The 57,671-nt window shown below is 65.0% G+C and carries 46 protein-coding genes, 3 rRNA genes and 2 pseudogenes (2 of these 51 cut by a window edge); 24 read left to right on the top strand and 27 right to left on the bottom strand.

Features of this window, described 5'->3' with window-relative positions; all coding sequences use genetic code 11:
• Nucleotides 1–746, bottom strand: partial view of a thiolase family protein gene (locus BTO20_RS24235; RefSeq protein ID WP_087078619.1) — the 5' portion only. It extends 400 nt beyond the left edge of the window; 746 of the gene's 1,146 nt are visible here — the first part of the coding sequence; its start codon is at nt 744–746; the stop codon falls past the left edge of the window.
• 154 nt (nt 747–900) lie between these two features.
• Here BTO20_RS24235 and BTO20_RS24230 point away from each other — a divergent pair, with 154 nt between their 5' ends.
• Nucleotides 901–2,433, top strand: coding sequence for an aldehyde dehydrogenase family protein (locus BTO20_RS24230; RefSeq protein WP_087078618.1), 1,533 nt, complete (start codon nt 901–903; stop codon nt 2,431–2,433).
• Between the two features lie 51 nt (nt 2,434–2,484).
• Here BTO20_RS24230 and BTO20_RS24225 read toward each other — a convergent pair whose 3' ends face one another.
• The gene (locus tag BTO20_RS24225; RefSeq protein WP_232490834.1) at nt 2,485–3,687 is read right to left on the bottom strand and encodes a cytochrome P450; all 1,203 of its coding nucleotides are present in this window, start codon (nt 3,685–3,687) and stop codon (nt 2,485–2,487) included.
• Nucleotides 3,688–3,793: 106 nt separating this feature from the next.
• Between BTO20_RS24225 and BTO20_RS24220 the strand changes: the two genes are divergently transcribed.
• The gene (locus BTO20_RS24220; protein WP_087078616.1) at nt 3,794–5,251 is read left to right on the top strand and encodes an aldehyde dehydrogenase family protein; all 1,458 of its coding nucleotides are present in this window, start codon (nt 3,794–3,796) and stop codon (nt 5,249–5,251) included.
• Here the strand turns inward: BTO20_RS24220 and BTO20_RS24215 are convergent.
• The 3 genes from BTO20_RS24215 to BTO20_RS24205 are packed head-to-tail and all read right to left on the bottom strand — an operon-like array spanning nt 5,235 to nt 8,539.
• A complete protein-coding gene (locus BTO20_RS24215) occupies nt 5,235–6,893 on the bottom strand; it encodes an acyl-CoA synthetase (RefSeq protein ID WP_198344044.1) in 1,659 nt (552 codons plus the stop codon). The two genes, BTO20_RS24220 and BTO20_RS24215, sit on opposite strands and share 17 nt — an antisense overlap.
• Before the next feature lie 3 nt (nt 6,894–6,896).
• Nucleotides 6,897–7,514 (bottom strand): cysteine hydrolase, encoded by a 618-nt coding sequence (locus BTO20_RS24210; RefSeq protein ID WP_087078615.1) that lies wholly within the window; start codon nt 7,512–7,514, stop codon nt 6,897–6,899.
• The gene (locus tag BTO20_RS24205) at nt 7,511–8,539 is read right to left on the bottom strand and encodes a Rieske 2Fe-2S domain-containing protein (protein WP_087078614.1); all 1,029 of its coding nucleotides are present in this window, start codon (nt 8,537–8,539) and stop codon (nt 7,511–7,513) included. The genes BTO20_RS24210 and BTO20_RS24205 overlap by 4 nt, the downstream gene beginning before the upstream one ends.
• A gap of 220 nt (nt 8,540–8,759) precedes the next feature.
• On the opposite strand from BTO20_RS24205, the gene BTO20_RS24200 reads away from it, so the two are divergent.
• On the top strand, nt 8,760–9,200 hold the full coding sequence (locus tag BTO20_RS24200; RefSeq protein ID WP_087078613.1) for a nuclear transport factor 2 family protein: 441 nt from the start codon (nt 8,760–8,762) through the stop codon (nt 9,198–9,200).
• A gap of 45 nt (nt 9,201–9,245) precedes the next feature.
• The gene (locus BTO20_RS24195) at nt 9,246–10,307 is read left to right on the top strand and encodes a TIGR03857 family LLM class F420-dependent oxidoreductase (RefSeq protein WP_087078612.1); all 1,062 of its coding nucleotides are present in this window, start codon (nt 9,246–9,248) and stop codon (nt 10,305–10,307) included.
• On the opposite strand, the gene BTO20_RS24190 is transcribed toward BTO20_RS24195, so the two are convergent.
• On the bottom strand, nt 10,294–10,986 hold the full coding sequence (locus BTO20_RS24190; RefSeq protein WP_087078611.1) for a universal stress protein: 693 nt from the start codon (nt 10,984–10,986) through the stop codon (nt 10,294–10,296). The two genes, BTO20_RS24195 and BTO20_RS24190, sit on opposite strands and share 14 nt — an antisense overlap.
• A 257-nt stretch (nt 10,987–11,243) precedes the next feature.
• Between BTO20_RS24190 and BTO20_RS24185 the strand changes: the two genes are divergently transcribed.
• Entirely contained in the window at nt 11,244–12,686 is a 1,443-nt protein-coding gene (locus tag BTO20_RS24185) for a bifunctional aminoglycoside phosphotransferase/ATP-binding protein (RefSeq protein ID WP_087078610.1), read from the top strand.
• A 132-nt stretch (nt 12,687–12,818) separates the two neighbouring features.
• On the opposite strand, the pseudogene BTO20_RS24180 reads toward BTO20_RS24185, so the two are convergent.
• From BTO20_RS24180 to BTO20_RS24165, 4 genes and pseudogenes are all read right to left on the bottom strand, one after another.
• Nucleotides 12,819–13,226 (bottom strand): annotated as a pseudogene (locus BTO20_RS24180) (arsenate reductase ArsC); the annotation flags it as partial.
• Nucleotides 13,227–13,301: 75 nt separating this feature from the next.
• A pseudogene (gene arsB / locus BTO20_RS24175) lies at nt 13,302–14,352 on the bottom strand (ACR3 family arsenite efflux transporter); the annotation flags it as partial.
• Nucleotides 14,349–14,714 (bottom strand): ArsR/SmtB family transcription factor, encoded by a 366-nt coding sequence (locus BTO20_RS24170; RefSeq protein ID WP_087078607.1) that lies wholly within the window; start codon nt 14,712–14,714, stop codon nt 14,349–14,351. The gene BTO20_RS24170 and the pseudogene arsB, both read right to left, overlap by 4 nt.
• Before the next feature lie 51 nt (nt 14,715–14,765).
• Nucleotides 14,766–15,221 carry an ArsI/CadI family heavy metal resistance metalloenzyme gene (locus BTO20_RS24165; RefSeq protein WP_087078606.1) on the bottom strand — a complete coding sequence of 152 codons (456 nt, stop codon included), beginning with the start codon at nt 15,219–15,221 and terminating at the stop codon, nt 14,766–14,768.
• Nucleotides 15,222–15,478: 257 nt separating this feature from the next.
• Here BTO20_RS24165 and BTO20_RS24160 point away from each other — a divergent pair, with 257 nt between their 5' ends.
• A complete protein-coding gene (locus tag BTO20_RS24160) occupies nt 15,479–16,564 on the top strand; it encodes a cupin domain-containing protein (protein WP_198344043.1) in 1,086 nt (361 codons plus the stop codon).
• 13 nt (nt 16,565–16,577) lie between these two features.
• On the opposite strand, the gene BTO20_RS24155 is transcribed toward BTO20_RS24160, so the two are convergent.
• Nucleotides 16,578–18,077: an acyl-CoA carboxylase subunit beta gene (locus tag BTO20_RS24155; protein ID WP_087078605.1), complete on the bottom strand. Its 1,500-nt coding sequence runs from the start codon at nt 18,075–18,077 to the stop codon at nt 16,578–16,580.
• Nucleotides 18,078–18,171: 94 nt separating this feature from the next.
• Here BTO20_RS24155 and BTO20_RS24150 point away from each other — a divergent pair, with 94 nt between their 5' ends.
• Nucleotides 18,172–19,233 carry an LLM class F420-dependent oxidoreductase gene (locus BTO20_RS24150; protein ID WP_408632207.1) on the top strand — a complete coding sequence of 354 codons (1,062 nt, stop codon included), beginning with the start codon at nt 18,172–18,174 and terminating at the stop codon, nt 19,231–19,233.
• Nucleotides 19,230–20,465, top strand: coding sequence for a cytochrome P450 (locus tag BTO20_RS24145; RefSeq protein ID WP_087078604.1), 1,236 nt, complete (start codon nt 19,230–19,232; stop codon nt 20,463–20,465). The genes BTO20_RS24150 and BTO20_RS24145 overlap by 4 nt, the downstream gene beginning before the upstream one ends.
• A 150-nt stretch (nt 20,466–20,615) precedes the next feature.
• Here BTO20_RS24145 and BTO20_RS24140 read toward each other — a convergent pair whose 3' ends face one another.
• The 9 genes from BTO20_RS24140 to BTO20_RS24100 form a co-directional block, all read right to left on the bottom strand.
• Nucleotides 20,616–21,494, bottom strand: a complete 879-nt coding sequence (locus tag BTO20_RS24140; protein WP_087078603.1) for an intradiol ring-cleavage dioxygenase — start codon at nt 21,492–21,494, stop codon at nt 20,616–20,618.
• The gene (locus tag BTO20_RS24135) at nt 21,491–22,540 is read right to left on the bottom strand and encodes a maleylacetate reductase (RefSeq protein ID WP_087078602.1); all 1,050 of its coding nucleotides are present in this window, start codon (nt 22,538–22,540) and stop codon (nt 21,491–21,493) included. Before BTO20_RS24135 ends, BTO20_RS24140 begins: the two co-directional genes overlap by 4 nt.
• 1 nt (nt 22,541) lies before the next feature.
• The gene (locus BTO20_RS24130; RefSeq protein WP_087078601.1) at nt 22,542–24,329 is read right to left on the bottom strand and encodes an FAD-dependent oxidoreductase; all 1,788 of its coding nucleotides are present in this window, start codon (nt 24,327–24,329) and stop codon (nt 22,542–22,544) included.
• A 134-nt stretch (nt 24,330–24,463) separates the two neighbouring features.
• Entirely contained in the window at nt 24,464–25,408 is a 945-nt protein-coding gene (locus BTO20_RS24125) for a helix-turn-helix domain-containing protein (RefSeq protein ID WP_087078600.1), read from the bottom strand.
• Nucleotides 25,409–25,536: 128 nt separating this feature from the next.
• Nucleotides 25,537–25,674, bottom strand: coding sequence for a CstA-like transporter-associated (seleno)protein (locus BTO20_RS24120; protein WP_408632123.1), 138 nt, complete (start codon nt 25,672–25,674; stop codon nt 25,537–25,539).
• On the bottom strand, nt 25,674–27,974 hold the full coding sequence (locus BTO20_RS24115) for a carbon starvation CstA family protein (RefSeq protein ID WP_087078598.1): 2,301 nt from the start codon (nt 27,972–27,974) through the stop codon (nt 25,674–25,676). Before BTO20_RS24115 ends, BTO20_RS24120 begins: the two co-directional genes overlap by 1 nt.
• 46 nt (nt 27,975–28,020) lie before the next feature.
• Nucleotides 28,021–29,544 carry an ATP-dependent DNA ligase gene (locus BTO20_RS24110; RefSeq protein WP_087078597.1) on the bottom strand — a complete coding sequence of 508 codons (1,524 nt, stop codon included), beginning with the start codon at nt 29,542–29,544 and terminating at the stop codon, nt 28,021–28,023.
• A 21-nt stretch (nt 29,545–29,565) separates the two neighbouring features.
• Nucleotides 29,566–29,934 carry a glutamyl-tRNA amidotransferase gene (locus BTO20_RS24105; protein ID WP_087078596.1) on the bottom strand — a complete coding sequence of 123 codons (369 nt, stop codon included), beginning with the start codon at nt 29,932–29,934 and terminating at the stop codon, nt 29,566–29,568.
• A gap of 165 nt (nt 29,935–30,099) precedes the next feature.
• On the bottom strand, nt 30,100–31,641 hold the full coding sequence (locus BTO20_RS24100; protein ID WP_087078595.1) for a molybdopterin-dependent oxidoreductase: 1,542 nt from the start codon (nt 31,639–31,641) through the stop codon (nt 30,100–30,102).
• A 149-nt stretch (nt 31,642–31,790) separates the two neighbouring features.
• On the opposite strand from BTO20_RS24100, the gene BTO20_RS24095 reads away from it, so the two are divergent.
• Nucleotides 31,791–32,558: an SDR family NAD(P)-dependent oxidoreductase gene (locus BTO20_RS24095; RefSeq protein ID WP_087078594.1), complete on the top strand. Its 768-nt coding sequence runs from the start codon at nt 31,791–31,793 to the stop codon at nt 32,556–32,558.
• Between the two features lie 69 nt (nt 32,559–32,627).
• A complete protein-coding gene (gene poxB / locus BTO20_RS24090; protein WP_087078593.1) occupies nt 32,628–34,364 on the top strand; it encodes a ubiquinone-dependent pyruvate dehydrogenase in 1,737 nt (578 codons plus the stop codon).
• A 39-nt stretch (nt 34,365–34,403) separates the two neighbouring features.
• On the opposite strand, the gene BTO20_RS24085 is transcribed toward poxB, so the two are convergent.
• Nucleotides 34,404–35,078 (bottom strand): winged helix-turn-helix transcriptional regulator, encoded by a 675-nt coding sequence (locus BTO20_RS24085; protein WP_087078592.1) that lies wholly within the window; start codon nt 35,076–35,078, stop codon nt 34,404–34,406.
• A gap of 151 nt (nt 35,079–35,229) precedes the next feature.
• Between BTO20_RS24085 and BTO20_RS24080 the strand changes: the two genes are divergently transcribed.
• Both BTO20_RS24080 and BTO20_RS24075 read left to right on the top strand, forming a co-directional pair.
• Nucleotides 35,230–36,039, top strand: coding sequence for a class I SAM-dependent methyltransferase (locus BTO20_RS24080; protein WP_087082576.1), 810 nt, complete (start codon nt 35,230–35,232; stop codon nt 36,037–36,039).
• A gap of 23 nt (nt 36,040–36,062) precedes the next feature.
• Nucleotides 36,063–37,127 (top strand): phosphotransferase family protein, encoded by a 1,065-nt coding sequence (locus BTO20_RS24075; protein ID WP_087078591.1) that lies wholly within the window; start codon nt 36,063–36,065, stop codon nt 37,125–37,127.
• Nucleotides 37,128–37,221: 94 nt separating this feature from the next.
• On the opposite strand, the gene BTO20_RS24070 is transcribed toward BTO20_RS24075, so the two are convergent.
• Nucleotides 37,222–37,983, bottom strand: coding sequence for a sulfite exporter TauE/SafE family protein (locus BTO20_RS24070; RefSeq protein WP_087078590.1), 762 nt, complete (start codon nt 37,981–37,983; stop codon nt 37,222–37,224).
• Between the two features lie 190 nt (nt 37,984–38,173).
• On the opposite strand from BTO20_RS24070, the gene BTO20_RS24065 reads away from it, so the two are divergent.
• Entirely contained in the window at nt 38,174–38,665 is a 492-nt protein-coding gene (locus BTO20_RS24065) for a 2-isopropylmalate synthase (protein WP_087078589.1), read from the top strand.
• Between the two features lie 75 nt (nt 38,666–38,740).
• Here the strand turns inward: BTO20_RS24065 and BTO20_RS24060 are convergent, their stop codons facing one another.
• The gene (locus BTO20_RS24060) at nt 38,741–40,222 is read right to left on the bottom strand and encodes a cytochrome P450 (protein ID WP_087078588.1); all 1,482 of its coding nucleotides are present in this window, start codon (nt 40,220–40,222) and stop codon (nt 38,741–38,743) included.
• 128 nt (nt 40,223–40,350) lie between these two features.
• On the opposite strand from BTO20_RS24060, the gene BTO20_RS24055 reads away from it, so the two are divergent.
• Entirely contained in the window at nt 40,351–40,992 is a 642-nt protein-coding gene (locus tag BTO20_RS24055) for a TetR/AcrR family transcriptional regulator (protein WP_087078587.1), read from the top strand.
• Nucleotides 40,993–41,014: 22 nt separating this feature from the next.
• Nucleotides 41,015–41,869: an SDR family oxidoreductase gene (locus BTO20_RS24050; RefSeq protein WP_087082574.1), complete on the top strand. Its 855-nt coding sequence runs from the start codon at nt 41,015–41,017 to the stop codon at nt 41,867–41,869.
• Here the strand turns inward: BTO20_RS24050 and BTO20_RS24045 are convergent.
• The 3 genes from BTO20_RS24045 to BTO20_RS24035 are packed head-to-tail and all read right to left on the bottom strand — an operon-like array spanning nt 41,866 to nt 44,725.
• A complete protein-coding gene (locus BTO20_RS24045) occupies nt 41,866–43,038 on the bottom strand; it encodes an AAA family ATPase (protein WP_087078586.1) in 1,173 nt (390 codons plus the stop codon). The genes BTO20_RS24050 and BTO20_RS24045 overlap by 4 nt on opposite strands.
• A gap of 9 nt (nt 43,039–43,047) precedes the next feature.
• Nucleotides 43,048–44,112 carry a DNA polymerase IV gene (locus tag BTO20_RS24040; RefSeq protein WP_087078585.1) on the bottom strand — a complete coding sequence of 355 codons (1,065 nt, stop codon included), beginning with the start codon at nt 44,110–44,112 and terminating at the stop codon, nt 43,048–43,050.
• Between the two features lie 4 nt (nt 44,113–44,116).
• Entirely contained in the window at nt 44,117–44,725 is a 609-nt protein-coding gene (locus BTO20_RS24035; RefSeq protein ID WP_087078584.1) for a TetR/AcrR family transcriptional regulator, read from the bottom strand.
• 89 nt (nt 44,726–44,814) lie between these two features.
• On the opposite strand from BTO20_RS24035, the gene BTO20_RS24030 reads away from it, so the two are divergent.
• From BTO20_RS24030 to rrf, 8 genes are all read left to right on the top strand, one after another.
• The gene (locus BTO20_RS24030) at nt 44,815–45,357 is read left to right on the top strand and encodes an NADPH-dependent FMN reductase (protein ID WP_087082572.1); all 543 of its coding nucleotides are present in this window, start codon (nt 44,815–44,817) and stop codon (nt 45,355–45,357) included.
• Between the two features lie 606 nt (nt 45,358–45,963).
• Nucleotides 45,964–46,203 (top strand): redoxin NrdH, encoded by a 240-nt coding sequence (locus BTO20_RS24025; RefSeq protein WP_029367354.1) that lies wholly within the window; start codon nt 45,964–45,966, stop codon nt 46,201–46,203.
• 38 nt (nt 46,204–46,241) lie between these two features.
• Entirely contained in the window at nt 46,242–46,685 is a 444-nt protein-coding gene (nrdI, locus tag BTO20_RS24020; RefSeq protein WP_087078583.1) for a class Ib ribonucleoside-diphosphate reductase assembly flavoprotein NrdI, read from the top strand.
• Nucleotides 46,652–48,820, top strand: coding sequence for a class 1b ribonucleoside-diphosphate reductase subunit alpha (gene nrdE / locus BTO20_RS24015; protein WP_087078582.1), 2,169 nt, complete (start codon nt 46,652–46,654; stop codon nt 48,818–48,820). The genes nrdI and nrdE overlap by 34 nt, the downstream gene beginning before the upstream one ends.
• Before the next feature lie 140 nt (nt 48,821–48,960).
• Nucleotides 48,961–49,365, top strand: a complete 405-nt coding sequence (locus BTO20_RS24010) for a hypothetical protein (RefSeq protein ID WP_087078581.1) — start codon at nt 48,961–48,963, stop codon at nt 49,363–49,365.
• 606 nt (nt 49,366–49,971) lie between these two features.
• Nucleotides 49,972–51,490, top strand: a 16S ribosomal RNA gene (locus tag BTO20_RS24005).
• Nucleotides 51,491–51,843: 353 nt separating this feature from the next.
• Nucleotides 51,844–54,964, top strand: a 23S ribosomal RNA gene (locus tag BTO20_RS24000).
• Nucleotides 54,965–55,124: 160 nt separating this feature from the next.
• Nucleotides 55,125–55,238, top strand: a 5S ribosomal RNA gene (rrf, locus tag BTO20_RS23995).
• The 16S, 23S and 5S rRNA genes sit together here, the layout of an rRNA operon.
• Nucleotides 55,239–55,330: 92 nt before the next feature.
• Here rrf and BTO20_RS23990 read toward each other — a convergent pair.
• Nucleotides 55,331–56,341 (bottom strand): AraC family transcriptional regulator, encoded by a 1,011-nt coding sequence (locus BTO20_RS23990; RefSeq protein WP_198344042.1) that lies wholly within the window; start codon nt 56,339–56,341, stop codon nt 55,331–55,333.
• Nucleotides 56,342–56,602: 261 nt separating this feature from the next.
• On the opposite strand from BTO20_RS23990, the gene BTO20_RS23985 reads away from it, so the two are divergent.
• Nucleotides 56,603–57,671: the 5' portion of a DUF1254 domain-containing protein gene (locus BTO20_RS23985; protein ID WP_087078580.1), read on the top strand. It continues 350 nt past the right edge of the window; the window shows 1,069 of its 1,419 coding nt (coding positions 1–1,069); the start codon lies at nt 56,603–56,605; the stop codon falls past the right edge of the window.

Below are 57,671 nucleotides of genomic sequence, written 5' to 3'. Positions count from 1 at the left end.
ACCGGGGCGCAGGTGGTGTTGACCTCGTACGCGCCGTAGCGCCGCGTCCGTATCTCGACGGCCTTGAGATAGACGGGCTTGGCGGTGTACCGGTGCGCGATGTCGGCCCGGCACATCACCACCGCCGCCGCGCCTTCGTCCGGGGCGCAGAACATGTACTGCGTGAGCGGATAGTTGAGCATCGCCGAGTTCAAGATGTCATCCTCGGCGATCGGCTTGCGGCGGAACGCATTCGGGTTCAGGGCGCCGTTGCGGAAGTTCTTGGCCGCGACCCGGGCCAGGGTGCGCTGCGAGATGTTGTGTTCGTGCAGATACCGGTTGGCCTTCATTCCGAAGAACTGGGTGGTGAGGTACTGGCCGTTCTCGGCATACCAGCGTGGCATGCCGACCAGCGCCGGATCCTCGGTGAACGCGCCCCGGGGATGCTTGTCGAGGCCGACGGCGATGCCGATGTCGTAGTCGCCCAGCCGGATACCGTCTGCGCACACCTTGGCGGCGCTGGCCGCTGTGGCGCAGGCGGTGAAGACGTTGGTGAACGGGATGCCTGACAAGCCCACCATGCCGACGATGGCGTCGGGGTTGGCCACCGTCCAACTGCCGCCGGTCGCGGCCCCGATGTCCTTCCACTCGACGCCGGCGTCGGTGACGGCGGCGAAGATGGCGTCCACGCCCATCTGCATCGCGGATTTGCCTTCGAAGCGGCCGAAGGGGTGCAGGCCTACGCCGATGATGGCCACGTCGTTCATGTGACTCCCTCTTGTTCAGCCCTGGTCACGTGAAAGCATAGAGCAACTGTAACTCTTACAGTAACGTACTATCGGTGGCCCGGCGCAAGGCTGAACACACGCCTTGTCCTGGCTGACGGGAGTACCGGTAACAGGTGGAACGCGGAGGTGCGGGTTGAGCGACGTCGTGGCAGAAGCCACCAGCATCGAGATCGGCCGTCGCGCCGCGGATCGTGCCGAGACGCGCATGCTCATCGACGGCGAACTGACCGGCGCGCGCTCCGGGGCGGAGTTCGACAACGTCAGCCCCGCGACCGGTCGGGTACTCGGGACGACAGCCGCGGCCGGCGTCGAGGACATGGATGCGGCGATCGGCGCCGCGCGTCGTGCGTTCGACGAGACGGACTGGTCGACGAATCGGGCGCTGCGCCGACGTGCGCTGTACCAGCTGCAGGCCGCCATCGAGGCGGAAAAGGACCAGCTGCGTGTGGAATTGATCGCCGAGGTGGGATGCCCTGTGATGACCACGCAAAGCGCCCAGCTGGATTGGCCGCTGGTCGACGCGCTGCGCTACCCCGCGCGGCTCATCGACGAGTTCGAGTGGGAGCGACGGCTCGACGGCGGTGGACTGTTCGGCGAACGCAACGCGCGCACCGTCGTCAAGGAACCCGTCGGCGTCGTCGCGGCCATCACGCCGTCGAACTTCCCGATCGAGGTGATCCTCAACAAACTCGGACCCGCACTTGCGGCGGGGAACACCGTGGTGCTCAAACCCGATCCGAACACTCCGTGGAACGCCACCCGACTCGGGCGGCTCATCGCCGAACACACCGACATCCCCGCGGGTGCCGTCAACGTCGTGCCCACCCCGTCGAATGAGGTTGCCGGACACTTGGGCACCGACCCTCGGGTCGACATGGTCTCGTTCACCGGATCCACCGCCGTCGGTAAACACCTGATGCGCGTGGGTGCCGACACCATGAAGCGCACCTTCCTGGAGCTCGGTGGCAAATCGGCGATGGTCGTGCTCGACGACGCCAACCCGGCGCACGTCATACCCGGTGCGATCGGCGCCTGTGTGCACGCGGGTCAGGCATGCGCGGCGAACACCCGGATGCTGGTGCATCGCAGGCTGTTCGACGAGGCGGTCGCCACCGTGACGATGGCGTTCGCCGGGGTACCCGTCGGCGATCCGGTCTTGCCGACGACGTTGGTCGGACCACTCATCAGCGCCGTTCAGAAGCAACGCGTCCTCGACGCGATCGCACGGGCACGTGGCGAGGGCGCGCAGATCGCGGTGGGCGGTGGGGAGCCCGCCGAACTTGCAGATCATCTGCGCGACGGGCATTTCGTCGCACCCACGGTCGTTGTCGGCGCGGATCCGGGCTCCGCGATCGCGCAGGACGAGGTGTTCGGCCCGGTGCTCGTGATGATCCCGTTCGACGATGACGACGATGCGGTCCGCATTGCCAACGACAGCGCGTTCGGGCTGGCCGGCGCGGTGGTGTCCCGTTCGCCCGAACGCGCCATGGGCGTCGCGCGCCGAATCCGGACCGGAGCTGTCGGCGTCAACGGAGGCATGTATTACGGGGCCGACGCGCCATTCGGCGGCTACAAGCACAGCGGCATCGGGCGCCAATGCGGTATCGAGGGTTTCGCGCAGTACACCGAAACGAAGACCATCGGGTGGCGGATGCCTCGGGGCTGATTTTCCCGCCGAGCAGACACTGCGGTCCTCGACACGCCGCAGTTCGCGTACCTAGCTGTCTGCTCGCGCGTCGAAGGTGACCGGCATGGCAGTCGGGGAGCGGAACGGCTGGCCGAAGATGTGCGGATCCTCGTCGGTGACCAACGCGAGGTTGGTGGCCCGCCGCAACAGGCATTCCACTGCCACCCGGGTCTCCATGCGGGCCAGGTGCAGGCCCATACATGTGTGCTCACCCGCGGCGAAGGTGATGTGCGGCACCCGGTCTCGGAAGATGTCGAACTCGCCGGGCCGTTCCCAGCGATTCTCGTCGCGGTTGGCCGAGCCGATGCAGACATCGATCACCGCACCCGCAGGCAGCGAGACCCCGTCCAGTTCGGTGTCCTGGGTGACCGACCGCTGCACGGTGGTCAACGGGGTCTCATATCGCAACCCCTCCTCGATGGCCTGCGGGATGAGCTCGTGATCCCCTTGCAGGGCCGCGAATTGGTCGGGGTGAGTCAGCAGCAGATAGAGCAGATTGCCCGACGAGCGGTAGGTGGTCTCCAGTCCCGCCGGCAACAACAGCCGTAGGAACGAGTAGATGGCTTCATCGCTGAGCCGTTCGCCGTCGATCTCAGCGGTCACCAGGTCGCCGATGATGTCTTCGGTGGGTGTGGACCGGCGTCGGTCGATCTGGTCGAGGAAATAGTCTTTCAACGCCGCGGAAGCCTCGAAGGCGCGCTTGTACTTGACGGTGTAGCTGATCAACTCGACCGCCCGCTGACGAAACCAGGGCAGGTCTTCCTCGGGCAGGCCGAGCAGGGTGGAGATCACCCGGGTGGGGAACTCGAAGGTGAAATCGCGTACCAGATCGGCGGTCCCGGCGTCGATGAACTCATCGACCAGCGACTCACAGACGGGCCGTACGATCTCGGGCTCCCAGCGGCTCAGTGAGCGGGATTTGAAGGCCGCCGATACCAGGTTGCGGTGGTCGCGATGCGTTTTGCCCTCCATGGCGAGGATGGTCGGGCCGATGAACAGTCCGATGGTGCTGTCGTAGATCTCGGAGTTGAACAGCTTGCCGTCGCGGAACACCGTGTTGACGGCGTCGAACGAGACCGCGGCGAATTGGTGTTCGGGGAGCAGGGATTCCGGGGTCTTGGACCAGTCCATGACCGAGCCGCGGAACACGCCGCCCTGCGCGCGGTGCCGCGCGAAGATCGGGTAGGGGTCGCGCAGCAGATTGACCGATTCATCGATCGTGACGTCCGGCACTGGCCCTCCACATGTCGTAGTTACCGTAAAGATTACAGTAACTCGTCTCGCGACGATATTACCGTTAGTCTTACCGGAGGCACTTACAGTGAATGAGGGGGCCGGCATGGTGGTGACGTCAGGGCTCTCGGCCGAGCTTGCGGCCCAGCGGCGGGCGTTCCTCGATGACGGCCCACCCGGTGCTGCGCTGCGGCGCAACCGCATTGACCGGTTGATGGCGATGATTCTCGACAACGCCGAGGATTTCGTCACTGCCACCGCGACCGACTACGGGTCTCGATCCCGGTCGGCGGCGTTCTTCGCCGAGATTCTGGGCATGATAGCGGTCATCGAACACACCAGAGCGCATGTGCCGCAATGGATGAAGTCAACCACGCTGATGCGGGCGGCGCGGGTGGCTCGACTGCGCGCCGAGGTGGTTCCGTCCCCACTCGGAGTGGTCGGCATCATCGGGCCGTGGAACTTCCCGATCCAGTTGACCGTCTTGCCCGCCGCCGCTGCCTTCGCCGCGGGCAACCGCGTGATGATCAAGATGTCGGAAGTGACCCCGTGTACTGCCGCACTGATGGCCACCACCGCGCCGCGCTACTTCGACACCCGCGAACTCCACGTCGTCACCGGAGGGCCGGATGTCGCTGCGGAGTTCGCCGGGCTGCCCTTCGACCACCTGTTCTTCACCGGGTCGCCGACCGTCGGCGCGCGGGTGCAGCAGGCGGCCGCGCGAAATCTGGTCCCGGTCACATTGGAACTCGGCGGCAAAAACCCGGTCGTGGTTTCACCCGATGCCGACGTCATCCGAGCGGCGACGCGAATCGCGCAGGCGCGCATGGTCAACGGCGGCCAGGTCTGCGTCTGTCCCGACTACGTCTTGGTGCCTCATGCGCGGGTGGAGCGGTTTGTGCAGGTGGCGAGCCGGACGCTGCGTGCCCTGTTTCCCACGATCATCGACAACGCCGACTACTGCTCGGCGGTCAACCAGGCGAACTTCGAGCGGGTGGTCGCTCTGATCGACGACGCCCGTGCACACGGTGCCCGGATCGATTCGGTCCTTCCCGACGGGGAGATCCTGCCCGACGCGCGGTCGCGCAAGATCGCCCCGACCATCATCCGCGATGTCGACGACTGCATGCGCATCGCCGACGAAGAAGTGTTCGGCCCGGTGCTGGTGGTGCGCGGTTATTCGACGGTCGGCGAGACGATCGACTACATCAACCAACGGCCGTCCCCGTTGGTCGCGTACTGGTTCGGTCCGGACAACGCCGACTTCCGGTACTTCGTGAGCCGCACCCGCAGCGGCGGCGTTGCCCGCAACGACTTTGCCGCCCATATGATTCCGTCAAGCGCACCTTTTGGGGGAGTGGGTCGCAGCGGGATGGGTGCCTACCACGGGAAGGCCGGCTTCGACGCGTTCAGTCACCAACGCACCGTGGTCGGCACCGACCTGCCCTTCAGCATCACCGGCCGGGCAGCACGTCCGTTCACCGGCTCCATGCGGGTCAGCGCGGAGCTCGCGCTGCGACGCGCCCGAAACCGAACAGCGGTACGGCTCAAGAAGATTCGCTGAGCGCCTGCTCACGGGCCCAGCGATAGTCGGCTTTACCGGCCGGGCTGCGTTCGATCCTCGTCCGGAACACCACGGCCTTGGGCAACTTGTAACGCGCGATGGAAGCCTCGGCATGCCGGATGAGCGCTGCGGCGTCGACCTCGTCGGCGTCCTCGGCGAGTGCGACGATGGCGACCACCTCCTGTCCCCAACGCTCACTGGGCCGACCGGCCACCACCACGTCGCCGACGGCAGGATGCGACGCGATCGCGGATTCGACCTCTTCGGCGAAGATCTTCTCGCCGCCAGAATTGATGGTCACCGATTCTCGGCCGAGTAGTTCGACCGCCCCGCCTTCAAGATGGCGCGCCCGGTCGCCGGGCACGGCGTAGCGCACGCCGTCGATGAGCGGGAACGTCGCCGCGGTCTTGGCGGCGTCCCCTTTGTAGCCAAGTGGCACATGACCGCGCTGTGCCAGCCATCCCAGCCCGTCGTGGCCGGGCCCGAGTACCGCGGTGAAATCCTCGGTCACCACACAGGTGTCGGGACCGGCAGCGAAGGTACCCGTCGATACGGCGCCCGGCGCTGACATGTGGCTCATCTGCGCGCCCGTCTCGGACGAGCCGACGCCGTCGACCACGAGCAGATTGGGCTTCGAATCGATCAGTCGCTGTTTGACGTGGGGCGTGAGCTGGGCGCCGCCGTTGGCGACGACCGCCAGCGACTCGACATCGGCGACGCGGCTCTCGATGGCGGCCAGGAGGGGACGAGCCATCGCGTCGCCGACCACTGTCGCCACCAGAACCTGTTCGCGGGCGATGGTGCGGACCACATCGTCGGCATCGAAACGCTCGACCACACTGGGAAATACGACGGTCTGCCCGGTGGTGATGGCGGTCATCGCCGCCCATTGGGCCGCGCCGTGAATCAGCGGCGGAAGAATCATCAGCTTGGTGCCCGGATTCTCGGCGGCTCGGACAGCGATCTCCTCGATCGATGCGGCCCGGTCGCCGGTCATCATGTTTCTGCCGCCGAAGGCCGTCATGAAGATGTCGTGCTGACGCCACAGCACGCCCTTGGGCATGCCGGTGGTGCCGCCGGTATAGAGCACGTAGAGATCATCCGGGGAGGGCTCGACCGGAGGGGCCGGCACCACCTGTCCGACGATCGTTTCGTAGTCCACGGCGCCGTACAGCAGCTCGTGGCCGGAGTCGTCGGCGATCTGGATGAGCACGCCAAGCTGCGGAAGTTCAGGCAGGATCTCCGCGACGCGCGGGGCGAACGCGGAGTGGTAGACCAGCGCAGTGGCTCCCGAATCGGCAAGCAGGTACTGCAATTCGTTCTTCACGTAGCGGTAGTTGACGTTGAACGGCGCCACCCTGGCCCGGAACGCACCGAGCATCGCTTCGACGTACTCGGGCCCGTTGTAGGCGTAGATGCCGAGCAGATCCTGCCCGACCTCGTGGCCGGCCAGGGATCCGCGCTCGGTGTGTGTGCCCAGGCCGCGCGCATGCAGATAGGCGGCCAATCGGTTCGACCGGTCGATGATCTCGCGGTAGCTGTACCGACGATCACCCTGGACGATCAGCGGACGCTCGGGGATCGCGGCCGCGACGGCTTCGGCGACAGCCGGGACGGTGAACAGCACATTGTCTCCCTGCATCGGTCAGTGCTGCCAGGCCCGCAGCACATCGCCGGTGGTGGTCACGGTCGCCAACAGGGACAACGTGTTGTCGATGACGGCGTCGGCGTACTCGGTGGGGATGCCGGCGACCGCGTCGCGGGGTAGCACCACGCGGTACCCGGCGTTGACCGCGTCCATCACCAGGTTGGTGATCGCGATGTTCACCGAAACACCCACGGCGATAATGGTACTCGCGCCGAGGTTGCGCAGGACCGCGTCGAGTTCGGTGCCGCCCATCGGTCCCAGGCCGTGCCGGCGGGTCAGCACGAGATCGTCTGGGTGCGGACCGAATTCGGGCAGTAACGTGGCGCCGGGGCTGCCGGGCGCGATGCTGACAGCGCTGCGGCCGATCGCGAAGATCTTGGCGTTGTGGTTGGAGCCCACTCCGTCGGGTCGCCGTTGCACCAGGCAATGCACCACCCGGGCCGACGCCGCACGCGCGGCAGGCAGCAACCGGGAGATGTTGGGCAGGGCAACCCGACGCGCCTCGTCGGCGAGCTCTCTGAGACCGGCGCCAGGGCCGACTACGGCTCCCTGCAGTTCCTGGGTGACGACAGCGGTGTGGCGGGGCGCTACCAGGTCGGCAAGGTCGAGCTTCATGCGTTGGCGGGCACCTCATAGAACTGGGTCGCCCATTTGCGCATGGCCATATAGGGTTTGGCATCGATCTTGGCCAGGGGCGGATGCTCGATGTACTTCTGGTAACGCCAGATGTCGCAGTCCTCCCATACGGTTTTGAGGAACTGTTTCTCGACCTGGGCGCGAACGTGATCCGGTGGTATGTCGGAGGTTTCGCCGGGCAGCTTGGGCCACCAGATGGAGTAGAACATGTCCGACACCTCGTCGTCGACGGGTGTGCAGGCGAAGATCAGGCGGTGATTCGACGAGCCTTCGAAAGCGCTCATCGCAAAACCCAGACCGGAAAAGTGACTGTGGATGCGCAGGGCCATCTTGTCAGGGTCGGTGCTGCGGGCTCCCGGATTTCCCGTCGCTTCGCTCGCCTTCGACGGCCAGCCCGTGAGGAACCGCCACTCCTCGTCGACGTGCTCCCAGTGCAGGCATACCGGGGTGACCGAGGCGCCGTGGACATAGCGGAAATGCGAACTGTCCGGGCCGTTTTCGGCCACGATCTGCGGGTGCACGGGAATGGCGTCGGCGCGACTGGAGAACTCCGGATACGGCCGGTAGTAGGCGTTCGGGTCGGTCTCGAATTGCGGGAACTTGTGGAAGATGTCCGGCAGCTCCCATTGCGGTTCCTTGCCCTCGGGCTGATGCCACATGAAGATGCAACCGTACTGTTCCTGGACCGGATAGGTCCGCAAGGTCAGGCCGCGGTTGGGGCGGTCGGGTTGGTAGGGGATGTAGCGGTTGGTGCCGTCCGGTCCCCATCGCCAGCCGTGGAACGGGCACTCGACACAGTCACCGACCACCTTGCCGCCGTGACCGACGTGGGCGCCGAGATGTTTGCAGTGCGCCTCGAGCACATGCAACTGGCCGGATTGGTCACGATAGGCCGCCAGATCCTCACCGAAATAGTGCAGCGCCCTGACATCGCCGACCTCGAACTCCGCCGACCAGCCGATCATGAACCAACCGGTGACCTTCCAGGTGAACGGCACTTTCATGCCTGTGATCCTCCCGTGTTCCGGACAATACGGAAGACATTACAGTAGTGGTTTCCAGATGAGGAAGATGCCGCCAGTTTTACCGCCGAGCAGACATACGGGTACCGGAAAACCGGCGTGTCGCGTACCGCAACGTCTGTTCGGCGGATGAAGGGGCGGCGCTCTCGACTGGCTGAGGGCACTACGGTATAGATTTCGGTAGCAATCGAGGAGGCCGCGGATGACCGACGACATCGAGGCGATCAAGCAACTGAAGGCTCGCTACTGCCGGTTTCTCGACACCAAGGACATCGATGCGTGGCGTGCGCTGTTCGCCGAGGACGTCGTCGTCACCCTGGACATGGCGGTGTCGACAGGAGGGGCGGACCCGCAGACCGCGCCCCCGCTGAATGGCTTCGACGAGTTCTTTCCCGTGGTGTGGGGCGGCGTCGAACATGCGGCGACGGTCCACCACTGCCACACCCCGGAGATCGCGTTGACGTCGCAGACCACCGCGACGGGCATCTGGGCAATGGAGGACATGCTGTATTTCGCCGACGGCGGGCAGTTGCACGGTGCGGGGCACTACCACGAGACTTACGAAAAGCACGATGGCACATGGCAGATCACCAGCTTGCACCTCACCCGGACACTCTTGCGGTTCACCGGCGTCAATGGCTGACGTCGTCGAGGTCTGGTATTGCGGTTACCGGCGAGAGGTTTGGATGTGAGTGACCGAGTGCTCGATGAGCTTGGGTACTACCTGTTGGCCGGAGCCGGCGGGGAGGGCCCCGCCACGCTGATGCACGAGGCCCGCCGAGGCGAGCAGCTCGGCTTCGGTACCGCGTTCGTCTCCGAACGGTGGAACGTCAAGGAAGCGTCGTCGCTCGTCGGGGCCGCGTGCGCCGTCACCGAACGCATGCAGATCGCCACGGCCGCAACCAATCACAACACCCGCCATCCACTCATCACCGGATCGTGGGCCACCACGATGCACCGGCTCTCCCGCGGCCGGTTCACACTCGGCATCGGCCGGGGCATCGCGGCGATGTACCAGGCGTTCGGCGTGCCGGCCGTGACAACCGCCCAGATGGAGGACTTCGCCACCGTCATGCGTCGGCTCTGGCACGGCGAGGTGATCTTCAATCATGACGGCCCGATCGGCAAGTACCAGGTGTTGTTCCTCGACCCCGACTTCAACGAGGACATCCGCTTGGCTCTGGTCGCGTTCGGCCCGCAGACGCTCGCACTTGGTGGACGGGCATTCGACGACGTCATCCTGCACACCTACTTCACACCCGAGACGCTGCAACGGGCCGTGAAGACCGTCAAGGATGCCGCCGAGCAGGCCGGCCGCGATCCGGCCACCGTGCGGGTGTGGTCCTGCTTCGCGACCGTTGGTGACCACCTGCCCGAGGAACTACGGCTGAAGAAGACCGTCGCCCGGCTGGCCACTTACCTGCAGGGCTACGGGGATCTGATGGTTCGCACCAACGGTTGGGATCCCGCTGTGCTGCAACGGTTCCGGGAGGACCCGGTGGTCAGTTCGATCCCAGGCGGGATCGATCACAAGGCCAGCGCCGAGCAGATCGAACACATCGCGAACCTGATCCCCGACGAATGGCTCGAACCCTCGGCGACCGGTACCGCGCAGCAGTGCGTGGACCGGATCCGCAAGGAGTTCGACTACGGTGCCGACGCGGTCATCCTGCACGGTGCCACCCCGGACGAACTCGAACCCATCGTCACCGCGTACCGGGCCGGAGCAGCCGAGCCTAACGGCAGATGAGCACGGGGCAGGCGACGTCGCGAACCTCGTTGCCCTGCTGTGCAATGACCAGTAGCTGAATCGGATCAGTGTGGAAACCAACGACATTCAGACCGAGGTGGCGCCCAGGCAGAGAGGGATCGAGGATCGTCAGTTCCGCACCGCGTAGCTCGGCCTCATCGCTGGCGACATTCAGAACGTGTGCACTGCCGGGGGTGCCGTCGACGCCGGCAACGACGCGTCCGGCCGGAATGTACGGTCCGCGATCACTGCCGATGACCGCCACCGGGCAACGCGCCGTGGCAGACAGTGCGGTGGCGGTCGAACCGGGTCGCCGATCACCCACCTCGTGGCTGATCCCGAACGCCCCCACACACAGCATGTCGGCAGTTTCCGAGGCGTTCAGCAAGACCTCCGCCGGCTCGCCGTGCACTACCTGCCATTCGATCTTGACGGGTTGCTCGGTCGATTCCAGCGCGACCCTCGCCTGACGGATGGCGATATCGGCGCGTGCCAGATCGCGGGAGGCCTCCTGAGCATCGAATCGGTCGCCGATGCGTGGTTCTACGACGTAGACCAAACGCAAAGGGACGCCACGGCTGACAGCTTCATCCGTGGCCCACAATGCGGCGTTGAGCGCCCACCGTGAGCCGTCGATACCGACGACGACCCCCGGCGACGGTAGCGATGCCGATTCCATGTCAACCCCCAGAATGATTCGGTCTGTTCGGCTTCGACGCTAGCGCGGCGACACATCGACCGGCAGGGCCGAAAGTCCCTCGTGTGCGATTTGGTCATGTCTGATGTCTCCTAAGGACGACCTCGGTACTGTCGCGAAGTCCCGCGGGCCGGACACGGAGACGGGACTTTGGACTCTGTGACCCCGCAGGTGGATGCTGGACGGTGGGTGGTGTTCGGACGGCAGCCACGATCAGACTGGGGGAGCAGGGTCGGTAGATGAGCGTAGAGATTTGCGAAACCCACACCGGCCTTGTGGTATTGGTCGGAGATCGGGCATACAAGGTCAAGAAGCCGGTGGTGACGGATTTCCTCGACTTCAGTTCTGTCGAACGACGCGAGCAGGTCTGTGCCCGGGAAGTCCAGCTCAACAGGCGGCTGGCGCCGGACAGCTACCTTGGAGTCGGACACTTCGACAACGCCGGACAGGGTGCGGCCGAGCCCGTGATCGTCATGCGTCGTCACCCGGACTCGCTGCGACTGGCGACCATGGTCGCCGCAGGCGAGCCGGTCGAGGAACATCTCGCGAGCATCGCCGAAACACTCGCCCGTTTCCACGACCGCGCCGAGCGATCCACTGCCATCGATGCGTACGGAACTGCCGACAAAATCACGGAGCTATGGCAGGAAAACTTGACGGAGTTGCGGCGTTACGGTGGCACCGTCCTGTCTGAGGATGAGATCGCCGAGGTGACCACACTGGCGACCCGGTTCCTCTCCGGCAGCGCAGATCTGTTCGCGGAGCGCGTCGCGGAACGTCATATTGTCGACGGTCACGGTGACCTGCGTGCCGATGACATCTTCTGTCTGCCCGACGGGCCTGCCCTGCTCGACTGCCTCGAATTCGATGACCGGTTGCGCAGTCTCGACTGCGTCGACGATGCCGCGTTCCTCGTGATGGACCTGGAGTTCCTGGGCCGTGACGACTTGGCCGCGGAGTTCATGTCGCAGTACGTGCGACTGACCACCGGTGCCGCACCGAAATCGCTGTGGCACTTCTACGTCAGCTACCGCGCGGTTGTGCGCGCGAAGGTGGACTGCATCCGATTCGACCAAGGCATCACCGATGCCCGGACTGATGCGCGGCACCACCTCGGCATTGCACTGGCACACCTACGGGCGGGAGCCGTGCGATTAATTCTCGTCGGTGGCGGCCCGGGCACCGGCAAGACCACATTGGCGCGCGCTCTCTCAGAGCGCATGCATGCCGCGGTGATATCCACCGACGATGTGCGCCGGGAACTGCTCGAATCGGGCGCCATCTCGGGATCAAAGGGCGTCTTCGGAGGCGGGCTCTACCTGCCGGACAATGTCAACGCCGTCTACGACCAGGTGCTTCGCCGTGCCGCCGTCGCATTGACTCACGGACGTTCCGCCATTCTTGACGGCACTTGGCGCGACCCGGATCATCGCCGGCGGGCATATGCTGTCGCTGACGAATATTCATGTCCCGCAGTTGGACTGGTGTGCGAAGCGCCCCTACCGGAGACAATGGATCGGATCAACCGGCGCACTGCAGGCAGTTCGGACGCCACTCCCGGGATCGCTGCCGCCATGGCCGACGATGAGTATTCGTGGAGCGGTGCCCATCTGATCGACACCACCCGCAGCGTGGGCGATTGCGTCGATGAGGTCTACGAGTTCTGCCGTCAGGCAACGTGATAAGTCAAAGGCCGCGTCCCGCGTCACCCTGCCTCGATCAACGCACGATCAGCGTCGCTCTTCCTCTGTGACAGAGTGCAGGCCCGCCGTCATCGGTGTCATCCCGATCGCCAGCCTCCCATGCCTGAGTCGTTATTCGGTGGTGACCGGGACGTCCAGCTCAGCCAAGAGTTGGCGGACGCGTTGGTCGATTTGGTCGCGGATCGGGCGAACGGCGTCGACGCCTTGGCCGGCGGGGTCGGGGAGTTCCCAGTTCTCGTAACGCTTTCCGGGAAAGATCGGGCAGGTGTCTCCACAGCCCATGGTGACGACGACGTCGGCGGACCGAACCATATCGTCGGTCCAGGGTTTCGGGTATTCGCCGGTGATGTCGATGCCGACCTCCGCCATTGCGGCGATGGCGGCGGGGTTGATCTCGTCACCGGGTTCGGAGCCTCCCGACCAGGCGACGGCGTTCGCGCCGGCGTAGTGCGTGAAGTACCCGAGCGCCATCTGAGAGCGGCCGGCGTTATGGGTGCAGAGGAACAGCGCGGACGGTTTCGCGGTGTCAGTCATGGAGTCTTTCCGTTCTCACCGTCGAGTCGGTGGGCAGGTGCTGGGACGTGTGGTGGGTGTAGCGGCGCCGCAACGCGAGTGAGACGTAGACCAGGGCGACCAGGACCGGCACTTCGATGAGAGGTCCGACGACACCGGCGAGGGCTTGCCCGGAAGTGGCGCCGTACGTGGCGATCGCGACAGCGATGGCGAGTTCGAAGTTGTTGCCCGCGGCGGTGAACGCCAGAGTGGTGGTGCGTTCGTAGCCCAGACCCAATACGGCGCCCAGCAGATAACCTGCGCTCCACATGATGGCGAAGTAGGCCAACAGGGGCAGGGCGATGCGGGCGACGTCCCAGGGCCGATTGGTGATCTGATCGCCCTGTAGGGCAAAGAGAATCACGATGGTGAACAGCAGGCCGTAGAGCGCACAGGGGCCGACCGTGGGCAGGAACCGGGTCTCGTACCACTGCCGTCCCTTGGTCGCCTCGCCGATGCGGCGGGAGAGGTAGCCGGCGGCCAGGGGAATGCCGAGGAAGATGAGCACCGATTTGGCAATCTGCCACGGCGATGTGGTGATGGTGGCCTGCGGCAGGTGCAGCCAGCCGGGCAGCACTGAGAGGTAGAACCAACCCAGCACCGCGAACATGATGACCTGGAAGAGCGAGTTCAATGCGACGAGCACGGCAGCGGCTTCGCGATCTCCGCAGGCCAGGTCGTTCCAGATGATGACCATGGCGATGCAGCGGGCCAACCCGACGATGATCAGTCCGGTGCGGTACTCGGGCAGATCGGGCAGCAGCAGCCAGGCCAGGGTGAACATCAACGCCGGACCGACGAGCCAGTTCAGCAGAAGCGAGGACAGCATGAGTGCGCGGTCGCCGGTGACGGTGTCAAGGCGGTCGTAACGCACCTTGGCCAGGACCGGATACATCATGATCAACAGACCCAGCGCGATGGGCAGCGAAATCCCGTCGATCTGAACCTTTTCCAGAGCGGTGTTGACGCCGGCAACCCACCGGCCGATCAGCAACCCGGCGACCATCGCCGCACCGATCCATACCGGCAGTAACCGATCGAGGGTCGAAAGCTTGCCCCCCACGGGCGGCGCCGAAAGCGTGGCGTCGGTCATCCCGACATCTGTGCCGAAGTAGCATCCAGCAGCACTGCAAGACCGGCGAGTGCGTCGGGTACCACTGCGTAGTACACCCACGACGCCCGCCGCTCCGAGGTCAACAAGCCCGCGTCACGCAGGACTCGCAGATGATGGCTGATGGTCGGTTGCGAGACCTCGACCCCCGCCGAGACATCGCAGACACAGGCCTCGCCTCCGACGTGGCTGGCGACTGCCGAGAACAGTTGCAGCCGTGTCGGATCGGCAAGGGCCTTCAGCTTGGACGCCATGTCCGTGGCTTCTGCGGCCGATAGGGGCTCACGGAGCAGTGCCCCCGGTGGGCAGCAGGCGTCGTCGGCCGAGCGAGGTGATTTCGACATCCATCGATATTGATGTATATCGAAGTCATGGTCAAGTGAGCGGTGTGTTGGTTAGGCCAGGCGCGCGGCGGTGCCGTCGCGGCATGCGCCACCCTCGGCGGCGTCGACCCCATCGCGGGGTTCAGGGCTGGTGCCGAAGGTGTCGGAGTCGGCCAGCACCGTGTAGACCTCCCACTTCTCGCCGGCAGGCCCCGTCACCCAGGCCTTGTCCTGGGTGGCGAAACAACACGTGGCGCCGATCTCCTCGTCGGTGAACAGTCCTTCGCCGGTCAGCCGGGCGATTTCGGCGCGTACCTGCTCGCTGGAGGCGACTTCGACCCCGAGGTGGTTGATGGTGCCACCATTGCCGGGGTTTTCCAGCAAGACCAGCTTCAGCGGCGGCTCGCTCACCGCGAAGTTGGCGTAGCCCGGCTTCACTTTCGCTGGTGCTACGCCAAACAGCTTGCTGTAGAACGTGATCGCCTCATCGAGATCATCGACATTGAGTGCCAGTTGAAGACGGGACATGTGAACCTCTGCAGCGGATGAGACATGTATCGAACGAACGCGGCAATACCGAGACTGCCATATGTCTGCCACGATGCGCTGCCTGATCGCCGACGACAGCGCGGCGTTCCATGCCGCCGCCATGCGCGACGTGCTGGGGCAGTAGTGCGTCAATGCCTGCTGGCAGGGGTGCAGGTGTCCGGTTAGCGGTGAGGACACCGCATCACCAGTCGAGCAGAGTTCAACGCGGTACACCGCAGCACCGAAGGAGGCGCGAGATGACCATCTCCCTGACCCGATCAACCACCCGGAGCACGCACGCCACGTCCCTGCTCGATGGGGAGGTCGTGGAAGAAAACGACTACGGCTCGATCCGGCGGGTGACCGCCGACAACTTCCCGATCCTGCACGGCATGTCGATCATGCGGTTGGTGATCAACCCCGGAGCAATGCGTACGCCGCACTGGCACGCCAACGCCAACGAGTTGACCTACTGCGTGTCGGGCACCGCGCTGGTGTCGGTGTTGGATACCGGAAACAAGTTCGCCGCCTTCACGGTCAGCGCAGGCGAGATGTTCCATGCCGACTCCGGTTCACTGCATCACATCGAGAACATCGGTGCCGAACCGGCCGAGTTCATCATCACCTTCCGCCACGAACGGCCCGAGGACTTCGCCTTGGGTGCGGCGTTCGGCGCCATGACCGATGCGGTGCTGGGCAACACCTACGACCTGGACGCCTCGGACTTCGCTGCGCTCCGCCGTGACACCGTCGACCGCAAATTGGCCGGCCGGGTGGGGGACGCGGTGGTGCCCGACACCGCCGGCTACCCCGATCCGCACAAGTTCGCGGTGGAGGCGATGACGCCACCGGTCGCCTCGGCCGTCGGTTCGGCCCGCACAGCGCGGGCCCAGTTCTGGCCGGCCCTGAAAGACTTGTCGATGTATTCGCTGCGCGTGCGTGACGACGGTATGCGGGAACCGCACTGGCATCCTGTCACCGCGGAAATGGGTTATGTGCAAAGCGGTTCGGCCCGGATGACGGTGATGGATCCGGACGGGACGCTGGACACCTGGCTGCTGCAGCGCGGTGATGTGTACTTCGTTCCGCGGGCCTATCCGCATCACATCGAAGTTGTCGATGCGCCTGCGGACGTGAGGAGCAATTCGGGCAGTGGCCTGCACTTCCTGATCTTCTTCGACCAGCCCGCCCCGGCCGATATCGGTTACCGCACCTCGGCCAGCGCGTACTCACGCGCGGTGCTGGCGGCGGTGTTCGACGCCCACATCGAAGACCTGCCCGAATTCCCGTTCACCCCAGCAGATCCGCTGATCGTCGGGCGGCGCAACCCGCTTGACCGCTGAGAACCAGCCGGTGTCACGGCATGATGAGCGTCCGTGACACCGGCTCGGGTGCGCTCTGCCTGCTGCAGAGGCCCTGCTGCAGTGCGACGAGCAGGGCGTTGCGGGTCTCGTCGGGAGCGATGAGCTCGTCGAACCCGAGATGGCCTGCCGACCGGTAGGACGCCTCCAGCTCCATCTGCTTGAGTACCTCGGCGACGTCTTCACCGGCGTGCGACGCGCGGCTCAGCGCTGCCGCACCCATGGCGCCCATCGTCGCCCCGGGGTAGGCGAACGTCGCTCCCTGCCCGTCGAATCCCAACAGCGACATCACCATCGAGCCGAAGCCGAAGGCCTTGCGCAGGGTGACGTGGAGCTTCAGCGTCGTCGCCGCGGTCTGCGCGGCGAACATCCGCGCCCCACTGCGCAATACGCCGGCACGCTCAGAGCGGCTGCCCGGCAGCATGCCGGGGTTGTCGGCGAGAAACACGATCGGCAGGTGGAACGAATCGGCCACGCTGATGAAATGCGCCGCCTTGTCAGCGGCGTCGGCGTCGATTGAGCCCGCCAGCACCTGCGGTTGGTTGGCGACCACGGCGACCGGATGGCCGCCCAGGTGGGCCAGCGCGCAGATGATCGCCCGGCCGAAGCGGGGTTGCACCTCAAACCAGTCGGTCCGGTCGAATACCGCGTCGAGCACCGTGCGCATGTTGTAGATCCGGCGGTTGTCGCGCGAGACGATGTCGAGCAGTTCGGGGGTCGCGCGGGGTGCGGCGGAATCGTCCGGCTCGGCGGCCGGGGGATAGGACCATGCGCTCGACGGGAAATAGGACAGGTAGCGGCGAATGTCGTCGAGTACGGACTCGTCGCTGTCGCCGAAGTTGTGGATGACGCCGCTGGCGAGCGCGACGCCCGGACCTCCCAGGTCCTCTTTCGTAATGTCTTCTCCGGTGGACTCTTTGACGACCGGCGGGCCCGCGGTGAAGATCGCACCCTGCGGACTCATGATGGTGAAATCGCACACCGGGGCGACGAGCGCACCGTGTCCGGCGGATGCGCCGAGCACCGCGGAGATCGTCGGGACCTGTCCCGAACACCGCGTCTGGGCAATGAGATCCGTCGGCGTCCGGCCATAATGCTCGCCTGCGGCGGCGCGGAATCCCGCCCCCTCCAACAACATCACCAGCGGAATCTTGTTGCGCAGAGCCAATTCGGCCAGCCGGTAGCGCTTGGCGTTGCCGCCCGGACCGATGCTGCCTGCGTAGGTGGTGAAATCCTCCGCTCCGATCATCACCGGGGAGCCGTTGATCAGGCCCGAGCCGGTCACAATGCCGTCGGCGGCGATGTCGCCGCCCACCAGGGTGCCGAACTCGTGGAAGGTCCCCTGGTCAAGGAGGTGCGCCAACCGGGCGCGAGCGTCGAGCTTGCCCTTGCCGTGGTGTTTGGCCAGCCGCTCGGGGCCGCCCATGGCATAGGAGTTCTGCCTGCGGCGGTCGAGGTCCTGCAGGGACTCCTTCCACTCGTGGGCGTGGGTCATGCTGGTCTCCGCTCCTCGAACCGACGGTCGGCTTGTAGCCTAGCCCCGTTGACCATACTGAATTGCTTACTGTAGCGTCCATCGGGTGGGCGGGTTGCGGACCAACGATGTGCTCGCCGCCTCGGTCAAGATCGACCGCGGCATACCCAGCCAACTCGCACGGGTCGCAGAAACGGCCCGTGAACTGGAACGGCAGGGCTACGACGGATGCTGGACCGGGGAGATCAACCACGATCCGTTCCTGCCGCTGGCGCTTGCTGCCGAGCACACCCGCACAATCCAGATCGGTACCGGTATCGCCGTGGCGTTCGCCCGCAGTCCGATGACGGTCGCGCAGTTGGGCTGGGACCTGCAGCAGTATTCGGGCGGCCGCTTCATCCTCGGGCTGGGCACCCAAATCCGGCCGCACATCGAGAAGCGCTTCAGCATGCCCTGGAGCCACCCGGCGCGCCGGATGCGGGAGTACATCACGGCGCTGCAGGCGATTTGGTCGTGCTGGCGCGACGGCACGAAACTGCGCTTCGACGGCGAGTTCTACACCCACACGATCATGACACCGATGTTCACCCCCGAGCCGTCGACGCTTCCGCACCCGAAGGTGTTCGTGGCGGCCGTCGGTGAGCTGATGACCGAGATGTGCGGTGAGGCCGCCGACGGCCTGCTGGCCCACGCCTTCACCACGCGGCGCTATCTCGATGAGGTGACTCTTCCAGCCCTGCAACGCGGTATGCAGGGCGGCGGGCGGCGCCGCGAGGATGTCGAGGTGTGCTGCCCAGTGTTCCTCGTGACCGGCGGCGACGAACGTGAATGGGCAGAAGCCGCCGCCGCGACCCGAAAACAATTGGCGTTCTACGGTTCTACGCCCGCCTATCGCAACGTGCTCGAGCTGCACGGGTGGGGCGAGCTGCAGACCGAACTGCACCGGCTATCGCTCGAGGGGCAGTGGGACGCGATGGGTGCCCTGATCGACGACGAGGTGCTCAACGCATTCGCGGTGGTGGCACCGATACCCCAACTGGCCGCAGCCCTGTGGCAGCGGTGCAACGGTGTGATCGATCGCGTGCTACCGAGCTTCCCCGCCGGTGTCACACCGGCCACCGCTGCCGCGGTGCTGGAGGAATTCCGTGAGTGGCCGACAGTGAGGAGTAGCCCATGAGTGCCAGGACCATCGATGACGCCGCGCAGGTCTTCGCGACCCCGTCGGCCTATGCCGACGAAACGACATTCCATGCGGCACTGACACATCTGCGGGCCAACGCCCCGGTGTCCTGGGTCGAAGTGCCGAGCTATCAGCCGTTCTGGGCGATCACCCGGCACGCCGACATCATGGCCGTCGAACGTGCCAACGATGTCTTCACGAACTCGCCGCGGCCCGTGCTGGTCACCGCCGAGGACGACGAACGTCAGGCCGCGACCGGGGTGCGCACGCTCATCCACATGGACGATCCACAGCATCGCGTCATGCGGGCGGTCGGTGCCGACTGGTTCCGTCCGAAAGCCATGCGGGCGTTGAAGGTTCGGGTCGACGAACTCGCCAGGATCCACGTGGACAAGATGCTGGATGCCGGTGGCGAATGCGATTTCGTCCAGCAGGTCGCCGTCAACTATCCGCTGTACGTGATCATGTCGCTGCTCGGGGTGCCCGAGTCGGATTTCCCGCTGATGCTCAAGCTCACCCAGGAACTGTTCGGCAACGACGACGACGAGTTCAAGCGCGCCGCTGACGACGGCGACACCATGACCGCACTCCTCGAGATGTTCCAGTACTTCAGCGAACTGACCGCCTCACGGCGCGCGAACCCCACCGACGATCTGGCCTCCGCGATCGCCAACGCCCGCATCGACGGCGCACCGCTCAACGACATCGAAACCGTCTCCTACTACGCGATCGTCGCCGCGGCCGGCCACGACACCACCAGTGCCACGATCGCCGGTGGCATGCTCGCGCTCCTGCAGAACCCGGACCAGCTGCAGCGGCTGGGCGATGATCCCGGCTTGATGGCGACCGCCACCGAGGAGATGATCCGCTGGGTCACCCCGGTCAAAGCGTTCATGCGCACCGCCGCGACGGATACCGTGGTGCGCGATACGCCCGTCGCCGCAGGCGAATCGGTGCTGCTGTCCTACCCCTCGGGTAACCGCGACGAGGAGGTGTTCACCGATCCGTTCCGGTTCGACGTCGGCCGTGACCCCAACAAGCATGTGGCGTTCGGCTACGGTGTGCACTTCTGCCTGGGCGCCGCGCTGGCCCGGATGGAAATCAACAGTTTCTTCAGTGAACTGATCCCGCGGCTGGAGTCGATCGAGTTGGCCGGGGTGCCGCAGCACACCGCCACCACGTTCGTCGGCGGGCTCAAGCATCTGCCGGTCCGGTTTTCGCTCAAGTAGGGACGCGCACGGGGGAGACGGTACCGCTAGCTCGACCCCGAGTTGCCCCGTGCCGCGGCTGGCGACAATTTAGCGCGTGTGCGCCGAGACTACGGTTTGTGGTGCGAAAAAGCGGTTTTCGCACCACAAACCGTAGTCTCGGCGTGGGGATCAGTCTCCAGGCGCCAGCACGATGTCGAACCGCGCACGCGACCACGGTCCGTCGACGGCGCGGCCGTCGGGTGTGGCCGCGCCCGCAGGTTGCGGCGTGAAGTCGGTGATGAGCGACTCTTTCACGCCGAACACACTGTCGCGTTCGACGTAGCTGTCCCCGCGCACGAAGATGTGCGTGACCAGGGTGCGATGTCCGGGCGCGGTCACCATGAAATGTAGGTGTGCCGCCCGCATCGGCGATCGGCCGGTGGCGGCGAGCATCGCGCCGACCGGACCGTCGTGCGGTATGGGATACGGCGTCGGGGTGATCCCCCAGAACCGGAAGGAGCCGTCCTGTTCGGTGAACAGATGGGCCCTGCCCGCAGTACGTTCGTCGCCGTATTGCACGTCGTAGAAGCCCTTGTCGTCGGCTTCCCAAACCTCAAGTCGCGCTCCGGGTATCGGGGTTCCGGAGGTGTCTGTCACGGTGCCTTCCACATAGCACGGCTCGCCCGACGCCCCGGCCGCGATGTCGCCGCCCGCGGGGATCTGCGGTGAGTCGTCGACGAAGAACGGGCCGAAAACCGTTGCCTCCGTGGCATTCGCATACGCCTCGTTGTTCATCGCGATGGTCTGCATCGACACACCCAAGGTGTCCGACAGGAGGATGAATTCCTGCCTGCGGTCGTCGGTGATGTGCCCGACGGCCGTGAGAAATTCGATCGCGGCGGTCCATTCGGCCTCGGTGAGGCGCACCTCACGCAGGAACGCGTGCAAGTGGCGCACCACCGCCCCCATCAGTTCGCGCAACCGTGGATCGGGGGTGTGCGCGAACGACGCGACAACCTGGTCGACGAGGTTCTGTTCGCGAAGCTGCTGCTCGGCTGAGAGTGTCATCGGGGATCGTCTCCTTCCCAGGCCGCGTGTAGGAGAGCGGCGAGGTTCTCTGGGGTTACGGGTGTGGGATTGTTCGAAGGAAGCACCGGAAGGATCGCCTCGACGGCCGCGGGCAGGTCGGACTCGGTGAGGCCGTAGTCGCGCAGTGCCCGGGGCGCGTCGACGGCTGTGCGCAGCTGTGCCAGACCGGCCGACGCGGTGTCGCTGCCGAACGCGGCGGCGATGCGGTTGGCGGCATCGACCGCGTTGGGCGCGTTGAAGGCCAGGACATGCGGCAGCACCACCGAATGTGTCTGTGCATGAGGCAAATTGAACATTCCGCCCAGCACGTGACAGATCTTGTGGTGCATGCCGGAACCGGCCGAGGCGAATGCCGTTGCCGCGAGATAGGCGCCGTAGAGCGTCTCCTCGATCCCGGCGGGTCCGGCGGAGGCCACCCGGGGCAGACCCGAGGCCAGCGCCCGGATGCCTTCACTGGCCAACGCGCGATCAATCGGGTCCGCGTGTGGTGCCCACATCGCGTCGATGCAGTGGGCGAGTGCGTTCAGTCCGGACGCGACGGCCAGGTCGGCTGGTAAGGACGCGAGTAGCGTCGCGTCGTAAACCACTGATCGCGGCAGGACCGCCACGTCGACACCAGTGTTTTTGCGTCCGTTGTCGGTCAGCCCCCACACCGGCGTCGCCTCCGACCCCGCATATGTCGTGGGGACCGCGACGATCGGCAGTCCGGTGGTCAACGCTACGGCCTTGGCCAGTCCCGTCGCGGAACCCCCGCCGATGCAGACGATCGCATCGGCGTCGTGGTCGGTGGCGGCGGCGCGGGCCCGGTCGGCGGCATCGACAGGCACATGCATCACGATGTCGCTGTGCCGCACAGCGATCGGGATCATCTCACTGATGCGATCGGCCACCTGTGCCGCTGATGCGCCGGCGATGACCATCACCCGCTCCGCGTCGAGCCGGCGGAGCTCTGAGGCCACCGCGGCGGCGGCACCTCCGCCGGCGAAGGTGACGCGCTGCGGGAGGGTGTCGTGGCTGAAATCCATGTCAGCGTCCCAGCACCGTGGACAGGGCGCTCTTGAGCGCACTCGCCGGGTCGTCGGGCAGCGTCTGCGAACGCCACGCGATGTGCTTGTCGGGGCGAATCAACAGCGCGCCGGATTCATCGACTTCGCGCAGTTTTGCCCAGTCGTAGTAGAGATCGGTGACCTCGCGGCCCGGGCCGATCACGACGGTCTCGACGTCGACGCCCAAGGCGGCCGCGACGTCGGCGGCCGCGGATTCCCACGCTGCACCCGCGACACCTGTCAGCAGGGTGAAACGGTGGTACGGCGCCAGATCCATGAGCGCGAACTTCTCCCGATGGTTGCCCACCCACGCATGTGGCAGGTGGGCTCCCGGCACGGTCGATGGCAGGTAATACAGGTCGGGATCTCGGTCGCCGACGGGGGCCGGACCATCGGCGACCACGGCCGTGGATTCATAGAACTGTCCGAGCTCGACGCCGTGCGCGTTGAATTCGTAGTTCTTGAGTTCCATCGCCTCGACCAGCGCGGCGCGTTTGGCCGCTCCCGCAGGCGTATTCGCCTTGCGCTCCTCGATCGCCGCGGCCATCTCGGTGGCGTCCTTCGCGTCCGTCACCCCGAGTGCATCGAAGAAATGCCTGAACTCGCGGCTGGACTTGTTGGCGCGCTTGACGATTCGCTCCGCGACCGGAGCGCGCTCGGTGGTGTAGGTCTCCAACAGCGATACGTCTGCCTGGCCGCGCAGAACGGCGGCCAGCTTCCACGCCAGGTTGTAGGCATCCTGAACCGAGGTGTTGGAGCCCAACCCGTTGCTGGGCGGGTGACGGTGGATCGCGTCGCCCGCGCAGAACACGCGGCCCTGCTGTAGCCGCGTCGCGTACATCTCGTTGTTGCCCCACAGCGACGAGCCGGTGATCTCGACGTCGATGTCGGGCATTCCGAGCAGATCACGCACGATGGTGACGGCGGCGGCATCGTCGAGTTGCGGCGCGGGCTGGTCGATGTCGTAGCCCCAGACGATGAGCCACTCGTTCCACGGGCGAACCATGCGGACCAGTCCCGCCCCGATGCCGCCGACGTTCGCGCCGGGCTGGACCACCCAGTACAGCACCGACGGCCGGTGTCCGACGTACTGAGCGATGTCGGCCTTGAAAGTGATGTTCATCGATCCTGCGATGTCCATGCGGCCTTCGAACGGCAGCCCGATGTCGGCGGCGATCTTCGACCGCGCCCCGTCGGCGCCGATGAGATAGCGGGCTCGGATCGTGTACTCGCGGCCGGTCAGCCGATCGCGCACGGCGACATCGACACCGTCGTCGTCCTGTCGATGCGACAGGTACTCGGTGGAGAACCGCGTCTGCGTGCCACGGACCGTGGCGTTGCGCAGCAGGATCGGCTCAAGGTAGGTCTGCGGGATGTCGACGGTCAGGCACGGCGACGCGAGCTGATAGTCGGCTTCACGGGCAGCACCGGTACCCCAGGTGCGGATCCGGCCGATCTCCTCGCCGGCGATCGACGTGCAGAACACCGTGTCACCGACCAGAGAATGATCGGTCGCGTCGGCGAGCACCTGGTCGGCGATGCCCAGATCGCGGAAGATCTCCATCGACCGCTGGTTGGTGATGTGCGCCCGCGGCGTGTTGGCCGTCCATCGGAACTTGGTGATCATGATGTTGGCGATTCCCAGCGTCGACAGCGCCAACGCCGCCGACGACCCTGCGGGTCCGGAACCGACGATGAGTACGTCGGTGGTCACGACGTCGCCCTGAGGCAGTCGGGTCTGCGATTGTCCGTCGGAGAACTCGGGCATGGCTGACGCTCCTTTTGCGCTGCTGCACTGACCCGTCGAGTGTGTTGCGTCACAACGGCACACCGGAAGAATCCGGCGGCGATACGGCCGAAACCGGTACCGATGGCCGATCCGCGAAAGCGGGGGACCCGACGTCAGCGGCGTCGCCGGATCTCGCTCGGTGCGGCGCCGAACCGTTCAGCGAAGGCTGTCGAGAAGTGCGCGGCCGAGCCGAACCCGCATTGCGCGGCGATGTCCGCGACCGGCAAGTGTTGGCGAGCTGTGTCGATCAGCAGGGCGTGGGCCCGGTCGAGCCGGCGCTCCCGAATGTAGTGCGGCACGCTGACACCGGAATCGGCGAACACCCGGGACAGCTGCCGGGCACTGAGCCCCACACCGGCCGCGACCATCGCCGCGCCCAGGCGGGGATCGGTCAGATGGGCCGCGATGAACGCCTTCGCCGCGGCAAGATGCGTCGACGCACCCGCCCGCCGCCCCCCGGTCGCGATGAAAGCGACCAGATCGAGCAGGGTGTCCTCATCCGCGGGAGCGGTCGCATCGGCACTGAGCGCGCGTGCGACCAGGTGGGCCAGGGCGTCGGCCTGCGGATCGCCGTTGAACGCGGCGACGACCGGCCTGTCGAGATCGGCGAGGCCGGTGTGGTCGGCAAAGGCTGCGCGCGGGACGCGGACGACGAGTTCGTCCAGCCCGCCGGAGAACCCGCGGACGAAGGGCGTATCGGCGTCCATCGCCAGCACTTGGCCGGGACGCAGCGTGCGCACACCGTCGTCGCGGTAGAAGAACGCCTCGCCGGAAAGGGTGAAGTACAAGGCGATCGAATCGACGGGCGAGGCGGTGATGTGTGCGGTACTGCGCTCGACGATGTGTGGACCCGCGATCACCCGGGCGAGCCCCAGCGCCCCGAGTTCGACATTGATCTCGCGCGCGTCGAGAGCGCCGGAGCCGATTGTGCGGCACTGCAACCCGATCAGCGCCGTCGAGTTGTGCCGTTCCCAGCGCTCGATCCGCTCGCCGGCCGGCAAGCCGGCCGTCGAGAACTCACGTGGCGCGCGTGCGACGTCGGAGGGCGTCGCACTCACCCCGCGCGGTGTGTGGTCGGCGTCATAGGCACCAGCCTACGACCGACATACCCACTGCGCCGAGACTACGGTTTGTGGCGCGAAAACCGCTTTTTCGCGCCACAAACCGTAGTCTCGGCGCAATCGAGTCAGCAGCAGCGCGCGTTCGGGTTGGCCTCCGTGTTGCGGTGGCGCATCTTCCAGTAGTCGCGCTCGGTGAGCACCGGCTCGCCGGGGTGGCTGCGGGCCTGGTGCTCGACGTAACGTCGATAGTGGTTGTCGCCCATCAATGTGGCGACGTACCAACCGATTTGGTGTGCGGCCCGGCGTGTGCGCCCGGCAAGGCGTCCCATTGTTTCTGCACCTCCTTCTCGACCTGGGTTGGGATCAGGCCCGACGGCGCGAAAATCCGCGACGGCACCGGGTCGTCCTCGGTGAGCGGGCGGCCGGTGCCACGCAGCGCCCGCAGCGCCATCACCACACCCGCGAGGAACACGATGAGCACGAGCACCGCGAAGATCACCGAGAGGGTGCCCTGGATGAACGTGTTGCGGATGACCGCATCGATCTGGTCCGGGTTCTTGGCAGCACCGAATGTCGACTTGCCGGCCTCCTTGGCCGCGACGTACTGCGAATGCTGCTTCCAGTAGCCCACCTTGGGGTCGCCGGAGAAGATCTTCTGCCACGACGCCGTCATGGTGACCACCAGATCCCACATCAGCGGAACACCCGGAATCCAGGCCCATTTCACCAGTCCGCGCTTGATCACCACCACGGTCGCGACGGTCAGCGCGATGGCGGCCAACAGCTGGTTGGCGATGCCGAACAGCGGGAACAGGGTGTTGATGCCGCCCAGCGGGTCGGTGACGCCCATCAACAGGATGGACCCCCACGCCGCCACCACGATGATGCTGCAGGCCCACGCTCCGACCCGCCAGCTCGGGTTGCGGAACTTCTTCATCGGGCCGCCGAGGTTGCTCAGACCGTCGGAGAGCATGAACCGCGCCACCCGGGTGCCCGCGTCGACGGTGGTGAGGATGAACAGTGCCTCGAACATGATCGCGAAGTGGTACCAGAATGCTTTGAGGCCCGCCCCGCCGAAAACCTGGTGCAGCACTTCGGACATGCCGAACGCCAGGGTCGGTGCGCCACCGGTGCGCGAGACAACTGTCTCCTCTCCGACCCCCGCAGCGGCCGCGGTGATCTCGCCGGGCGTGATCGGGGAACCGGACAAACCCAGGCCGTTGACATAGGTGGCCGCGGTCTGCGCGGTGGTCCCGGTCTGCGCCGACGGCGCGTTGATCGCGAAGTACAGATGCTGGTTGATGATCGCCGCGGTGATCAGCGCCATGATCGCGACGAACGACTCGGTGAGCATGCCGCCGTACCCGATGAGCCGCATCTGGCTTTCCTTCTCCAGCAGCTTCGGGGTGGTGCCCGAGGAGATCAGGGAGTGGAAGCCCGACAGGGCACCGCAGGCGATGGTGATGAACAGGAACGGGAACAGCGACCCGGCGAACACCGGGCCGGTGCCGCTGGTGGCGAACTGCGAGATGGCGGGCGCCTCCATGACCGGCCGGGCGATGAGGATGCCCAATGCCAGCAGCGCGATGGTGCCGACCTTCATGAACGTCGACAGGTAGTCCCGCGGCGCCAGCAGCAGCCACACCGGCAACACCGAGGCGGCCAGGCCGTAGACGATGATGCACCACGACAGTGTCACCTTCGACAGGGTGAACCAGTCAGCGCCCCAATCGGTTTCGGCGACCCAACCACCCGAGACCACCGCGAGCAGCAGCAGCACGACACCGATCAGCGACACTTCCGACACCCGGCCGGGCCGCAGGAACCGCAGGTAGAGACCCATGAAGATGGCGATCGGAATGGTCATCGCGATGGAGAACACGCCCCACGGGCTTTCGGCCAACGCGTTGACCACCACCAGCGCCAGAACCGCCAGCAGGATCACCATGATGACCAGCACGCCGACGATGGCGGAGACACCGCCGATGGCACCGAGTTCGTCACGGGCCATCTGGCCCAGCGACCGGCCACGGCGGCGCACCGAGATGGCCAGCACCAGATAGTCCTGGACGCAGCCGGCCACCACGGCACCCACGATGATCCAGATGGTGCCGGGCAGGTAGCCCATCTGCATGGCCAGCACCGGGCCGACCAGCGGGCCGGCACCCGCGATGGCGGCGAAGTGATGACCGAACAGCACCCGCCGGTCGGTGGGTACATAGTCGGTGGCGTTCTCGAAAAGTTCTGCCGGCGTGGCATTGTCGTCGCGTGGTTTGACGATCTTCATCTCGATCAGCCGGGCGTAGAACCGGAACCCGATGACGTAGGTGCAGATCGCGGCGATCACGAACCAGACCGCGTTGACGGTCTCCCCGCGGAAGAACGCGATCATCGCCCAGGCGACGGCGCCGACGAGCGCGATGATCGCGAAGATGATTTTGTGCCGCGTGGTGATCCCGCGGCGATCAATTATTGCGACCGGCGGCAGATCCTTGTCGGTGCGGATGTAGGTGACGTCGCCGTCGGTCTCCTCGATCCGGTCGGACGCGGTGGGTGTGGCCATGGGCCGATCTTTTCATCGCCGCCGCACTCGCGTGGCGGAACCCTCCTCAGCGTTCGTACAGGGCCCGGACAGTCTCGACGGTGTCGGCCTCTTCAGGCGATTTGTCGTCGCGGTAACGCAGCACGCGGGCAAACCGCAACGCCATTCCGCCGGGATACCGGGACGAGCCCTGCACGCCGTCGAAAGCGATCTCGACGACCTGCTCGGGCCGCAGTTTCACCACGTACCCGTCGATGGGACCGTCGGCCAGCTCGGTGAAGCGTTCGGTCTGCCAGGCAAGCATCGCGTCGGTCATCCCTTTGAACGTCTTGCCCAGCATCACGAACCCGCCTGTTTCCGGATCGCGTGCGCCCAGATGAATATTGGAGAGCTTTCCGGTGCGCCGCCCCGAGCCCCATTCCACGGCGAGCACCACCAGATCCAGCGTGTGCACCGGCTTGACCTTGAGCCAGCCCGCCCCGCGCCGCCCCGCCTCGTACGGCGCTCCCGGGGCTTTCGCCATCACCCCTTCGTGCCCGGCGGCCAGGGTCGTGGCCACGAATTCGCGGGCCTGTTCGGGGTCGGCGGTCACGATGTGATCGACGCGCCGGGAGGCCGGGACGATCGCATCGAGGGCGGCGCGACGTTCGAGGGTCGGCAGGTCGAGGAGATCGCGCCCGTCGACGTGCAGCAGGTCGAAGAAGAACACCGACAGCGGCACCTCGTCGGTCGGATTCCGGCGGCCGAAGCGCGAGGCGGTGACCTGGAACCGATGCGGCCGGCCGTCGGGACGCAGCGCGATGGCCTCGGCATCGGCGATGAGGTCGGTGACCGGGAGCGCCAGCGTCGCCGCGACCACCTCCGGTAGCCGCGAGGTGACGTCGTCGAGGCTGCGGGTGTAGATGGACACGTCGGACCCGACGCGGTGAATCTGCACCCGTGCGCCATCCAGCTTTGTCTCCAGAACGGCTGTGCCGCCGAGCTTTTCGAGGGCATCGTCGATGTCGCTTGCGGTCTGCGCCAGCATCGGCCCCACCGGGCGGCCGACCTGCAGGCCAAAGGCCTGTACCGCGGTGACGCCGCCGGTGGCTGCCGCGGCCGCGACGGCAGGCAGGTCGCCGGCGAGCATGGCGGCGCGGCGCACCTCGGTCGCCGGAATGCCCGACGAGCGTGCGACGGCGTCGGCCATGACGCCGACCAGCGCTCCCTGACGCAACTCACCGCCGAGCAGGCGGCGCAGGAAGGTCTGTTCACCGGCGGTGGCGGCGCCGAACAGCTCGCGGACCAGGCGGGCCCGGTGGGCCTGCGAGCCTTTACCGGTGACCGCGCCGATCGCGCTGAGCCGGCTGTCCACATCGGTGACGGTCAGCGTAGGGGTGGCCGCGGGTGTCGGCAGGTCCCGTAGGCCCGCCCAGCCCACGCCGATCTGACGTTGCGGCAGCTCCCCGGAGAGCCAGGCGACCACGACCGCGACGGGTTCGCCGGCGGCAATGATCGCGCTCAGCAGCGTGGCGATGCGCTCGGTTTTGGCCAGCCGTCCCGAGCTCGCCGCCACGTCGGCGGATGCGGCGACGACCTCGGCAAGCAGCATGCCTTCAGCGTGCCACGATGGTCAGACATTCCTCAGCATCTGCACCAGCACCGCGGCCTGGGACCGCAGTTCAGCCGCTCGCACGTGGTAGCCCGCTGCTACGAATTCGTCTGCCGCCGAAAGACGTTCGTCGACCTCGGATTCGATGAGGCGGCGAATCTCGGTATCGGAGAGCTCGAGCCGCGCGACCTCGGTGGCACCCAGGCCCGGCACCGACGCGGCGAAGGGGCCTGGGGCATATGCCGCGACGGCGGCGACCTGAGGAGCTTCCGCGTTGTCGATCGCGCTGAGCGCCCACCGCAACGCAACCACGCGCGGGGTGTCGCGGGCCTTGCGTGCCGACATCAGCCCGCGGCGCAGCGTGTCGCGCCAAAGTTGTGCCGGTGTCATGTCATGACAACCTATTCGGCTGCGGCGGATACGTCGAAGCATTTTTTTTGCGCGGTCGTCTGCGCTGAGCGTGCGCGAAATGCCGGCTGGACATGGGGTGTCGGGCAACAGACACGCACGCTCGCGGTGCTGGGGGGGGTGGTGCTGGGGGGCGGGGCACGGGGGTCAGGTCACCTCGAAGACGACCCGGTGCCAGCCGGTGGCGCCGTCGGGCACCGGGTCGGCCTGCTCGGGCGTCTGGACCGTGCCGGTGTTGTCGGTGGCCCGCACGGTGATGGTGTAACGGCCGGGGCCGGTGGCCGTCCAGTCGGCGCTCCACAACCGCCAGGTGTCGTCGGAGTACGCGGCGCCCAGTTGAGCCGGCTGCCAATCGCCTTGGCGCTCAGGCCCGTCGATGCGAACCTCCACCGCGCGTACGCCGCGCTGCTGGGCCCACGCCACCCCGCCGAATCGCACCGAGCCACGGCCGACCTGTTGACCGTCGCGTGGCACGTCGATGCGTGACTCGGTCTTGATCGGGCCGTGCGCCGACCAGCCGAGCCTGGTCCAGTACGCCTCGGCGCGGTCGAACCGGGTCAGTTCCAGATCGGTCACCCACTTGGTGGCCGACACATATCCGTAGAGTCCGGGTACCACCAGCCGCGCTGGATAGCCGTGCTCGGTGGGCAGAGGCTCGCCGTTCATTCCGATCGCCAGCAGCGCGTCGCGTCCGTCGGTGAGCGCATCGACCGGCGTGCCCGCGGTGAAACCGTCCACCGACGTCGACAACACCATGTCGGCGTCGGGGTGAACACCGGCCGCCGCCAACAGATCCCGCACCCGGTAACCCGTCCAGGTGGCGTTGGAGATCAGGTTGCCGCCCACCGGATTGGACACGCACGTCAGCGTCACAACCTTCTCGATGACCTCGAAGCGCTCCAGATCGGCCCAGCGCAGGGTGATCTCGCGGTCGGTCATCCCGTGGATCCGCATCCGCCAGTCGTCGCGGCTGAGCTGTGGCACGGTCAGCGCGGTGTCGATGCGGTAGAACTGTGCCGACGGTGTGATGAACGACGGCACCGCAACACCCTCGGGCTGGACCGCGGGCGGCACCGGCACCGCCGGATGGAGTGGCCGCGGCACTGTGAAGGCGTTGCGGTCGTCGGTGACCGAGGAGGCCAACCGGGACAACACCGCCCCGGCCACGCCGCTGACCACGCCGGCGCCCAGCAGGCCCAGCGTCACCAATGAGCGGCGCCGGCCGGGATCCACACCGTCGTCGGTAACGGGTTTGTCGCGCAACCCTTCTGAGACCAGCAGGCGCAACGTTGCGATCCCGCACAGTGTGCCGATGATCGTCGGAACCACTGCCGACCAACTTGCCCCGGCCCGCGTCAACACCGCCGCGCAGCCGCCGAGCCCGCCGAGCCCGATGGCGATGCTGCCCACCGGCACCCGGCCCGTCTCCCAGGTGGCGGCCACCGCGGCGATCGTGGCGATGACGACGAGCACCGCAACGGTCAGCATCGGCTTGTCGGCGGTGCCGAACGTCGCGATGGCCCACTCCCGGACCGGCCCCGGGGTCAGATCGATGACCGCGGACCCGACCGCCGTGCGGGCATCCGACGCCGGGCCGAAGAGCGCCGCAAGCAATCCGGTGACGCCAAGGGCCACCGCTGCCGCCGCGACGCCCGCCAGTGCCGGTGCGGGAGCTGTGCGATCGGCCATATTCACAAGCTACCTGCGGATGGTCCCGGCAGGGCTGACGAAACCGTGACGGCAGGGCCGCCGCGCAAACCGCACCCGAAAGGCTTACCGAAAGGGATCCATCGGCTAGGTTGCTTTACGGATTCGGTCATTTTTGGAAAGGGAGCTAGATGGAGATCGAAGGCAAGAAGGCCATCGTCGTCGGTGGTGCGTCAGGCTTCGGCAAGGCGACGGCGGAGGCATTGGCCAAGCGTGGCGCCGCCGTCGCGGTGCTGGACCGACCGCAGTCCAAGGGCAAGGAAGTCGCCGACCAGATCGGCGGCTCGTTCTTCGAGGTCGACGTCACCGACTTCGCGGGCACCGAGGAGGCCCTGGAGCGGGCCGTAGCCGGTCTCGGCGGCCTGCACATCACCGTCACCACCGCCGGCGGCGGTATCGGTGAGCGCACCATCAGCAAGAACGGCCCGCACAGCCTGGAGTCGTTCCGCGCGAGCGTGGACCTCAACCTGATCGGGACGTTCAACGTCAGCCGGCTCGCTGCATGGCAGATGAGCAAGAACGAGCCCGTCGACGCGGAGGCCGAGGAACGCGGCGTCATCATCAACACCGCATCGATCGCGGCCTTCGAGGGGCAGATCGGCCAGGTCGCCTACACAGCCTCAAAGGCGGCTATCGCGGGCATGTCCCTGACCATGGCGCGCGACTTGGGCAGCATGGGGATCCGGGTGCTCGCCATCGCTCCCAGCCTCTTCGCGACCGGGTTGACGCAGGGCATTCCTGACGAGTTCGCCACGCAACTGACCAAGGATGCCGCGTTCCCGAAGCGGCTCGGCCGCCCGGAGGAGTACGCCAAGCTTGCCGTCGCGATCATCGAGAACCCGATGCTCAACGGCCAGTGCATCCGTTTGGACGCCGGCCAGCGCTTCGCCCCCAAGTAGAGTGATGCGGCGTGGCCGGTCCCGCTCGGTGCACACCGGTCACGCCGACACCACATCCCGGGAGGCGTCATGGCAACCGTTGCAGACCAGGTGATCTCCGCGTTGAGTGCCAGTGGGGTCCGGCGCGTGTACGGCCTGCCCGGTGACAGCCTCAACGGGTTCACCGATGCCATCCGGCGCTCTGAGGCCATCACGTGGCAACACGTCCGACATGAGGAGACGGCGGGGTTCGCCGCGGCGGCAGATGCGGCGCTGACCGGCCAATTGGCCGTGTGCGCGGGTAGCTGCGGGCCGGGCAATCTGCACCTCATCAACGGCCTGTTCGACGCGCAACGCAGCCGGGTTCCCGTGCTGGCCATCGCCGCGCACATCCCGCGCACCGAAATCGGTTCGGGATACTTTCAGGAAACCCACCCGCAGCAGCTGTTCGGCGAGTGCAGCGTCTACTGCGAATTGGTCAGCACCCCGGAGATGGCGCCGCGCATTCTCGAGATGGCGATGCGCGCCGCAGTCGAAGAGAGCGGGGTCGCGGTGGTCGTCGTGCCGGGGGAGATATTCCTCGCGCGCACTGCAGGTTCCGCATGGACGTCGCGCCCGGTGTTGCCGACGCATTCGATCATGCGCCCCGACGACGAATCGGTGCGCCGCGCCGCAGACCTGCTCAATGCCGCCGAGCGGGTCACCATCCTCGGCGGCGCCGGAGTGGCAGGCGCGCACGACGAGCTGATCGAACTGGCCGCGACATTGCAGGCGCCGGTGGTACATGCGTTGCGCGGCAAGGAGTTCATCGAATACGACAACCCGTTCGACGTCGGGATGACCGGGCTGCTCGGGTTCGCGTCGGGATACAAGGCCATCAAAGAGGCCGACACCCTGTTGATGCTCGGCACCGATTTCCCGTATCAGCAGTTCTATCCCGACGGCGCGACGATCATCCAGGTCGACACCCGCGGCCGAAACCTGGGCCGTCGCACGCCGATCGACCTCGGTCTGCGCGGCACCGTCAAGGACACCATGGCCGCACTGCGACCCCTGCTGCGTGCCAAAACCGACCGCGAACACCTGAACCGGGCACTGCGGCACTACGCGAAAACCCGCGCATCCCTGGACTCTTTGGCCGTCAATGACCGGGACAAGACCCCGATCAGGCCCGAATATGTTGCCGCGCTTGCCAACCGGATCGCCAGCGATGACGCTGTGTTCACTTGCGACGTCGGGTCACCGGTGGTGTGGGCGGCGCGCTACCTCACGATGAACGGCAGGCGTCGCCTGATCGGGTCGTTCAACCACGGCACCATGGCCAACGCCCTGCCCCACGCCATCGGCGCCCAGACCGCCTACCCTGGCAGGCAGGTGATCGCGCTCGCCGGTGACGGTGGGCTGACCATGCTCTTCGGTGAACTGGTGACGCTGATCCAGAACCGGCTACCGGTCAAGGTGATCGTCTTCAACAACTCGTCGCTGAACTTCGTCGAGCTGGAGATGAAAGCTGCGGGCATCGTCACGTTCGGTACCGACCTGGTCAATCCCGACTTCGCCGCCGTCGCCCAGTCGATGGGGGTGTTCGGGCGGCGCGTGACCGAGCCGGCCGCCCTGGAACGGGCCCTGGCTGACGCCTTCGCCCACGACGGGCCGGCCGTGGTGGACGTCGTCACCGCCCGTCAAGAACTGTCGATACCACCGGCCATCACCGTCGAACAGGCCAAGGGCTTCTCGCTGTACGCGATCCGGACCATCCTGGCCGGCCGCGCTGACGAGCTGCTCGACCTGGTGTCCACCAACGTCGCACGCCGCATTCTGGACTGACACCCGACACCGCTGGAAGCGGTTATATCGCAATGTGATTCAGGCCGGCCGGGGTACTGCCGCCGCCGCGCTCTGCCCGAGCCATTTGGGGATGGCGCGCCGCACGTCCCCGGGACCGGACAATGCGACGCTGCCGTCGAGCACGGCGTGCGTCCAACCCTGATCGCCACGCCAGATCCGGGTCAGCGTGCGCAGGCTGGTTTCGACGGTGCCCGTCACGTCGTAGCCCGGGTCGACATCGCAGACGTCGGCTTGACCGTCGGACACCACCAGCCACCATCGTGATGCCTTGACCGCGACGCCGTCGAGAATGAACGCGACCGTGGTGCGCGACCGGGGCCAGTTCTCGATCGGGATGGTGCGGCGCATGTCCCAGAACAGCAGGTGTGGATCGAGGTCGGCCTCACCGAGCTCACCGATCCAACGAACTCCCCATGCCCCAAGAGCGGTGACGATGCCGGCCAGCTCCTGACCGCAGTCGGTGAGGGAATAGGTTGTGCGACCATCGATTTCAGCGCGCTCGACGACCCCGGCGCGGGTCAGGGTCTTGAGTCGTTTGGACAGCAGCGCCGGGGACATCTTGGGCACCCCACGGCGCAGATCGTTGAAATGGGTGCTGCCGAGCAGTAGCTCTCGGACGACCAGCATCGTCCAGCGTTCGTCGAGCAATTCCATGGCCTTGGCCATCGGGCAGAACTGGCCGTATCCCGACATATCCGCACCTTTCGTGGATCGCCGCCGAATCTATGGTCTCGCAGCAGGCATGCCCAGTACAGATTCAGTATCGGGCCCGGTACAGAAGTGGAACTAGATGCGCGCGGGGGTCGGCCGGAGCATGGATTCACCCCTGCGAGAGGAGTCACCGATGAGCGCTGTAGTGGACGATTTGTTAGCCAAGCACCGTGCGCTGTGGGCGTTGGGCGATTACGCCGCCATCGCCGCCGAGGTGGTGGCGCCGCTCGGTCCTGAACTCGTGGCCGCCTGCGGCGTCGGAACCCGCGACCGGGTGCTCGATGTCGCGGCGGGCACCGGCGATGCGGCGATCCCCGCCGCGGTGACGGGTGCGCGGGTCGTTGCCAGCGATCTGTGCCCGGAGTTGGTGCAGCGGGGCCGGCAGCATGCCACGGACCGCGGTGTCGAACTGCAGTGGCGCGAGGCCAACGCGGAAGCGCTGCCGTTCGGGGACGACGAGTTCGATGTGGTGATGTCGTGCATCGGAGTGATGTTCGCGCCGCATCATCAGCAGGCGGCCGACGAGCTGATCCGGGTGTGCCGCCCGGGCGGCCGTATCGGCGTGATCAGTTGGACCCCTGAAGGTTTCATCGGACAGCTGTTCGCGACCATGAAGCCGTACGTGCCCGCGCCACCGGCCGGGGTGTCCGCCCCGCCGCTGTGGGGCAGTGAGGACTATGTGCGCGCATTGTTCGGCGACGCAGTCGTCGACATCAGCGCGCAACGGCGAGACCTGTCGGTGGGCACATTCGCCGACGGGGCCGCATTTCGTGACTATTTCAAGGCCAACTACGGGCCGACCATCGCGGCGTACCGCGGTATCGCCGACGATCCGGCGCGGGTGGCCGAACTCGACGCCGACATCGCTGCCCTGGGGGACCGCAGCATCAGTGACGGCTCGATGGCCTGGCAGTACCTCTTGGTGACCGCGCGTAAGCGTTGAATGCGGGCTGGCACGATGGCTGCATGCCGGACGACGTGCAGCCGCTGCCGACGCTCAGTGACGCCGACCTGGCGGCGTTGACGCCCTGGCTGCGCAGCCAGGGCGTCGGTTCGACCATCACCGATGTGGTGCCGCTGACCGGCGGAACCCAGAACATCGTGGTGGGTCTGCGGGTCGACGGCAGGCCGATGGTGCTGCGCCGACCACCGCTACACCCGCGTCCGACCAGCGACAAGACGATGCTGCGTGAGATCGCCGTGCTGCGGACCCTGGCCGGGTCCGCGGTACCCCATCCGGGATTCATCGCCGGCTGCACCGATCTCGACGTGCTCGGTGTCGTGTTCTATCTGATGGAGCAGGTGGACGGATTCAACCCGGGCACCGAGGTCGCCGACGCGTACCGGGCCGATGCGGACATGCGCTATCGCGTCGGGCTGTCGTACGCCGCGAGCCTGGCCGAGCTCGGTAACGCCGCCTGGGTCGACAGCCCCCTGGCAGAGATCCGGCCGCCGGGTTCCTTTCTGGCTCGCCAAGTTCCGCAGTTCCTGCGGCTCTTGGAAAGCTACCGGCACGAGCACTACGCGCCGGAATCACTGCCCGCGGTGGGGGAGTTGGCGCAGTGGCTGGAATCGAACCGGCCGGCCGACGCCGAGCCCGGCATCATGCACGGTGACGCCCACCTGAACAACGTGCTGTTGGAGCGCGAGAGCCCGCAGTTGGCCGCGTTCATCGACTGGGAGATGTGCACCATCGGCGACCCGCTACTGGACCTCGGCTGGATGCTGGTGTGCTGGCCGCACCATCCCAACCCCATCAACGCGGGCTCGGCGTTGGCCGCTCTCGGTGGGCTCGCCGGCCGGGGCGACCTGCTCGACGCCTACCGCGATGCCGGCGGCCGAAAGATCTCTGTACTCGACTGGTATGTGGCGCTGGCCTGCTTCAAGCTCGGGATCGTGATCGAGGGCACCTGGTCGCGGTACCTGGCCGGGCGGGCCAGCCGGGAAGCCGGTGAACAACTGCATGCGTCGGCGGCCAACCTGATCGATCTGGGGACCCGGGTCGCCAAGGGGGACAACCCGTTCCTTTGACCGGCGAGCAGTCCCCCGCAAGTTGGTGGTGCCCCCAGCTGCGGCGCACGACACGCCGCAGTTGGCGAACTTTCGCGTCTTTTCGCGGTGAAGGTCAGTAGGCGTCGAAGGCGAGCTTGATGGCCAGCGCGAAGCCCGCCAGGCCGATCAGCACCCGCAGTGGCGTGGCCGGAGCGTGCCGCACCACGATCGGCCCCAGCCGTGAGCCGATGAGGCAACCCAACCCGAGCGGCAGCACCGCAGGCCAGTACACGGGCGCCAAGAACACGAAGGCAAGGGCCGCCACAGAATTGGCGACGCCGAGGATGACGTTCTTGCCCGCGTTGGCGTGGGCGAGCGTGGCACCTCCGGCCCGCAGCAACAGGGCCAACAACAGCACACCGGCAGCGGCACCGAAGTAGCCGCCGTAGATCGTGATCAGAAAGATCGTCACGGCTTCCACGGTCACGCGCACGATGTGATCGCGGTGATCGCCCAGCCGCGCTTCTCGATGCTCCTTGGGCGGCAACAGGATCGCCAACGACGCGACGCCGATGAGGAGCGGCACGGCCTTCTCGAAACCTTCGGCCGGGGTGCACAGCAGCAGTGCCGCGCCCGCGGCGCCGCCGACCACGGCGACCGGCAGGATCCGCTTGATCCACGCACCCTGCCCGGCCAGCTCAGGTCGTGAACCCCACACCGAGCCGATGCCGTTGAACACGATGGCGACGGTGTTGGTCACGTTCGCCGTCACGGGCGGCAGTCCGATCAGCAGTAGTGCCGGGTAAGTGGCGACCGACGCGAGGCCGGCGATGCTGCCGGACAAGCCGCCGATGATGCCTGCGGCGATGAGCAGTGCGACGTCCCAGAAACTCATGAGGCGTCCACGGCGCCGACGTTACCCAGTGAAAGTGATTGCGCGACTGCCGGGGCAGCGTCTAGCATCGCCAACGTGCCAAGGCGACTTGTAGTAGCAACCCGCAGCGGGGTCTGATCCAGACCGACCCCTCGCTGTGGGTCATTGCTACGTCGTCGGTCGATTCCTCTGGACCAGAGAAGGCCGGCACATGTATCCCTCGGCAACACCGATCACGCACCACCGTCCCGCGTTCGCGGCCAGCTTCGCCGCGCCGCTGCCCCGTGGCGTGCGGGCCGCCGCGGAGTCGGTGTCCTGGGACGACTTCCTGGCCGAATACGCGCCCAGCGGCGGGCCGCTGCGCTTGGGCCAGTGGAGCTGCACCGACGCCGCGCGCCAGGGACGACGGTTGGGACCGCAGAGCCGCGGCTACCAGGCCACCCTCGCCGTCGGCGACACCGTCAGCACGTCACGGGCCGCAGCCAGTGGCCCGATCGCCGCGCTGACCGCGATGCTGCACGACCGCGGTATCGCCCTGGAGACCACCTCGTTTCACCAGCTGCCGACCGGCGGACGCACCGCCACCTTCCTGCAGGGCAACGACGGAAGCCGCAGCATGTGGGCGATGGGCCTGGACACCGACCCGGAGTTGTCGGCGTTGCGGGCTGTCATCGCGTGCGTGAACCGGTTGATGAGCACCTGAAACCACCGGAACTGCATTCCCGGTCGCTTATCTCGAGAGATAGCGACCGGGAATGCAGTTCCGGCGGGGCTGCTGTCAGCGGACGGGGCGCAGCACGATCGGCATCCCGTCGATCGGCACCGGCATGCCGCCGTAGTCATACCTCGGCGTGTAGCCCGGATGCGCCAGCTCCAGCCGGTACCGGCGCAGGAGCCGGTGCATGACGGTCTTGATCTCCAGCTGCCCGAACACCATCCCGATGCATTTATGTGCGCCACCGCCGAACGGTGCGAATGCGTAGCGGTGCTTCTTGTGCTCGTTGCGGGGCTCGGCGAAGCGGGCGGGATCGAAGCGCTTGGGGTCGGTCCACAGCTCGGGCATGAGGTGGTTGATCGACGGCCACGTCACCACATTGGTTCCGGCCGGGATGAAATAACCCAGCAGATCGGTGTCCCGCACGGCCTGGCGGAAGTTGAACGGCAGCGGCGTCATCATCCGCAGCGACTCGTTGATCACCAGGTCGTAGGTCTCCAGCTTCTCCAGCGCCTCGATATCCAACGGACCGTCCCCGATGCGGTCGGACTCCGCGCGCAACTCGTCCTGCCACTGCGGGTTGGCGGCCAGGTGGTAGGCCATCGTCGTCATGGTCGAGGTCGAAGTGTCGTGCGCGGCCATCATCAGGAAGATCATGTGGCTGACGATCTGATCGTCGGTGAAGCTCTGGCCGTCCTCGTCCTGCGCGTGACAGAGCACGCTGAACATGTCGGTGCTCTCCGACCGCCGCTTCTCGCCGATCGAGCTGGAGAAATAGTCCTCCAGGGTTTTGCGCGCCTGGATGCCGCGCCACCAGGCCAACGGCGGAACCGGGGTGCGCACGACGGCGTTACCGGCCCGGGTGGTGGTCGTGAAGGCCTGGTTGATGGTGGTGACGAGCTTGCGATCGGTGCCGGCGGGATGGCCCATGAAGACCTCCGAGGCGATGTCGAGGGTCAGCTCCTTGACCGCGGGGTGGAACAGGAATCGCGCATCGTCGGCCACCCAGTCGTTGGCCAGCACCTGCGTTGCCACCGAGTCGATGTGCGAGACGTAGCCGGTCAATCTGGTGCGCGTGAAGGCTTCCTGCATGATCCTGCGGTGGAACATGTGCTCGTCGAAATCGAGCAACATCAGCCCGCCCTCGAAGAAGGGGCCGATCACCGGATCCCAGGCGCGTTGGGAGAAGTCCTTGTTGCGGTTGGAGAACACCGCCTGGGTGGCGTCGGGCCCCAGGGCCATCACCGCGGACAGGGCCGGTGAATCGGCGAAGTAGAGCGGCCCGTGCTTGCGGTACATGTCGAGGATGAACTCGGGGCCGCCGCGGAAGATCTCGATCATGTGGCCGATGATCGGCAGCCCGGAGTCGCCCATGATCGCCTTGAGGCCACTGCCCGCCGGCGGCTCGGAGAAGACGAACTGATCCCAGTCCTTCTCCTTCAGGCGCTTCTCCACGGCGGCCATGCCCGGCAGCGTGTTCGGTGTCGGGGTGAAGCGTCGCTTTGCCTGATCAAGGAGATAGTGCGGAGTGCTGATCGTTGCCATGAACCGCTCCTGAGGCCGCTGAAACTGACAATGTGTGGTCGATGTCACCACCTGAGGCCATCCTGGCTGTCAGACTTGACGCATGTCAAGTTTTGTTCTGGCCTGTCGCAATGCGAAGGTCTAGTGCCATGACCGCCGAACAGATCCCGGAGGACAGCAACGAAGGCCCGGTGCGGCGCAGCCGCGGTGACCGGCAGCGCGACGCCATCGTCAAGGCTGTTCGGGAGCTGCTCGAGGAGCAATCGTTCGCCGACCTGTCCGTCAGCGCGATCAGCGAACGCGCCGGCGTGGCCCGCTCGGGCTTCTACTTCTACTTCGACACCAAGTACGCGGTCCTCGCGGTGATCGTGGCCGAAGCCATGGAGCAGCTCGACCAACTCACGCACAACTACGCGCCGCGCGAGCCCGACGAGGAACCCGCGGCGTTCGCCAAGCGGATGGTCGGCAATGCCGCCCTGGTATTCGCCACCAACGACCCCATCATGTCGGCCTGCACCATCGCGCAGAACACCGATGCGCAGATCCGTGAGCTGATGAACGACTTCGAGGACGGGGTGATCGCCAAGATCGTCGGCCTGATCGAGCAGGACAGCGGGGCCCGCCCAATCTCGGACGACATTTCCGGGCTGGTACGCATGCTGGTGGCGACCACCGCGATGACGCTGTCCCACGACCCGGCGTTCATCGGCCGCGGCGAGGACCCGCAGCGCGCGGTCGACGTGCTGGAACGACTGTGGCTCAATGCCCTGTGGGGTGGCCGGTCCGGCTAGCCGTCCCGGTATGGTCACCGCTATGGCGCAGGGGAGCGACTTTCGGGGGAAACGCTGCTTCATCACGGGGGCGGCAAGCGGTATCGGGCGGGCCACTGCGCTTGCCCTGGCGGCGCAGGGTGCCGAACTGTATCTCACCGACCGCGATGTCGACGGTCTGGCACAGACGGTGGCCGACGCGCAGGCGCTCGGTGCGCAGGTGCCCGCGCACCGCGCACTCGACATCTCGGACTACGACCAGGTAGCCGCGTTCGCGGCCGACATCCACGCCGCGCACCCCGCGATGGACGTGGTGATGAACATCGCCGGCATCTCGGCGTGGGGCACAGTCGATCAGCTCACCCATCAGCATTGGCGCTCGATGATCGACGTCAATCTCATGGGCCCCATCCATGTCATCGAGACGTTTGTGCCGCCGATGGTCGCCGCCCGCAAGGGTGGTCAGCTGGTGAACGTCTCGTCGGCCGCCGGCATCGTGGCCCTGCCCTGGCACAGCGCCTACAGCGCCAGCAAGTACGGGCTGCGTGGGCTCAGCGAGGTGCTGCGGTTCGACCTGGCCCGGCACCGTATCGGGGTGTCGGTGGTGGTCCCCGGGGCGGTGAAAACCGGTCTGGTGCAGACGGTTCAGATCGCCGGCGTCGACCGCGACGATCCTGACGTGCAGAAGTGGGTGGACCGGTTCGCCGGACACGCCGTGTCCCCGGAGAAGGCGGCCGCCAAGATCCTGGCCGGCGTGCGGCGTAACCGGTTCCTGATCTACACCTCACCCGACATCCGTGCGCTGTATGCGTTCAAACGCGTCGCGTGGTGGCCTTACAGCGTGGCCATGCGTCAGGTGAACGTGCTGTTCACCCGTGCACTGCGGCCCCGCCGCTAACGGTTTCCCCAGTGCCAGGCGGGCGTGGTCAACAGGCCCAAACCGGCGACTTTCGTTTCACCCCACTGCTTGTAGAGCTCCACTTCGATGGCGCGGCCGCGCTTCTCGTCGGCGACCGGCGTGGTGTCGAGGAATTCCAGCAGAGCCCGGGAGTGCGTGACCACCACCACCTGAGTCTGGGTGGCGGCAGTGGCGATCAAGGTTGCCAAGGGCCGCACCAGGTCCGGGTGCAGCGACGTCTCCGGTTCGTTGAGCACCATGAGCGAAGGCGGTCGTGGGCTCAACAAGGCTGCCGCCCACAGCAGGAAACGCAGTGTGCCGTCGGATAATTCAGCGGCGCGCAGGGGCCGCAACATACCGCGTTGGTGCAGTTGCAGATCAAAGAGCCCGTCGTTGACGGCGACCGAGACGGAGGCGCCGTCGAAAGCATCGGCGACCGCGCGGGCCAGGTCGTCCAACCCGGCCTCGATGATGGTCTGGGTGGCCGCGGCGAGGTCGGCTCCGTCGTCGGAGAGCACCGGGGTGCGGGTGCCCACCTGCGGCCGGCGCGCCGGAGCACCTGCGTCGACCCGGAAGCCGTCGTAGAAGCGCCAGTCGCGCAACCGTTCGGAGACCGCCGACAACTCGGGCAGGGCGTGGGGGTGGGCGTATTCGGCGCGCACGCTGCGGTAGGAGGGCAGCGACCGGCTCAGTTCGTCGAAGCCCCGGCCGGATTCGGCTGCTGCCTCGGCATATTCGCGGGTGCGACGCACCAGCGCCGAGCTGGGCCGCAACACCGGGCCGGCGAAGACCATCTCGCGTTTGATCTCGGGATCCAGCGCGAACGCGGTCGGCCCGGTGCCGGCCATCTGTGGCAGACCGAGGTCGACCAAGTAGCCGAAATCGTCTGAGGCAAAGCCGAGTTCGAGCGAAATCGGGCGGGTACGGGTGGTGCCCTGCGCCTCCTCGGCCGGCTGCTCCGGCCCGGCCCACAGCACGGACTGCAATCCGCCCTCCCGCGCCAGCGACCCGATCACCTGGCCGCGTCCGCAATCGGCGAGTAGTCGCAGCGCCCGGTAGAGCGACGACTTGCCGGTGCCGTTGGCGCCGGTGACGACAGTGAGGTCGGTCAGCGGCAGCGTCACGTCGCGCAGTGACCGGTAGCCCCGGATGGCGATGGTCTGCAGCATGCGAACAGGTTATTGACCGGGTCCGACACCGGCGTCGGTGCCGGGTGGCATGGCCAGCTCGAGCCGCACACCGAGCAACCGGATCGGCCGGTCGAGTTCGAAGAGGTCCAGCACGGCCAGGGCGGTATCGGTGATCACCGCGGCGTCGGTGCCCGGTTGCGGCAGTTTCCGGATCTTGGTGCGCGTGTAGAAGGTGTTGGTGCGCACGATCACGGCGACCCGCGTCACGACGCGGTCCTGTTCGACCACCTCGGTCAGGGTGCGCAAGCTCAGGTCACGTACCGCCGCGTCGATCTCGGTGCGGTCGGTGAGATCGTGCGCGAAGGTGATGACGTGGCTGCGTGACCGCGGCACCCATGGTTCTGCGCTGACCTCGGTGTCACCACCGCCCTTGGCCAGCAACAGGATCCACAGCCCGGTCGTCGGCCCGAAAGTCGACGTGAGCAGCTCGGCGTCAGTGGCGGCCAGCTGGGCGACCGTCGTGATACCAAGGGTGGCAAGCTTTTTGGTGGTTTTCGGTCCGATGCCCCAAAGTGCGTCGGGCGGGCGGGCGCCCATCACGTCCATCCAGCTGTCGGCCGTGAGCCGGTACACCCCCGCGGGCTTGGCGAGCCCGGTGGCGATCTTGGCCCGCTGCTTGTTGTCGCTGATACCCACAGAGCACGACAACCCGGTTTCGGCGGCAACCACTGTGCGGATGCGTTCGGCCAGCTCGACGGGGTCGACCGTATCGTCGGTGCCCAGGTACGCCTCGTCCCAGCCCCAGACCTCCAGCGGGTGGCCGAGATCGCGCAGCAGCCCCATCACCTGTTCGGACGCCTCGTCGTACGCGGCGGGGTCTGACGGCAAGAAGGTGGCGTCGGGACACTTGCGGGCCGCGGTTCGCAGTGGCATGCCGGCGTGCACGCCGAACTCCCGGGCCTGATACGACGCGCAGGTGACGACCTTGCGGGGTTCTGTGGGATCGCCATTGCCGCCGACGATGACCGGTTGACCGACCAGCTCGGGGTGGCGGCGCAACTCCACCGACGCCAGGAACTGGTCGAGGTCGACGTGAAGAATCCAGCCGCTCATCGCGTCAACAGCCGCACAGTTTGCGAGCCGTCGCCTCCCATGCCGCGCCGAGCTCGTCGAGGGTCCGGCCACGGTCGTTGAGCTGGTGTGCCACGTAGTCGGCGTCCAGCAGAGCGACCAGCGCATCGGCCTGGGCATCGAGATCGCCTGTGGTGTTTGCGGTTTCGAGCAGCATCCGGACGTGTGCGCGGTGCAACATCGCCGGGCCTGCGAAGCGGGTCTGCGGATCGCGGGCCGCGTCGGACAACAGTGCGTGGTGGCAGTGCACGAACCGCAGCCGGTCGCGGCCGTAGGCGAGCAGCCGTTCCAGCGGAGGTGCGCCGGGGCCGAGCGGGGGAGGTCCGAACATGAACGCTTCCTGTTCGACCTTCTCGTCCTCGTCGAGCAAGACCATCATCAGACCGGCGCGGCTGCCGAACCGGCGGAACAGTGTTCCCTTGCCCACGCCGGCGGCGACCGCGATATCGTCGGTACTCACGGCGTCGGGGCCGCGTTCCGCGATGAGGCGGCGTGCGGCGTCGAGCAGGAGTTCGCGGTTGCGGGCGGCATCGCCCCGTTCGGCCGGCGTCGCGTCGGTGACCGCGAGCCTGGCACGCCGGTCAGAAGCAGTCACCCTTGAACTTTAACTCAGGCGGAATTAATCGGACCACAGTCCGGTTACTCTGGGCGAAGATCGGGTCAGACGACATAGGGAGAATGAACATGGCCGATATCAAGGTTCTGGTACTGGTGGGCAGCCTGCGTGCGGCGTCGACCAACCGGCAACTCGCCGAGCTCGCCGTCGAGGCTGCGCCGGACGGCGTGGACCTGCGGATCTTCGATCAGCTGGGGGAGCTGCCGTTCTACAACGAGGACATCGACGGTGACGGTGTGGCCGAGTCGGTGAAAGCGCTGCGGACCGCGGCCGCCGGCGCCGACGCCGCACTCGTCGTTACGCCGGAATACAACGGAAGCATCCCGGGTGTGCTGAAGAACGCCATCGACTGGCTGTCGCGGCCCTACGGCAACGGTGCGCTCAAGGACAAGCCGCTGGCTGTGGTCGGCACGGCGCTGGGCCAGTACGGCGGGGTGTGGGCGCACGACGAGACCCGCAAGTCGTTCGGCATCGCCGGGCCTCGGGTCGTCGAAGACCTGAAGCTGTCACTGCCGGCGAAGGCTCTGGATGGGCGCCACCCGCGAGAGAACGACGAGGTCGCCGCGACCGTGCGCGACATCGTGGGCAAGCTCGCCGCCGAGGTGAACTGATCCGACGAATCTGAGTCGGCTCCGCTGAGCCGGCGCGTTCACACCAAAGCTGGGGTCGACGATGTCGGCCCCAGCTTTGTCGTCTCGGGATCTTCGCCAGATCTGCGTGTCCGCGACACCGCATCGGGCCACCGGTCTCGATCGCCTCGCCAGACGGCCGGGTACGGCCGCAGATCGCCTGCAGCGGGTTTGCTACCGGCGATCTTGATGTGCTAGGCGAGACGTACTTGTCGGTGGCTGGTGGTACACCCATAGATATAGCGCGACACGCGGCCTGCAGTCGTTTGCGACACGCCGGGCGCGGGGCTTGCGGTGAGCTTACGACCTGGGAATTTCAAAAATGTTATTCAGAACATGTTGTATGGCTTCGGATGGTCGGCCACTAGGTGTAGTGTCTGTGAGACCGACAGGCCACCACGGTTCGGGAGCCCGCCGGAGCACAGCGAATCCGGCCGAATCGGTTCCAGGACCGACCGGAGAGCGGCTTCTGGCGCCAGGAATTTTGGAGGGCTGGAGGTCGCTGAAGTTTAGCGAACGCAGTGTTCCGACCAAGTTGCCAGTCCGGGTTTAGATCTTTCACTTACCGCAAGAGGAGCCGTACCGCAGATGACCGTCACCGTGTACACCAAGCCCGCATGCGTGCAGTGCAACGCCACCTACAAGGCGCTGGACAAGCAGGGCATCGCCTACGAGAAGGTGGACATCACGCTCGACAGCGAGGCTCGCGACTTCGTGATGGCGCTTGGTTACCTGCAGGCTCCGGTTGTCGTGGCCGGCAACGAGCACTGGTCGGGCTTCCGTCCGGACCGGATCAAGGCGCTCAGCGGCGCAGCGGTCAGCGCGTAGCGGAGGCAGTAACCACGGGGGGAAGGATCGGGGCCAGGATGACCAATCTCGTCTACTTCTCCAGCGTCTCGGAAAACACTCACCGGTTCGTCGAGAAGCTGGGCATCCCCGCGACCCGGATTCCGCTGCACGGCCGTATCGAGGTGGACGAACCGTTCGTCCTGATCTTGCCGACCTACGGCGGAGGCCGAGCCACGCCGGACATCAACAACGGCGGCTACGTGCCCAAGCAGGTCATCGCGTTCCTCAACAATGAACACAACCGGTCGTTGATCCGCGGCGTCATCGCTGCGGGCAACAACAACTTCGGTGCGGAGTTCGCCTACGCGGGCAATGTGGTCTCGCGCAAGTGTGGCGTGCCGTACTTGTATCGCTTCGAACTCATGGGTACCCCTGACGACGTGGAGGCCGTCCGCGCCGGCCTCGTCGACTTCTGGAAGGAACAGACGTGCCACCGACCGTCACAGCTGCAGAGCCTGTAACCGACAGCACGCACACGCTTCCGGGGGAGACGGATTACCACGCCCTCAACGCGATGCTGAATCTGTACGACAAAGACGGCAAGATTCAGTTCGACAAGGACCGGCAGGCGGCGCGCGAGTACTTCCTGCAGCACGTCAACCAGAACACGGTCTTCTTCCACAGCCAGGACGAGAAGCTCGACTACCTGATCGAGAAGAACTACTACGAGCGCGAGGTGCTCGACCAGTACAGCCGCAACTTCGTGAAGTCGCTGCTGGACCGTGCCTACGCCAAGAAATTCCGGTTCCCGACCTTCCTTGGCGCGTTCAAGTACTACACCAGCTACACGCTGAAGACCTTTGACGGCAAGCGGTACCTGGAGCGATTCGAGGACCGTGTCGTCATGGTCGCGCTGACGCTGGCGGCTGGTGACACCGACCTGGCCGAGAAGTTGGTCGACGAGATCATCGACGGCCGGTTCCAGCCGGCCACTCCGACGTTCCTCAACTCGGGCAAGAAGCAACGCGGCGAGCCGGTGAGCTGCTTCCTGCTGCGCATCGAGGACAACATGGAGTCCATCGGGCGCTCCATCAACTCCGCACTGCAGCTGTCCAAGCGCGGTGGCGGAGTTGCGTTGCTGCTCTCCAACATTCGTGAGCACGGCGCCCCGATCAAGAACATCGAAAACCAGTCCTCGGGTGTCATCCCGATCATGAAGCTGCTGGAGGATTCGTTCTCCTACGCCAATCAGCTCGGGGCCCGCCAAGGCGCGGGTGCGGTGTATCTGCACGCCCACCACCCGGACATCTACCGCTTCCTCGACACCAAGCGCGAGAACGCCGACGAGAAAATCCGGATCAAGACACTGAGCCTCGGCGTGGTGATCCCGGACATCACCTTCGAGCTGGCCAAGAAGAACGAGGACATGTACCTGTTCTCGCCGTACGACGTCGAGCGCGTGTACGGTCTGCCGTTCGCTGACATCAACGTCACCGAGAAGTACTACGAGATGGTCGACAACGCGCAGATCCGCAAGACCAAGATCAAGGCGCGCGAGTTCTTCCAGACGCTGGCCGAGTTGCAGTTCGAATCCGGCTACCCGTACATCATGTTCGAGGACACGGTGAACCGGGCCAACCCGATCGACGGCAAGATCACCCACAGCAACCTGTGCTCGGAGATCCTGCAGGTGTCGACGCCGTCGGTGTTCAACGACGATCTGTCCTACGCGCAGGTGGGCAAGGACATCTCGTGCAACCTCGGCTCGCTCAACATCGCCAAGACCATGGATTCACCGGACTTCGCGCAGACCATCGAGGTGGCCATCCGCGCGCTGACCGCGGTGAGCGACCAGACCCACATCTGGTCGGTGCCGTCGATCGAGCAGGGCAACAACAGCTCCCACGCAATCGGCCTGGGGCAGATGAACTTGCATGGTTATCTGGCCCGCGAGCGAATCTTCTACGGGTCCGAAGAGGGCATCGACTTCACGAACATCTACTTCTACACAGTGCTGTTCCATGCGCTGCGGGCCTCGAATCTCATCGCGATCGAACGCGGTACGCACTTCGGTGGATTCGAGAAGTCGAAGTATGCCTCGGGGGAGTTCTTCGACAAGTACACCGAGCAGGTGTGGGAACCGACGACTGACAAGGTGCGGCAGATCTTCGCGGACGCCGGCATCCATGTTCCGACGCAGGACGACTGGCGCTCGCTCAAGGAATCCGTGCAGGCGCACGGTATCTACAACCAGAACCTGCAGGCCGTTCCGCCGACCGGGTCGATCTCCTACATCAACCACTCGACGTCGTCGATCCACCCCGTGGCCAGCAAGATCGAGATCCGTAAGGAAGGCAAGATCGGTCGGGTCTACTACCCGGCGCCGTTCCTCACCAACGACAACCTGGAGTACTACCAGGACGCGTATGAGATCGGCTACGAGAAGATCATCGACACCTACGCCGCGGCCACTCAGCATGTGGATCAAGGTCTGAGCCTGACGCTCTTCTTCAAGGACACCGCCAATACGCGTGACGTGAACAAGGCGCAGATCTACGCCTGGCGGAAGGGCATCAAGACGCTCTACTACATCCGACTGCGTCAGATGGCTTTGGAGGGCACCGAAGTCGAAGGTTGCGTCAGCTGCATGCTCTAGGAGTGTTCTAGCTACGTCGCAGGCCAGGGGAGACATTCCCTGGCCTGCGTCTTTGTTGGCCAAGATGTCCACGCACGACGTGCGATCCTGAAACGAAGCCGGCCGCTGTGCAACCTTGTGATCGGTGGTTCAATGCGCGCATGACCGGTAGTCCGCCGTGGTGGATCTCGATCTCACCTGAGGAATTGGCGGCGACGATCCTGCCGCTGTTCTCCTATCCTCAGCTCTCACCGCATGTGTATGAAGGCTTCGCCATCTACAACATTGCCGTGTGGTGCAGGACAGGTCGGTGGGCAGAACCCAAGTTCATCTACCGGCAAGGGAACCCGTACACCGATCCCGATCTGCGCCCGATCGCGGAAGCCATCCAAGTCTTGGAGCAGCACCGCTTGCTCATGCGGTTCGTCGCAGGGGACTCCGCAACCGTTTCTGTTCCCGTACTCGGACTGAGCCGCCGGGGCATGCACGCGCTGGAGGCCAACGCCGTGCGGCAGCACATCGGACTCCGTGATCTGGGTACCGAGAACTCCAATCCACCGGTTTGACCGGCGACCAACCGAGTGCGCGGTTCGCAGCGCTTCGTACCGTCGACGAATCGCGCCCGGACGCGCGCCGGCGAAACGCTCACAATTTTTTTGACATACGGCGGGCGTTACGGGGGCACTGCAAGCATTGTGAGGACCTCAGCAATTCGACGTCTGTTGCTGGGCCGGTGTAAGCGGCGACGAATGGCGTTATCAACAGCGCCAGCAGGCTGGTCGTCGGGTCGGTGACCTGGGTGTCGTGGCCGGTGACCTGGCGATTTGACTCGCTGTTAGTGCTCACGTAACTTATTGCAGGTCAGAGCGACACGGCCTAGCCGGGAAGTGATGACGAGTCCGAGAGAGTCTCCCACTTTGGTGGGGGTTTTCTTACTGTCCGTGCTAAGGTTGAGCGGCTTTTGGCCGCGGGACTGTTGCGCGGTTGGTTCGGGTGTGTTGTTTGAGAACTCAATAGTGTGTTTGGTGGTTTTTGTTTGTTGTTTTTGGTTGCATTCTTTTTCCCGTTTAGGGTGTGACCTTTTGTTTTTTTGGATGCCGGTTTTTGGTGTCTGTTGTTTGTGATCGGATTTTTCTGAATGTGAATTCTTTCGGGTTTTGTCCCGGGGTTTTTGTTTGGAGAGTTTGATCCTGGCTCAGGACGAACGCTGGCGGCGTGCTTAACACATGCAAGTCGAACGGAAAGGCCCTTCGGGGTGCTCGAGTGGCGAACGGGTGAGTAACACGTGGGTGATCTGCCCTGCACTTTGGGATAAGCCTGGGAAACTGGGTCTAATACCGGATAGGACCATGGCCTTCATGGGTTGTGGTGGAAAGCTTTTGCGGTGTGGGATGGGCCCGCGGCCTATCAGCTTGTTGGTGGGGTAATGGCCTACCAAGGCGACGACGGGTAGCCGGCCTGAGAGGGTGACCGGCCACACTGGGACTGAGATACGGCCCAGACTCCTACGGGAGGCAGCAGTGGGGAATATTGCACAATGGGCGCAAGCCTGATGCAGCGACGCCGCGTGGGGGATGACGGCCTTCGGGTTGTAAACCTCTTTCAGCACAGACGAAGCGTGAGTGACGGTATGTGCAGAAGAAGCACCGGCCAACTACGTGCCAGCAGCCGCGGTAATACGTAGGGTGCGAGCGTTGTCCGGAATTACTGGGCGTAAAGAGCTCGTAGGTGGTTTGTCGCGTTGTTCGTGAAAACTCACAGCTTAACTGTGGGCGTGCGGGCGATACGGGCAGACTGGAGTACTGCAGGGGAGACTGGAATTCCTGGTGTAGCGGTGGAATGCGCAGATATCAGGAGGAACACCGGTGGCGAAGGCGGGTCTCTGGGCAGTAACTGACGCTGAGGAGCGAAAGCGTGGGGAGCGAACAGGATTAGATACCCTGGTAGTCCACGCCGTAAACGGTGGGTACTAGGTGTGGGTTTCCTTCCTTGGGATCCGTGCCGTAGCTAACGCATTAAGTACCCCGCCTGGGGAGTACGGCCGCAAGGCTAAAACTCAAAGGAATTGACGGGGGCCCGCACAAGCGGCGGAGCATGTGGATTAATTCGATGCAACGCGAAGAACCTTACCTGGGTTTGACATGCACAGGACGCTGGTAGAGATATCAGTTCCCTTGTGGCCTGTGTGCAGGTGGTGCATGGCTGTCGTCAGCTCGTGTCGTGAGATGTTGGGTTAAGTCCCGCAACGAGCGCAACCCTTGTCCTATGTTGCCAGCGGGTTATGCCGGGGACTCGTAGGAGACTGCCGGGGTCAACTCGGAGGAAGGTGGGGATGACGTCAAGTCATCATGCCCCTTATGTCCAGGGCTTCACACATGCTACAATGGCCGGTACAAAGGGCTGCGATACCGTGAGGTGGAGCGAATCCTTTCAAAGCCGGTCTCAGTTCGGATCGGGGTCTGCAACTCGACCCGTGAAGTCGGAGTCGCTAGTAATCGCAGATCAGCAACGCTGCGGTGAATACGTTCCCGGGCCTTGTACACACCGCCCGTCACGTCATGAAAGTCGGTAACACCCGAAGCCGGTGGCCTAACCCCTTGTGGGAGGGAGCCGTCGAAGGTGGGATCGGCGATTGGGACGAAGTCGTAACAAGGTAGCCGTACCGGAAGGTGCGGCTGGATCACCTCCTTTCTAAGGAGCACCACGAGAGGCATCCTCTATTGGGGAGGGTGTGAGCCGTGAGGAACCTGTCTGGTTGTAGTGACCGGGGTTTGGTGCAACAACAAACTTGGCGTGGGATGCGGGAAAGCATCTGCGGAAAATCATCGGACACACTATTGGGCTTTGAGACAACAGGCCCGCGGTCCTGTCCCGTTGGGGCAGGGGTGTGTTGTTGCCCTGCTTTGGTGGTGGGTGTGGTGTTTGATTTGTGGATAGTGGTTGCGAGCATCTAGCGCGCAAGAATGTGGCATCTGCCTTTGGGTGGGTGTTGTTGTTGTGTGTTGATGTGCAATTTCTTTTGAAACTCATTTTTGGTTTTTGTGTTGTAAGTGTTTAAGGGCGCATGGTGGATGCCTTGGCACTGGGAGCCGATGAAGGACGTGGGAGGCTGCGATATGCCTCGGGGAGCTGTCAACCGAGCGTGGATCCGAGGATGTCCGAATGGGGAAACCCGGCACGAGTGATGTCGTGTCACCCAACGCTGAATACATAGGCGTTGGGGGGGAACGCGGGGAAGTGAAACATCTCAGTACCCGTAGGAAGAGAAAACAATGGTGATTCCGTGAGTAGTGGCGAGCGAAAGCGGAGGATGGCTAAACCGTATGCATGTGATACCGGGTAGGGGTTGTGTGTGCGGGGTTGTGGGACCCATCTTTCTGGGCTACCTCCTCAGAGGGCAGTGAGAAAATGTTGTGGTTAGCGGAAGTGGCTTGGGATGGCCTGCCGTAGACGGTGAGAGCCCGGTACGTGAAAACCCGACGTCTGTCTTGATGGTGTTCCCGAGTAGCAGCGGGCCCGTGAAATCTGCTGTGAATCTGCCGGACCACCCGGTAAGCCTGAATACTTCCCAGTGACCGATAGCGGATGAGTACCGTGAGGGAATGGTGAAAAGTACCCCGGGAGGGGAGTGAAATAGTACCTGAAACCGTGCGCTTACAATCCGTCAGAGCCTTCGACTGTGTCGTGGGGTGATGGCGTGCCTTTTGAAGAATGAGCCTGCGAGTCAGGGACATGTCGCGAGGTTAACCCGGGTGGGGTAGCCGCAGCGAAAGCGAGTCTGAATAGGGCGTATCCATCCCGTTGGGGTTGGTGTAGTGGTGTGTTCTGGACCCGAAGCGGAGTGATCTACCCATGGCCAGGGTGAAGCGCGGGTAAGACCGTGTGGAGGCCCGAACCCACTTAGGTTGAAGACTGAGGGATGAGCTGTGGGTAGGGGTGAAAGGCCAATCAAACTCCGTGATAGCTGGTTCTCCCCGAAATGCATTTAGGTGCAGCGTCACATGTTTCTTGTTGGAGGTAGAGCTACTGGATGGCCGATGGGCCCTACTAGGTTACTGACGTCAGCCAAACTCCGAATGCCGACAAGTCCAAGAGTGTGGCAGTGAGACGGCGGGGGATAAGCTCCGTGCGTCGAGAGGGAAACAGCCCAGATCGCCGGCTAAGGCCCCTAAGCGTGTGCTAAGTGGAAAAGGATGTGCAGTCGCGAAGACAACCAGGAGGTTGGCTTAGAAGCAGCCACCCTTGAAAGAGTGCGTAATAGCTCACTGGTCAAGTGATTGTGCGCCGATAATGTAGCGGGGCTCAAGCACACCGCCGAAGCCGCGGCAACGACCTTGTGTCGTTGGGTAGGGGAGCGTCCTGCGTCCGGTGAAGCCGCCGAGTGATCGAGTGGTGGAGGGTGTGGGAGTGAGAATGCAGGCATGAGTAGCGAATAGGCAAGTGAGAACCTTGCCCGCCGAAAGACCAAGGGTTCCTGGGCCAGGCCAGTCCGCCCAGGGTGAGTCGGGACCTAAGGCGAGGCCGACAGGCGTAGTCGATGGACAACGGGTTGATATTCCCGTACCCGTGTGTGTGCGTCCCTGATGAATCAGAGGTACTAACCACCCAAAAGGTGGTCCATCAATCCCTTCGGGGTGCGAGGATCGCTGGCTGCGTGGGACCTTCTTTGGTAGTAGTCAAGCGATGGGGTGACGCAGGAAGGTAGCCGTACCGGTCAGTGGTAATACCGGGGTAAGCCTGTAGGGAGGAACGTAGGTAAATCCGCGTTTCGTTGATCCTGAGAGGTGATGCATAGCCGAGTGAGGCGAATTCGGTGATCCTATGCTGCCAAGAAAAGCCTCTAGCGAGGACATACACGGCCCGTACCCCAAACCAACACAGGTGGTCAGGTAGAGAATACTAAGGCGTACGAGTGAACTATGGTTAAGGAACTCGGCAAAATGCCCCCGTAACTTCGGGAGAAGGGGGACCCCCATATCGTGAACACCCTTGCGGTGGGTAGCGGGAGGGGGTGGCACAAACCAGTGAGAAGCGACTGTTTACTAAAAACACAGGTCCGTGCGAAGTCGCAAGACGATGTATACGGACTGACGCCTGCCCGGTGCTGGAAGGTTAAGAGGACCCGTTAACTCTTCGGGGTGAAGCGGAGAATTTAAGCCCCAGTAAACGGCGGTGGTAACTATAACCATCCTAAGGTAGCGAAATTCCTTGTCGGGTAAGTTCCGACCTGCACGAATGGCGTAACGACTTCTCAACTGTCTCAACCATAGACTCGGCGAAATTGCACTACGAGTAAAGATGCTCGTTACGCGCGGCAGGACGAAAAGACCCCGGGACCTTCACTACAACTTGGTATTGGTGCTCGATACGGTTTGTGTAGGATAGGTGGGAGACTGTGAAACGCAGACGCCAGTTTGTGTGGAGTCGTTGTTGAAATACCACTCTGATCGTATTGGGCCTCTAACCTCGGACCGTATATCCGGTTCAGGGACAGTGCCTGGTGGGTAGTTTAACTGGGGCGGTTGCCTCCTAAAATGTAACGGAGGCGCCCAAAGGTTCCCTCAACCTGGACGGCAATCAGGTGTTGAGTGTAAGTGCACAAGGGAGCTTGACTGCGAGACATACATGTCGAGCAGGGACGAAAGTCGGGACTAGTGATCCGGCACCTCTGAGTGGAAGGGGTGTCGCTCAACGGATAAAAGGTACCCCGGGATAACAGGCTGATCTTCCCCAAGAGTCCATATCGACGGGATGGTTTGGCACCTCGATGTCGGCTCGTCGCATCCTGGGGCTGGAGCAGGTCCCAAGGGTTGGGCTGTTCGCCCATTAAAGCGGCACGCGAGCTGGGTTTAGAACGTCGTGAGACAGTTCGGTCTCTATCCGCCGCGCGCGTCAGAAGCTTGAGGAAATCTGTCCCTAGTACGAGAGGACCGGGACGGACGAACCTCTGGTCTACCAGTTGTCCCACCAGGGGCATGGCTGGATAGCCACGTTCGGACAGGATAACCGCTGAAAGCATCTAAGCGGGAAACCCCCTCCAAGACCAGGCTTCTCACCCATTAAGTGGGATAAGGCCCCCCGCAGACCACGGGATCGATAGACCAGACCTAGACACCTAGCAATAGGCGCAGGGAACTGGCACTAACCGGCCGAAAACTTACAACAACCCAACAAACACCATGTTTGATGAGTCTCAGTAAGAACACGCACATCCTGTTTCGCAACCACACCACAACCACACACGCGACCACTGTGTCGTGGGTGCACACCGCACCCCACCACCAAAACACACAAGGTTTCACACCCAGAAACGGGTGAATAGAGTTACGGCGGTCCATAGCGGCAGGGAAACGCCCGGTCCCATCCCGAACCCGGAAGCTAAGCCTGCCAGCGCCGATGATACTACCCACACGGGTGGAAAAGTAGGACACCGCCGAACACACATTAAGTCCCGGGCCCCCAATCACTGATTGGGGGCCCGGGCATTTTCAATGCGACACCCGCTCAATCAAAAAGCGACGATTATGAAAGTCACTGTGTCGCAGTATCTCCCATTCCGCGATATGCAGTGGGCGTCATATTGAACCAGCGCTTGCAGGCGCGGACGAAGACGCTGTGTTCGGCGTAACCGAGTTGACGGGACACCTGGCCGACGGGCAGATCGGTGCCGACGAGCAGACGGTGGGCCAGTTCGCGGCGAGTCCGGTCGACCACGTCGGCGAAGTTGGTCCCTTCCGCGACAAGGCGCCGCTGCAAGGTTTTCGGGTGGATGCCGAACTGGCGGGCGACCACCTCGGCGGTGACGTCACCGGAGGGCAGCAGCTGGCGCACCATGCTGCGCACGGTGCCGGCGATGTTGTGGGTGCGCTGACCGTGGGTGTCTGACAGGTAACTCATGGCGAGTTGGTGAGCCAGGGGGTCGTGGTTGAGCGGGCGCTGTAAGTCCTTGATACGCAAGGTGAATCCGGCGATCGGTTCGTTGAAGTGGGGCGAGCAGCCAAAGTACCGGCGGTAGTCGGACTTGATGCCCAGTGCCGGGTGCGGCACGTGCACTGCCACAGGCCGATAGGTGGTGCCCAAGAACAGGTGCAGCACACGGAGGGTGACGCCAAGGGACAGTTCGATGGCCTGGGCTTGTGGCGGCGCGGGGTGCAGGAGGAAATCGTATTCGAACCGGCACTGTGTCTCGTCGGCTCCGGGTCTGATGCGCGCGGTGATTCCTGCGCTGTAGGTGCCCATGTGGGTGTCGAGGATCGTGAAGGCCTCTGCGACCGTGGTGGCTGTGCGGGCAGCGACGCCGACCGGGCCGAGGATGTCGATGTTCTGCCTCGCCGCGAGTTGGCGGCCGAAATCATCGACGCCCAACACGGCGGCTGCGTCTTCCACCGCGGCGATCGCGCTGCGCAGGGAGATGTACCGGTCACGCTGGCCGGCGTCGGCGGGATCGATGCCTGCCAACGCCAGCAGTGCGTTCGCGTCGCCTCCGTGGGCCGCGGTGAGGGCATCGAACCCGGTCAGGCATGATCCACGGATCAGATGCATGTCCACAATAGTCAAGAAGCTGTCCTGCAAAGTCAAGACTAGTGCAGACCGGATGATGCACATTAGAGGCCCTGTCGAGGGAAGCGAGATTACGTTGAGTCCGCCCGCGTAGTGATCGGCTGCTACAGAGGTGGTTTCGCCAACATCGTCGCCACCGGTGCGGCGGTCACGGCCAGCGCGTGCTGTAGGTACCGAGATAAGCAGACAACTGGAAAGCTCCGTTAGCGGCGATGCACCGCGACGGCCCGTAGGAGGGAACACATGAAGGTTTGGGTTTCGGGACTTGTCGCGTTACTGATGGCTGCGACTGCAGGGTGCAGCGCCAAATCCGGTGAACCACCGGCTGGTTCGAGCGCGACGCCGACGCCGCAGCAGGTGCGTGAGATCGCCAAGGAGGCGTACACATACGGCTTCCCGATGGTCGACAACTACCGCATCCAGCATTCCTACTTCGTCGACAAGAGCAACCCGCAGTACAAGGGCGACTGGAACCAGACGCACAGCATCGCACGGGTATTCACGCCCGAGGACACCACCATCCAGACGCCCAACTCCGATACGCCGTACACGATGCTGGGTGCTGATCTGCGGGCCGAGCCTCTTGTGCTGACCGTGCCGCCGATCGAAGCAGGCCGCTACTACTCGTTGCAGTTCGTCGACGGCTACACCTACGACTACGCCTACGTGGGCAGCCGCACCACAGGCAACGGCGGCGGCAAGTACCTGCTGGCAGGCCCGAACTGGAAGGGCGACAAGCCGGCCGGCATCAACGAGGTGATCCGGTCGGACACCGACTTCTCTCTCGTCATCTACCGCACCCAGCTGTTCGATCCCAATGACATCGACAACGTCAAGAAGATCCAGGCCGGCTACACCGTCGAACCGCTGTCGGCCTTCGAGCACAAGCCCGCAGCCACCGCCCCGCCGATGGACTTCGTCGCCCCGCTGACCCCGGATGAACAGAAAGCCTCGCCGAAGTTCTTTCAGGTTCTCAACTTCGTCCTGAAGTCTGCGCCCGTACTGCCGGACGAGAAGGAGCTGCGGGACCGGTTCGCCACCATCGGCGTCGGCCCCGACGGCGACTTCAACCCCGACACCATGAGCAAGGACACCTTGCAGGCCGTGCAGGACGGCATGGCCGACGCCTGGGCCGAGCTGACGACGTTTCAGAAGGACAAGCTCAACACCGGACAGGTCACCTCCGGGCAGCTGTTCGGCACCCACGCGGAACTGAAGAACAACTACCTCTACCGCATGGCCGGTTCGGTGCTCGGCATCTACGGCAACGTCGCGCAGGAAGCCATGTACCCGGTGATCGCCACCGACTCCA

It is taken from the genome of Mycobacterium dioxanotrophicus, assembly GCF_002157835.1.
Taxonomy (GTDB): domain Bacteria; phylum Actinomycetota; class Actinomycetes; order Mycobacteriales; family Mycobacteriaceae; genus Mycobacterium; species Mycobacterium dioxanotrophicus.
The sequence above is the reverse complement of the archived record's forward strand: the minus strand, read 5'-3'. Positions and strand labels throughout refer to the sequence as shown.

Coding starts and splice junctions, on each gene's coding strand:
- BTO20_RS24220 (WP_087078616.1), top strand. CDS start 3,794: ATGGTGGTGACGTCAGGGCTCTCGGCCGAGCTTGCGGCCCAGCGGCGG.
- BTO20_RS24215 (WP_198344044.1), bottom strand. CDS start 6,893: ATGCAGGGAGACAATGTGCTGTTCACCGTCCCGGCTGTCGCCGAAGCC.
- BTO20_RS24210 (WP_087078615.1), bottom strand. CDS start 7,514: ATGAAGCTCGACCTTGCCGACCTGGTAGCGCCCCGCCACACCGCTGTC.
- BTO20_RS24205 (WP_087078614.1), bottom strand. CDS start 8,539: ATGAAAGTGCCGTTCACCTGGAAGGTCACCGGTTGGTTCATGATCGGC.
- BTO20_RS24200 (WP_087078613.1), top strand. CDS start 8,760: ATGACCGACGACATCGAGGCGATCAAGCAACTGAAGGCTCGCTACTGC.
- BTO20_RS24190 (WP_087078611.1), bottom strand. CDS start 10,986: ATGGAATCGGCATCGCTACCGTCGCCGGGGGTCGTCGTCGGTATCGAC.
- BTO20_RS24185 (WP_087078610.1), top strand. CDS start 11,244: ATGAGCGTAGAGATTTGCGAAACCCACACCGGCCTTGTGGTATTGGTC.
- BTO20_RS24170 (WP_087078607.1), bottom strand. CDS start 14,714: ATGTCGAAATCACCTCGCTCGGCCGACGACGCCTGCTGCCCACCGGGG.
- BTO20_RS24165 (WP_087078606.1), bottom strand. CDS start 15,221: ATGTCCCGTCTTCAACTGGCACTCAATGTCGATGATCTCGATGAGGCG.
- BTO20_RS24160 (WP_198344043.1), top strand. CDS start 15,479: ATGACCATCTCCCTGACCCGATCAACCACCCGGAGCACGCACGCCACG.
- BTO20_RS24155 (WP_087078605.1), bottom strand. CDS start 18,077: ATGACCCACGCCCACGAGTGGAAGGAGTCCCTGCAGGACCTCGACCGC.
- BTO20_RS24145 (WP_087078604.1), top strand. CDS start 19,230: ATGAGTGCCAGGACCATCGATGACGCCGCGCAGGTCTTCGCGACCCCG.
- BTO20_RS24140 (WP_087078603.1), bottom strand. CDS start 21,494: ATGACACTCTCAGCCGAGCAGCAGCTTCGCGAACAGAACCTCGTCGAC.
- BTO20_RS24135 (WP_087078602.1), bottom strand. CDS start 22,540: ATGGATTTCAGCCACGACACCCTCCCGCAGCGCGTCACCTTCGCCGGC.
- BTO20_RS24130 (WP_087078601.1), bottom strand. CDS start 24,329: ATGCCCGAGTTCTCCGACGGACAATCGCAGACCCGACTGCCTCAGGGC.
- BTO20_RS24120 (WP_408632123.1), bottom strand. CDS start 25,674: ATGGGCGACAACCACTATCGACGTTACGTCGAGCACCAGGCCCGCAGC.
- BTO20_RS24115 (WP_087078598.1), bottom strand. CDS start 27,974: ATGGCCACACCCACCGCGTCCGACCGGATCGAGGAGACCGACGGCGAC.
- BTO20_RS24110 (WP_087078597.1), bottom strand. CDS start 29,544: ATGCTGCTTGCCGAGGTCGTCGCCGCATCCGCCGACGTGGCGGCGAGC.
- BTO20_RS24105 (WP_087078596.1), bottom strand. CDS start 29,934: ATGACACCGGCACAACTTTGGCGCGACACGCTGCGCCGCGGGCTGATG.
- BTO20_RS24100 (WP_087078595.1), bottom strand. CDS start 31,641: ATGGCCGATCGCACAGCTCCCGCACCGGCACTGGCGGGCGTCGCGGCG.
- BTO20_RS24095 (WP_087078594.1), top strand. CDS start 31,791: ATGGAGATCGAAGGCAAGAAGGCCATCGTCGTCGGTGGTGCGTCAGGC.
- poxB (WP_087078593.1), top strand. CDS start 32,628: ATGGCAACCGTTGCAGACCAGGTGATCTCCGCGTTGAGTGCCAGTGGG.
- BTO20_RS24085 (WP_087078592.1), bottom strand. CDS start 35,078: ATGTCGGGATACGGCCAGTTCTGCCCGATGGCCAAGGCCATGGAATTG.
- BTO20_RS24080 (WP_087082576.1), top strand. CDS start 35,230: ATGAGCGCTGTAGTGGACGATTTGTTAGCCAAGCACCGTGCGCTGTGG.
- BTO20_RS24075 (WP_087078591.1), top strand. CDS start 36,063: ATGCCGGACGACGTGCAGCCGCTGCCGACGCTCAGTGACGCCGACCTG.
- BTO20_RS24070 (WP_087078590.1), bottom strand. CDS start 37,983: ATGAGTTTCTGGGACGTCGCACTGCTCATCGCCGCAGGCATCATCGGC.
- BTO20_RS24065 (WP_087078589.1), top strand. CDS start 38,174: ATGTATCCCTCGGCAACACCGATCACGCACCACCGTCCCGCGTTCGCG.
- BTO20_RS24060 (WP_087078588.1), bottom strand. CDS start 40,222: ATGGCAACGATCAGCACTCCGCACTATCTCCTTGATCAGGCAAAGCGA.
- BTO20_RS24055 (WP_087078587.1), top strand. CDS start 40,351: ATGACCGCCGAACAGATCCCGGAGGACAGCAACGAAGGCCCGGTGCGG.
- BTO20_RS24050 (WP_087082574.1), top strand. CDS start 41,015: ATGGCGCAGGGGAGCGACTTTCGGGGGAAACGCTGCTTCATCACGGGG.
- BTO20_RS24045 (WP_087078586.1), bottom strand. CDS start 43,038: ATGCTGCAGACCATCGCCATCCGGGGCTACCGGTCACTGCGCGACGTG.
- BTO20_RS24040 (WP_087078585.1), bottom strand. CDS start 44,112: ATGAGCGGCTGGATTCTTCACGTCGACCTCGACCAGTTCCTGGCGTCG.
- BTO20_RS24030 (WP_087082572.1), top strand. CDS start 44,815: ATGGCCGATATCAAGGTTCTGGTACTGGTGGGCAGCCTGCGTGCGGCG.
- BTO20_RS24025 (WP_029367354.1), top strand. CDS start 45,964: ATGACCGTCACCGTGTACACCAAGCCCGCATGCGTGCAGTGCAACGCC.
- nrdI (WP_087078583.1), top strand. CDS start 46,242: ATGACCAATCTCGTCTACTTCTCCAGCGTCTCGGAAAACACTCACCGG.
- BTO20_RS24010 (WP_087078581.1), top strand. CDS start 48,961: ATGACCGGTAGTCCGCCGTGGTGGATCTCGATCTCACCTGAGGAATTG.
- BTO20_RS23990 (WP_198344042.1), bottom strand. CDS start 56,341: ATGCATCTGATCCGTGGATCATGCCTGACCGGGTTCGATGCCCTCACC.